Source organism: Plasticicumulans lactativorans (genome assembly GCF_004341245.1).
Taxonomy (GTDB): Bacteria; Pseudomonadota; Gammaproteobacteria; order Competibacterales; family Competibacteraceae; genus Plasticicumulans_A; species Plasticicumulans_A lactativorans.
Window position 1 is genome coordinate 57,043 of record NZ_SLWY01000001.1, and the last position, 57,671, is coordinate 114,713.

Genomic DNA, 57,671 nt, shown 5'->3' on the forward strand with positions numbered 1-57,671 from the left:
GCGCGGGTCGAGCGGCGGCGGGTCGTCGAGCTCCACCACCTCGCCGTCGATGCGCGCGCGCAGGTAGCCCTGCGCCTTCAGCTCCTCCAGGCGCCTGGCGTGCTCGCCCTTGCGCCCGCGCACCACCGGCGCGAGCAGCAGCACGCGCTCGCCCTCGGGCAGCGCGAGCACCTGGTCGACCATCTGGCTGACGGTCTGCGCGTCGAGCGCGATGTCGTGGTCGGGGCAGCGCGGCTGGCCGGCGCGCGCGTAGAGCAGGCGCAGGTAGTCGTGGACCTCGGTGATGGTGCCGACGGTCGAGCGCGGGTTGTGCGAGGTGCTCTTCTGCTCGATCGCGATCGCCGGCGACAGCCCCTCGATGTGGTCGACGTCGGGCTTCTCCATCAGCGCGAGGAACTGCCGCGCGTAGGCCGACAGGCTCTCGACGTAGCGGCGCTGGCCCTCGGCGTAGAGGGTGTCGAAGGCGAGCGAGGACTTGCCCGAGCCCGACAGCCCGGTGATGACGATCAGGCGTTCGCGCGGCAGGTCGAGGTCGAGGTGCTTGAGGTTGTGGGTGCGCGCGCCGCGAATGCGGATGCAGTCCATCGAAAGTGTCCGGGCGGGGGGCGGCTGGTACTATACGGCCCTCGTTTTCGCGGAGGCAAAAAGGCACACCCATGAGCAAGCACCTGGCTGGTGAGGCGATGACCGCGCAGGAGGCCCGCATCGCGGCCTGGCTCGCGGGCGTGTTCAGCCTGCGCATCGTCGGCCTGTTCATGATCCTGCCGGTGTTCGCGCTCTACGCCGAGCACCTCGACGGCGCCACGCCGGCGCTCGCCGGCCTCGCCATCGGCATCTACGGCTTCTCGCAGGCGATCTTCCAGATTCCCTTCGGCCTGCTGTCGGACCGCCTCGGGCGCAAGCGCGTGATCGTCGTCGGGCTCCTGGTCTTCGCCGCCGGCAGCGTGCTCGCCGGCGTGTCGCACTCGATCTGGGGGGTGATCGCCGGGCGCGCGCTGCAGGGCGCCGGTGCGATCTCGGCCGCGGTGATGGCGCTCGCCGCCGACCTCACGCGCGAGGAGCACCGCACCAAGGTGATGGCGGTGATCGGCGTGTCGATCGGCGTCGCCTTCGCGGTGTCGATGGTCGCCGGGCCGGTGCTCGAAGGGCTGATCGGCGTGCCCGGCATCTTCTGGCTCACCGCCGGCCTCGCCCTCGGCGGCATCGCCGTGGTGCGCTACTGCGTGCCCGACCCGCTCGACGCGCGCCTGCACCGCGACACCCAGCCGGTGCCGGCGCAGTTCCGCCGCGTGCTGGTCGACCCGCAGCTGCTGCGCCTCGACCTCGGCATCTTCGTGCTGCACCTGGTGCTCACCGCGACCTTCGTCGCCGTGCCGCACGCGCTGGTCGAGCAGGCCGGGATCCCGGTCAACCGCCACTGGGAGATCTACCTGCCGACGATGGTGCTCGGCATGGCGGCGATGGTCCCGTTCGTGATCATCGGCGAGAAGAAGCGCCGGCTGAAGCAGGTGTTCGTCGGCGCCGTCGCCCTGCTCGCGCTGGCCGAGCTGGGGCTGGTCGCCTTCCACGCCGGCGCGGTCGGCATCTCGCTGGTGATGTTCCTGTTCTTCACCGCGTTCAACCTGCTCGAAGCCACGCTGCCCTCGCTGGTCGCGAAGATGGCCCCGCCCGACGCCAAGGGCACGGCGATGGGCTTCTACGCCAGCATGCAGTTCCTCGGCGCCTTCTGCGGCGGCGCCGCCGGCGGCTGGATCCGCGGGCACTACGGCCTGAGCGCGGTGTTCGAGTTCGGCGTCGTCGCCACGCTGGTGTGGCTGGCCGCCGCCTGGACCATGAAGAACCCGCGCTACCTGTCGAGCTACCTGCTCAACACCGGCCCGCTCGACGAGTCCGCCGCCGCCGAGCTCGCGCGCCGCCTCACCGACATCCGCGGCGTCGCCGAGGCGGTGGTGATCGCGAGCGACGGCGTCGCCTACCTCAAGGTGGACCGCCACGCCCTCGACGAGCCGGCGCTGCTCGCGCACTCGCGCCTGCCGGCCTGAACCTTCGCGCTGCCGCGGGTCTCACCCGGCGGCAGGGTGTGGCAAAGTGGCCCCATCCCCCTGGATTCCGCCCCTCAACGTTTCGGAGCACACGCCCATGGCCAGAGGCATCAACAAGGTCATCCTCGTCGGCAACCTCGGGCAGGACCCCGAAGTCCGCTACATGCCGAGCGGCGACGCGATCGCCAACCTGCGCATCGCCACCACCGACTCGTGGACCGACAAGCAGACCGGGCAGAAGCAGGACCGCACCGAGTGGCACTCGGTGGTGCTGTTCAAGAAGCTCGCCGAGATCGCCGGCGAGTACCTGCGCAAGGGCTCGCAGGTCTACATCGAAGGCAGCCTGCGCACCCGCAAGTGGCAGGACAAGGAAGGCAAGGACCGCTACACCACCGAGATCGTCGCCACCGACATGCAGATGCTCGGCGGCAAGGGCGGCGGCGGCAGCGCCCCCTACGAGCGCGACGACGCCGCTCCCGCCGCCCCGCGCGGCAAGCCGGCCCCGGCCGCCAAGCCCGCCGCCGGCAACCCCGGCGGCTTCGACGACGTGCTGGACGACGACATCCCGTTCTAAAAAATCACTTATCGCGGCCCCCTGAATCCGAAGTGGATTCAGGGGTTCTTGATTTTTCAGATTTACTGATATCTGCCTACGACTTCGTCGCCCCAGGCCCTGACGTGTCCGGCACGGCACCGCCAACACCGGCGGGGCGCGCGTGCCGGGCTCATGCTGCGCAACCCAATGCCCAGTGGATCGAGGCCTGTACATCATTCCCCCCGCCGGCCGCGAAACTCAGTGAGAACAAGCCCATGCTTGTCCGGCGAGAAAAGCGCGCACCGAGTGGTGCTCGCTTGCATGGCTCGATGAACGAGGGTTTTGTCGAAAACCTTTACACTGAAAAATGGACTTCCAGCGTGGCACGTAGACCGTGCTTCCGCGTCCATGCGACCTCTGTTGATTCAGATCAGGCTCGTAGCCGATCAATGAATTGACTAAGCGCAATAAGGCAGCATCGACTCCTTGCGCAATAAAAAAATACTACCAGCAGTTAATTTGGCATTGAATTCTCATGTCGATTTCAACCGTCGTCGTCGGCAACTTTTACAATGTGAGCCGAATAGGCAGGGTCAGGCGTGATCGCTGGGCGAGAACTCCAGCAATTGCCGACGTGGTGCGCTGCTTGCTTCATGTAAAAAACCGTGTCCGTCCGGATCGGTCGGGGCGCCCATAGAGAGTTCGATGCCCATCGTGCCTCGTGCAATCTCGGAGAGGCAGCAGGACTCCGCGCGCAAGTTTTAAATGAGTTTTGGCCGAGAGCGCATCCGCCGCTGACGGACCCAATGCCTCGGCGAGGCAGGAGCAATGACCATGACTGCAAGCCATCTCAAGTTGATCTCCGCCGCAGCACTCGCGGTGACGCTGGCGCCAATGGCGAGCCACGCCTCCGTGTTCGGCACGCTCGGCAATTTCGATGTCGTCAACGACACCGGCAGTACCGCGCACGGCTTCGAGATCGATCTCGAAGGTCTGACATCTTCCGACGTTACAGACACGTTCGGCGGCCCAGGCCGCGGCTTCCCGACCACCGTCGAGCGTTATGGCTCACCGACTATCTCCGACTACGGCACCGGGGTGCGCATCACCTATCAAAGCGGCATCACGGGCGGCTCTTGGGACGTCGGCACGCTGAGCGGCGCTTTCAACACGCCGGGCGAAAGCTGCTGGACCGGTGGCGGCGGCAACTACCCCAACATTCCGTGCGACCACTTCGGTGTCGGAACGAGCAAGAACCCAACGAATACGACCTACAAGTGGCTGGTCGAATCGTCGCCCGGCTCGCTGTCGCTCAGCCCGGTCATTGCCACGGTTCCGGCGCCGACGTGGACCGTGACCCCGGCGCCGCCGCCGCCGCCCGGCCAGCCGGCGCCGCCGCCTCTGGTCGGGGCCCTGATCCCGGCGCCGGTGGTGATACCGCCGCCGTCGCCCGAAGCGCCTGACCCCCAGTTTGGCACGCCGATCTGGGTCAAGGTGTTCACTACCGAGTACGAACATAAGGTCGGTCTGGAGGATCTGGTTGCCAACAGCCCCTTGGTTCCGGACGAAAATAATGGGGAGACCGAGATCGAGTGGCAATTGATGCAATTCGATCCGGGCAACCCGAACGGTGGTCTCAACGAACTCAATAACGAGAAGGAAGCCGGCGCCAATGCCGAGTCGGTGCTGCGGCGCTACGAGTTCTTCAAGTACATCGGCGTGCTGAGTGATGATGGCGCCGGCGAGGCACTGTGCGAGGATCCGACAATTGGTCCGGCCTGTGGCCCACAAAGCCTGTTTGACCCGACGCTCTACGGCGTCGGCGACTTTATCGGCGCGCAGAACGCGGCGGTGAACCTGAATGGCAACCCCGTGATTGGCCCGGTGGTTGGCGTCTCCGAGCCCGAGACCTGGGCGCTGATGCTGGCGGGCCTCGGGGTTGTCGGCCGGGTCGGTCGGCGGCGATCTGCGTCGAGTCGCAAATGACCGGGTAATTCTCCGGTGCTTTCGCCGCACCGGAGGCTGAACGCCCGCCGCAAGGCCGCGGCCGAGACGCGGGCCAAGGCGGGCGAGCCGTTCATGCTCGCCCGCGAGGCGAATGATCTGCGGCTGTGCATCGAGGAAATGCTGTCGCGGAGATGGTGAAAACGCCCAACCATCGGCTGCAGCGGATGCGCGTCGGGTCTGCGCAGCGCATCTCGACGGGCGCAGCAGGCCCGATGCGCAGGGCGAACCGGAGCCCTTGAACACGCTGTAGAAGCACGGGATGGGCGCCCGCGAAGCCGGGATGCTCGACAGGCATGGTGAGCGGGCGCCCAACGACCTCTACTCGACTTTTCGTTACCGGTGGCGTGTTCCTGCCGGGTGCCTGGCACCGGCGCTCAGCGGCCGGGGTGGGGCGTCAGGCGCAGGTACGGGCGTTCGGCCCGGTAGCCCTTGGGGAATTTTGCGCGGATCTCCGCCTCGTCCTGGATCGACGGCGGGATCACCACCTCGTCGCCCGGCTGCCAGTTGCCGGGGGTGGCCACCGTGTGCGCATCGGCCAGTTGCAGCGCGTCGATGACGCGCAGGATCTCGTCGAAATTGCGCCCCACGTTCAGCGGGTAGGTCAGCGTCAGCCGCAGCTTCTTCGCCGGGTCGATGATGAACACGGTGCGCACCGTCACGGTGGTCGATTCGCCGGCGTGGATCATCTGGTACAGCGACGCGACCTTGCGGTCCTGGTCGGCGATGATCGGGAAGCCGACCACGGTGTGCTGCGTCGCCTCGATGTCCTTGATCCAGGCGCGGTGCGACGCGGCATCGTCGACGGAGAGCGCGATGGCCTTGACGTTGCGCCTGTCGAACTCGGCCTGGAGCCTGCCGGTCAGGCCCAGCTCGGTGGTGCACACCGGCGTGAAATCGGCCGGGTGCGAAAACAGGACGACCCACGCATCACCCGCCCAGGCGTGGAAGCGGATCGGGCCGATGGACGAGTCCTGTTCGAAATCGGGGATGGTGTCGCCGAGGTAGAGCTGGCGCATGGCGTGATCTCCGTTGATGCCCCTGGTTCAGGGCGGGTTTGTTGGAACGCCCCGCTCAGGCCGGCGGCAGCAGGGCGTCGACCGTGTCGATGTTGGCTTCGTGGGCGACCAGCATGCCGATGAGGTCGTCGCGCAGGGCGGCGTCCTCGACGACGGTCAGCAGTTCGCGCAGCTTCCTGACCACCCAGCCCTGCCCGCGGTTGAGGAATGCCAGGCGTTCATGCAGGTCGCCGATGGCCATGGCCTTGTCGTAAAACGCCCCGGTGCGCGCGCTGGGCGTGCCCTGCAGCCGCCGGATGTGGCGCGTCAGCATGGCGCACCATTTCGCCTCGTCGTGGTGGACGAGCTCGATCGCGCGCTTCAGCACCGCGTCCTGCGCCTGCGCCGCCATGCGCAGCGCCACGCGGGCACCGGCGCGCTCGGCTTCGAGCAGCTCGTCGAGCCGCGCCAGCAGGGTGCGCAGGTGCGCGTCCCGGGCTTCCTGCTGGCGCTCGAACTCGGCCGCGTAGCAGACCGGGGACGCGAACTCGATCGGTTCGGGCGCGTCGGGCGCGCGGGGGCGCAGCCGGCCCGCGGCCTCGGCCACGAGGCGTGCGATGCGATGCGCCGCGGGCTCCAGCGTGCGGATGCTGCCGACGCCCGTGCCGGCGTACAGCGCCATGGCCTCGAAGTCACCCGTCATCGACTGCAACGGTGAATCGGTGCTGAACAGGTAGATGGGGCGCCCTTGCTCCTCGCCGATCACCGTGCGGCGCGCGGCGGACGGCTCGCCGTGCTCGCCGCGCGTGACGCTGTTGGGCAGCACCCGCACCGGCGCGTGGGGCGGCCAGTTGATGCGGAAGGCCTCCGTGAGCACGGTGTCGCTGCCCTGCGCCTCCAGCAGGCGCTGCTTGTGGTAGTCGTGGGCGCAGGACTCCTCGGTCGCGAGCAGCGCGGTGCCGAGCACGGCAGCCTGCGCACCCTGCGCCAGCACGCGGGCGACGCCCGCGCCGTCGGCGATGCCGCCCGCCGCCGCCACCGGCACGCGCGCGACCACCCGCACCTCGGCCAGCACCTGCGCCAGCGGCTGCCGGGCGCGCACGTGGCCGCCGGCCTCGATGCCCTGCGCGATCAGCACGCCCGCGCCGGCCCGCTGCGCCAGTCGCGCCTCGAGCGCCGAGCCGACCTGGTAGACCACGAGGATGCCCGCGTCGCGCAGCCTGCCGACCACCTCGGGCAGCACGTCCCAGAACAGGCCGACCACCGGCACGCCCAGCTCGATGCACAGCTCGACCTGCGCGGCCAGCAGCGCCGGCGGCGTGGCCGCGGGGATCAGGTTGACGCCGAACGGGCGCCCGGTGCGCCGGCGCACGCGCGCCACCTCGTCGCGGATCAGCGCGAGCGGCTCGCGCACCATGCCGAGGAAGCCGAAGCCGCCGGCTTGCGTAACGGCCGCCACCAGCGCCGAACGGGCCACGCCGCCCATGCCGGCCAGGATCAGCGGGTAGCGGCAGCCGAGCAGCTCGCACAGCGGCGTGTGCAGGATGGCTTGCGCAGGGTCGTCGCCGGCCTGCGCGTCACGCCGTGGCGTCGACATGCGGGTACCCCTTCTGCCTGGGCCTGCCCGGGGCCTCGCCCGGGTTCGGCGTCTTGAAGTCCGGCCCGTCGCGCACCGCGCTGACGTAGCCGGCGCGGATGACGAAGTCGCCGAAGCGTTCGCCCTCGCGGCGGTCGTGCGCGAAATGACCGAGCATCTCGTCCAGCGCGGCGACGATCGCCGCCTCGACGGCGTTCTCCAGGTAGAGGCGGCCGAGCCGCTGGCCGTGGAAGCCGCCGCCGAGGTAGAGGTTGTAGCGGCCGATCGCCCGACCGGTGAGCGCGATCTCCCCGACGTAGGGGCGCGCGCAGCCGTTCGGGCAGCCGCTCACCCGCAGCGTGATCGGCTCCTGCAGCAGCCCGTGGCGCGCCAGGATCGGCTCCAGCCGGGCCAGCAGGGTCGGCAGGTAGCGCTCGCTCTCGGCCATCGCCAGGCCGCAGGTGGGCAGCGCCACGCAGGCGATGGCGTGGCGGCGCAGGGCGCTCGCCTGTTCGAACGCGAGCAGCCCGTGCTCCTGCAGCAGCCGCTCGATCTCCGGGCGCTGCGCCGGGGCGATGCCGGCGACGACGAGGTTCTGGTTGGTGGTGAGGCGGAAGCTGCCCCGGTGCACCCGCGCCACCGCGCGCAGGCCGTCGAGCCACGCGGTGCCGGGGCGATCGACGAGGCGCCCGCAGGGCACGAGCAGCGTCGCGTGCCAGTGACCGGTCTCGTCCTGCTGCCAGCCGAACGGATCGCCGTTGCTGGTGAACGCATACGGCCGCGCCGGCTCCAGCGCCTGGCCCAGCCGGCGCTCGATCTCGGCCTTGATCCACGCCAGGCCGTGATCGTGGAGGGTGTACTTGAAGCGGGCATGGGCGCGGTTGCTGCGGTCGCCATGGTCGCGCTGCACGCCCATCACGGCGTCGCAGACGGCCAGCACCCGGTCCGCGCCGACGAAGCCGATCACCTGCGCCAGCGCCGGCCAGGTGCCGTTGACGCGGTCGGTATGCCCGAGGCCGCCGCCGATCGCGACGTTGAACCCGGTGAGCCGGCCCGCCTCGGCGATGGCGATGAAGCCCAGGTCCTGCGCGTAGACGTCGATGTCGTTGCAGGGTGGGATGACGAAGCCGATCTTGAACTTCCGCGGCAGGTAGGTGGGGCCGTAGAACGGCTCCTCGGGCTCCGGGCCGACGATGCGCTCCTCGCCGTACCAGATCTCGTGGTAGGCGCGCAGCCGCGGGATCGTGTGGTCGCTGGTCCGCCTGGCCAGCGCATGGACCTGGGCGTGCAGCGCCGACTGCGCCGGGTCGACCGAGCAGACCACGCCGCGCGCGTCGTCGCCGCAGGCCGACAGGCTGTCCAGCAGCACCTCGTGCAGCCCCTGCAGCGTCTCGCGCAGGGCGTGCTTGAGCACCCAGTGGAACTGGAGCGTGCCGCGCGTGGTGATGCGCAGCGAGCCGTTGCCGTACGCCCGCGCCAGCTCGTCGAGCCTGAGCCACTGCGCCGGCGTGCACACGCCGCCCGGCATGCGCACCCGGATCATGAACTGGTAGGCGGGCTCCAGCTTCTGGCGCCGCCGCTCCTCGCGCAGGTCGCGGTCATCCTGCTGGTAGATGCCGTGGAACTTCAGCAGCTTGGCGTCGCGGTCGGCGACGGCGCCGGTGATGCGGTCGAGCAGGCTCTGCGGGATCGTGCCGCGCAGGTGGTCGCTCGTCGCCTTGAGGCGCTCGTCGGCATCGAGCCGCTCCAGCGGCTGGCTGATGTCGCGGCTGCGGTCGGGCAGGGCCGGGGAGGGGGTGGACGGCTTCATCGGGGTTCGGGGCTCTCCGCTCAATACACGTCGCGCTGGTAGCGGTGGTCGTCCTGCAGGCGGCGCAGGTAGTCGTGCGCCGCCTCCAGATCCCGGCCGCCGTGCTGCATGACGATCTCGGCCAGCGTGCGATGCACGTCGGGCGCCAGGCGCTCGGCATCGCCGCAGACGTAGACGTGGGCGCCTTCCTCCAGCCAGGCGTAGAGCTCGCGCGAGCGCTCCAGCAGCCGGTGCCAGACGTAGGTCTTGCCCGCGCCGTGGTGCGCATCGCGCGAAAAGGCGACGTCCATGCGCGCCAGCAGGCCGTCCCTGAGCCAGCCCTGCCATTCGGTCTGGTACAGGAAGTCGGTGCGGAACCGGCGCTCGCCGAAGAACAGCCAGGCGCGGCCCGCGGCGCCGCGCACCTCGCGCTCCTGCAGGAAGGCCCGGTAGGGCGCCACGCCCGTGCCGGCGCCGATCATGACGATGGGCACGTCGTCCGCCGGCAGCCGGAAGTGCCGGGAGGGCTGCACGTACACCGGCACCTGCGCGTCGGGCCGCCCCAGCGCGGCCAGGTAGCCCGAGGCCACGCCGGTGCGTGGTTGCCCGTGCAGCTCGTAGCGCACGCTGGCCACCGTCAGGTGCACCTCGTCGGGGACGGCGGCGGCGCTGGAGGCGATCGAGTACAGGCGCGGCTGCAGCGGGCGCAGCGCGGCGACCAGCGCCGCCGCGTCCAGGCCCGGCGCCGGGTGGCTGCGCATGACGTCGACCACGTGGTGGCTGCGGGCGAACGCGGTGCGCTCGGCGGCGTACCGCGGCAGGCTCAGCTGCCGCAGCTCGCCGGCGCCCGAGCGCTGCGCCCACTGTTCGAGGAAGCGCGGCGTCACCGCCACCAGGTCCAGCTCGGTCGCGAGGGCCTGGCCGAGCGGCAGCGACTGCCCCTTGAGCTCGACGGGCGCGTCGTCGGACAGGCCGGCCAGGTCGAGCACCGTGCGCACCAGGGCCGGGTCGTTCTGCGGCAGCAGGCCGAGCGCGTCGCCCGGCTCGTAGCGCAGCCCCGAGCCTGCGAGCGACAGTTCGAGGTGCCGCACCTCCTTCGACGAGCCGCGGCCGGTCAGCACGAGGCTGTCGATCACGCGGGCGGCGAAGGGGCGGTGCTTGTCATGCGGCGCCGGTGCAGAGGCGCCACCGGCCGGTGCCCCCGGTGCCGCCGCCACCGCCGGGGCGGCCGTCGCCGCGAGCCGCTGCAGGACATCGGCGCGCCAGGCGGTGGCGGCCTCCTCGTAGTCGACGTCGCAGTCGACGCGCGGCTGCAGCCGCTCGGCCCCCAGCGCCTGCAGCCGCGCGTCCAGCCGCCGGCCGGCGGCGCAGAAGTGTTCGTAGGTGGAGTCGCCCAGCGCCAGCACCGCATAGCGCACGGCGTCGAGCCGCGGCGCCTTGCGCCCCTCGATGAACTCGAAGAACGCCGCGGCCGGCTGCGGCGGATCGCCGTCGCCGTAGGTGCTGGTGACGATCAGCAGATCCTGCATCTCGCCGAGCTGGCGGGGCTTGCAGTCGGCCATGTCGAGCAGCGCGACCGCGTGCCCGTGCGCGCCGAGCTGCGCGGCCAGCGCCTGGGCGACGGCGGCGCTGTTGCCGGTCTCGCTGCCGTAGAGCACGGTCACGTGGCGGCTCCCGGCCGCCGCCGGCGCCCGCGCGACCGTGGACGCCGGAACGGCGTCGGCCCGGACGGTGCCGCGGCCGTGCGCGACGCCGACGAAGAAACCGCCCAGCCAGTGCAGTCGTTCGGTGTCGAGCCCGTCCGCCAGCGCGCGGGCGGTGGACCATTGCGCGTCGCTCAGCACGGGTTCGGTCAGCTTCGGTGGGTTCGCCATGGCGCATCCTGTCAGGGCCGTCACGCAGCCGCGTGGCGCGCCCGCGATCAGATTCACGAGGCGGTCGATGGTGAAAGATCAATTGAAATCAATCAAATGAATACTTATTCTGATTAAAAGCAAAAGTGTTGTTATGAAACGATGGATATCGAACTGGCCCGCACCTTTCTGGAGATCATCGCCAGCGGCAGCTTCGGCGCCGCCGCCGAGCGGCTGCACGTGACCCAGACGGCGGTCAGCGCCCGGGTGCGTTCGCTGGAGCAGCAGATCGGCCGGCCGCTGTTCGTGCGCAACAAGGCCGGCGCGCGGCTGACGCCGGCGGGGGAGCGCTTCGTGCGCCATGCCAACCGCCTGGTGCAGGGCTGGGAGCGCGCGCGCCAGCACGTCGCCCTGCCGCCGGGGCGCAAGGACGGCATCAGCCTGGGGGGCGAGCTGAGCCTGTGGCATCCACTGCTGGCCGACTGGCTCGCCTGGATGCACTACATCTGCCCCGAGGTGGCGCTGCGCACCGACGTCGACGCGCCGCAGCGGCTGCTCGAGCGCGTCGAGGACGGCTCGCTCGACATGGCGCTGCTCTACAACCCGCCACAGCGGCCGGGACTGGTGTGCGAGCTGCTGCTGGAAGAAAAGCTGGTGATGGTGACCAACCGGGCCGACGGCACGCTCGACAGCGGGCAGTACGTCTACGTCGACTGGGGGCCGAACTTCGCGGCCAACCACGAGGCGGCGTTTCCGGATCACCCCAACCCGCCGGTGGCCATTTCGCTGGGGCCGCTGGCGCTGACCTACGTGCTGAGCGTCGGCGGCGCGGGCTACTTCCGCGCCGGCACCGTGGCGCCCTTCCTGGAAAAGGGCGAACTGTTCCGCGTCCGCGGGGTGCCGGAGTTCTCCCATTCGGTCTACGTGGTCTACGCCGCGGAGTATGACGGCGAGGTGCTGTCACGCGCCCGCGAAGGCCTCCACGTCGTCGCCCGGCAGGAACAGTACCCCGGCCCCAGCCAGCCCATCGCGGCACGCCCGCCGGTGGCGCAGGGGGGCCGGACGCGACCTGAAACCCCGTGGTCGGCATCTGGACCCGCACCGGACGGCGCTGCCGGGTGATCCCGGCCATCGCCTGCCCGTAGCCCCCGCCGCGGACGACGCCGGCAACGTTGTTGTTATCTCGGGCATCCTTTCCCGTTCCGGGGCGCGGCGGCGGGGTTATTGCCCGCGCACCTTCGCGAGTTCGGCCTTCAGTTCGTCGACCAGGCCGGCGCCGATTTCCCCGGCGTACTTGTCGGCAACGGGTTGCGCCTTGGCGCGCATCTTCGCGAGTTCCTCCGGCGGCAACTCGGTGACCTGCATGCCGCTCTGCTTCAGCGCGTCAAGCGCCTTGGCATCGAGTTCGCGCAGCATCGCGCGCTGGTAGCCGCGGGATTCGTCCGCGGCGTCCTGCAGGATCTTCTGCTCGTCGGCGGAGAGCTTGTCCCAGAACTTCTTGCTGACCAGCAAGACCTGCGCGTTGTACAGGTGGCGGGTCAGCGCGAGGTACTTCTGCACTTCGTAGTACTTCTGCATCTGGATGAAGCCGAGGGGCGCATCGCTGCCGTCCACCGTCTTCTGTTCGAGGGCGGTATAGAGCTCGGGGATCGCCAGTGGCACTGCATTGGCGCCCAGGGCGTTGATGAAATCGATGAACAGCGGCGTCTGGCTGACGCGGATCTTCAAGCCCGCGATGTCCTCGACCTTGGTGATCGGTCGCCGGTTGTTCGTCAGCTGGCGGAAGCCGAATTCGTAGTAACCGAGGCCGACCAGGCCCTTCTCGGGCAGCCTGGCGAGCAGCTTCTTCCCCAGCGGGCCGTCGAGAACCGCGTCGGCTTCCTTCTCGTCGTTGAACAGGAACGGAAAATCGAGCACGAGGAAATCCTTGGTGATTCCCGCCAGCAGGCTGGTGACCAGGACCGTCATCTCGACCGTGCCGCCCTGCAGCGACGACAGCATCTGCAGGTCGCCGCCCAGCGCGCCGCCCGCGAAGAGTTTCACCTTGAGCCTGTTGCCGCTCTTCTGGGCGACCAAGTCAGCGAAGCGCTGCGCACCGAGGCCGATCGGATGCTGCTGCACCGGCAGGAAGGCGAGCTTGATCTGCCGCTCCTGGACGTCGGCGCTGCCGGGCGCCGGGAGCAGTGCGACGGCCGCGAAAAGGAACGCTTGCAGGGTGTGGCGCAGGTCCAGCAGGCGCATGGACGGACGGGTTCGCTTCGGCATGTTTCTGTCCCTTGGTGATGTGGGGGGATGGCTTGACTGCCCGTTCGCCACGCCAGGCGGCCCGCCGCCGGCGCATCGCCCGGTGCACGGCACGTCGTCGCGCGCCAGCGCCTCAGCCGTCCGCCAGCGCCGCCGCCACCGCCGCGGCGACCTCTGCGGTGCTCGCGCGGCCGCCCATGTCGGGGGTGGCGACGCGGCCGGCGCCGGTCACCGCTTCCATCGCCGCGATGATCGCGGCGCCGGCGGCGGCTTCGCCGAGGTGTTCGAGCATCAGGGCGCCGGCCCAGATCGTCGCCAGCGGGTTGGCCAGCCCGCGCCCGGCGATGTCGGGGGCGGAGCCGTGCACCGGCTCGAACATCCCGGGCACGCCACCGCCGGGGTTGACGTTGGCCGAGGCGGCGAAGCCGAGGCCGCCCTGGATGGCGGCGCCGATGTCGGTGAGGATGTCGCCGAACAGGTTCGACGCCACCACCACGTCGAGCGAGGCGGGGTGGGTGATCAGCCGCGCGGCGATGGCGTCGACGTGGTAGCGCGTGCACTGGACGTCGGCGTACTCGGCGGCGAGCTGCTCGGTGACCTCGTCCCAGAACACCATGGTGTGCTTCTGCGCGTTGGACTTGGTCACCGAGGCGAGCCGGCCGCTGCGCCGGCGCGCCTGCTCGAAGCCGTGGCGCAGCACGCGCTCGACGCCGCGGCGCGTGAAGATCGAGGTCTCCACCGCGACCTCGTGCGGCGTGCCGACGTGCACGCGCCCGCCGGCACCGCTGTACTCGCCCTCGGTGTTCTCGCGGATCACCAGCAGGTCGAAGTCCTCGGCGCGCAGCGGCCCGCGCACGCCGGGCAGCAGGCGGTGCGGGCGGGCGTTCACGTAGAGGTCGAAGGCCTTGCGGATCGGCAGCAGCAGCCCGTGCAGCGAGACGCTGTCGGGCACCGTCGCCGGCCAGCCGACCGCGCCGAGCAGGATGGCGTCGAAGGCGCTCAGCCGCTCCAGGCCGTCGGCGTCCATCATCCGGCCGTGCGCGAGGTAGTGGGCGCATGACCACGGGAAGGCCTCGGCGGCGAGCGCGAAGCCGTGGCGCGCCGCGGCGGCGGCGAGCACCTGCCAGGCGGCGTCGACCACCTCGGTGCCGATGCCGTCGCCGGGGATCAGGGCGATACGGTACTGCCGCATGGCGGGCCCTCCGTCGGTGCCGGGTTCAGGACGAGCAGCTCACCGCGATGTGCCGGCCCCAGTCGGGCGGCTCGGCGGCGTAGGCCGCGCCGTCCGGGTGTTCGTCGAACGGTGCCTGCAGCACGCGCAGCAGGCGGTCGACCTCGCCGAGGTCGCCGGCCTGCGCGCGCTCGATCGCGGTCTGTGCCAGGTAATTGCGTAGCACGTACTTCGGGTTGGTGCGCCGCATCCGTGCCTGACGCTCGGCGTCGACCGAGCCCTCGGCGCGCAGCCGGGCGGTGTAGCGCGCCGCCCAGGCGTCGAAGGCCTCGCGGTCCGGGACGTGGTCGCGCAGCGCGTGGCGCTCGGCATCGAGCGCGAGTTCGCAAAGTGCGCGGAAGCCGTTGGTGTAGTCGAGGCCGAAGCGCGCGAGCAGCGCGAGCCAGTCCTCGACCAGCTCCTCGTCGCCGTCGCGCGTCTCGGCCAGGCCGAGCTTGGCCGCGAGCAGCGCCTGCCGGTGCGCGAGGTAGGCCGGTGCGTAGTCGTCGAGCGCGGCGCGCAGCGCGTCGTGGTCGGCGATGATCGGCGCCAGCGCGTTGGCGAGCGCGGCGAGGTTCCACCAGCCCACGCGCGGCTGCTGGTCGAAGGCGTAGCGCCCGGCGTCGTCCGAGTGGTTGCAGATGAAGCCGGGCCGGTAGGCGTCGAGGAAGCCGAACGGGCCGTAGTCGAGGGTCAGCCCGAGGATGCTCATGTTGTCGGTGTTCATCACGCCGTGGGCGAAGCCCACCGCCTGCCACTGCGCGATCAGCCGCGCGGTGCGCCGCACCACCTCGGCGTACCAGGCGGCTCGGCGCTCGGCCTCGGGCAGCCCGGCGAGCGCCGGGAAGTGCTGGGCGATGACGTGGTCGGCGAGCCGCGCGGCGTGCTCGGGGCGGCCGGTGTAGCTGAAGAACTCGAAGTGGCCGAAGCGCACGTGGCTCGGCGCCAGGCGCGTCAGCACCGCGGCGGTCTCGACGGTCTCGCGGTACACCGGCCCGTCGGTGCCGACCAGGCACAGCGCGCGCGTGGTCGGGATGCCGAGGCCGTGCATCGCCTCGGAGCACAGGTACTCGCGGATCGTCGAGCGCAGCACCGCGCGGCCGTCGCCCATGCGCGAGTACGGCGTCAGCCCGGCGCCCTTGAGCTGCATCTCCCAGCGTTCGCCGCGGGCGTTGACCACCTCGCCGAGCAGCAGCGCGCGGCCGTCGCCGAGCTGCGGCACGTACACGCCGAACTGGTGGCCGGCGTAGACGGTCGCGATCGGCTCGGCGCCCGGCAGCGGCGCGTGGCCGCTGAAGCGCAGGGCGAAGTCGTCGCGCGCGGCCTCGGCGGGGTCGAGGTCGAGCAGCGCGCAGGCGGCGGGGTTCACGTGCAGCAGCGTCGGGCGCCCGTGCGGCTGCGGCGCGACGCGGCTGAAGTAGGCGTCCGGCAGGCGGGCGTAGGTGTTGTCGAAGGCGAGGTCGTCGAGGGTGCGCATGCCGCGATCATCGTCCCCCGGCGCGCGGGCGGCAACGGCGCGCGCGGCGCCGGCTCAGCCGCAGGCGGGGCGGTGGCCCTGGCCCCCGGCTTCGTCGTAGGCCGGCAGGGCCTGCGCCGCCCCGGCTTCGAGCGCCTTCAGCCGCGCGCGGTCGAGCGGGTGCACGCCGAGGAAGCGCGGCGCGCGCAGGCCCTGCGCGTAGTCCATCGTCGTCGCGGTGTCGAAGTCCTGCCACAGCGCGAGCATGCCGCGCGGGTGGAAGCCCGCGCGTGCCATCAGCGCGAACGCGGCGCGGTCGGTCGCGGCTTCCTGCTCGCGGTCGTAGGACGGCGGGTAGCCGTCCCGGCCGGTGGCGAGCAGCCGGCGCATCTCCTCGCCGAGGGCGCTGCCCGCGGCCTGCTGCGCCGCCTGCGCGCTGGCATAGTGGGCGAGGGTGTGGGCGATCGCGCCGGCCATCGGCTCCTGGTCGTAGGGGACGGCGCTTTCGGGGCGCGACTCGAAGGCGTTGGCGATCTTGCCGAAAATGCCCTTCTCGTGGCGCACCAGCGTCAGCAGGCCGGCGCTGACGACGAGCCCGCGGCCCGGCAGCGCGACCACGTTGGCCGCCGGGTCGTCGATCACGATCACCTGCCAGCGCGACGGGTCGTCGGGCAGCTGCTGGATCAGCGCATCGGCCACGCAGCGCACGAAGCGGTTCATCGCGAGGTCGCGCGCCGGGCGCACGCCGGTGAGGATGCGGTCGAGCACGGCCACGCCCGCCGCGTCGATCTGCGCGGTGCTCATCGCGGTGCCGACCGGCGGCGCCGGCGGCTCGGTGGCGCAGGCGCCGAGGGCGAGGGTGAGCACGAGCGGGAGCAGGCGACGGCGCATCGGGTTTCTCCTGGGGCGGCGCGGTGCGCGATGGTACGCCGCGCCGCGCGAGCCGGGCTAGCCGCGCCGCTCGCGCGGTGCGCGGCGTATCATCGCCACCCCCGTAGCCGCGAGGAGCGCCGCTCCGATGCATGCCCTGCAGCGCCTCTGGCACCACGCGCGCGCCTACCGCCGCGACATCCGCCTCGCCACGCTGTACTCGGCGCTCAACAAGCTCTTCGACATCCTCCCCGAGGTGCTGATCGGCGTGGCGGTGGACAGCGTCGTCAACCGCGGCGACGCCCTGCTCGGGCGCCTCGGCCTGCCCGACGTCAAGCACCAGCTGCTGCTGCTCGGCGCGCTGACCATCGCGATCTGGGTGTGCGAGTCGCTGTTCGAGTACCTGTACTCGCTGAAGTGGCGCGGCCTCGCGCAGGCGCTGCAGCACGACCTGCGCCTCGAAGCCTACGACCACGTCCAGCACCTGGACCTCGGCTGGTTCGAGGAGCGCAGCACCGGCAACCTGCTGGCGATCCTCAACGACGACATCAACCAGCTCGAGCGCTTCCTCAACGGCGGCGCCAACCAGATCATCCAGGTGTTCTGCTCGTCGCTGCTGGTCGGCCTGGTGTTCTTCGTGCTGACGCCGCAGATCGCGGTGCTGGCGCTGGTGCCGGTGCCCTTCATCCTCTACGGCGCCTTCTTCTTCCAGCGCCGGCTGGCGCCGCGCTACGCCGCGGTGCGCGAGCAGGCCGGGCGCGTCAACGGGCGGCTCAACAACAACATCCTCGGCGTGGCGACGATCAAGGCCTTCACCGCCGAGGACTACGAGCTCGACCGCATCCGCGCCGAGAGCGACGCCTACCGCGAGGCCAACCACGCGGCGATCGCCTGGAGCGCGGCGATCACCCCGGTGATCCGCATGGCGATCATGGCCGGCTTCGTCGCCACGCTGGTCTACGGCGGCTGGCTGACGCTCGACGGCGAGCTCGCGGTCGGCGCCTACAGCGTGCTGGTGTTCCTGACCCAGCGCCTGCTGTGGCCGCTCACCGGGCTCGCCGAGATCACCGACCTCTACCAGCGCTCGATGGCCTCGATCGACCGCGTGCTCGGCCTGCTCGAAACCCCGGTGCGCAGCGCCGGCGGGCGCACCCCGCTGCCGCGCGCCGCGGTGCGCGGCGAGCTGGAGTTCGACGACGTGAGCTTCGCCTACGGCACGCAGCCGGTGCTCGAACACGTCACGCTGCGCATCCCCGCCGGCCACACCGTGGCGTTCGTCGGCAACACCGGTTCGGGCAAGACCACGCTGGCGAGGCTGCTGCTGCGCTTCTTCGAGATCGAACGCGGCGCGATCCGCCTCGACGGGCGCGACATCCGCGAGCTCGACCTGCGCGACCTGCGTCACGCGATCGGCTTCGTCAGCCAGGACAGCTTCCTCACCGAAGGCACGGTGGCCGACAACATCGCCTACGGCAGCTTCGGTGCCTCGCGCGCGGCGATTGTCGCCGCCGCGCAGGCCGCCGAGGCGCACGAGTTCATCGAACGCCTGCCGCAGGGCTACGACACCGCGATCGGCGAGCGCGGCCAGAAGCTCTCCGGCGGCCAGCGCCAGCGCCTCGCCCTCGCCCGCGCGATCCTCAAGGACGCGCCGATCCTCGTGCTCGACGAGGCCACCTCGGCGGTCGACAACGAAACCGAGGCGGCGATCCAGCACTCGCTGGAGCAGATGGTGGTGGGGCGCACGACGCTGCTGATCGCGCACCGGCTGTCCACCGTGCGCCATGCCGACCGCATCTGCGTGCTGGAGCGCGGGCGCATCGTCGAGGCGGGCACCCACGAGCAACTGCTCGCCCGGGGCGGCAGCTACGCCGCGCTGTGGCGGCTGCAGACCGGCGAGCGCGGCGGCGCCCCGCAACCGGCCTGAGGCCAGGGGTACGACGGTGCAGGAACCCTCACCCCCCACCCCTCTCCCAGGGGGAGAGGGGCCAAAACGCCCGGCCTTCGCCCCCTTTCAGCCTTCCCCCTCGGGGGGAAAGGGCCGGGGATGAGGGTTTTCCACGGCCTTGCGACCGATTCAGACCCGGTCCCCGCCCCCGGAGGCGGGGGAGAGGAGGGCGCCGGGCGGTTTCGACCGATGCGCGGGGCGCTCAGTCGAGGCCGCGCAAGGGGTCGTCGTGGCCGTTGCGCGCGCTGGCGACGTCGCCGAAGCCGAGGTCGGATTCGTCGTCGAAGGCGCCGGCCCAGTCCTCGGGAGCCTCGACCGCTTCGAGCAGGCGTTCGTACCAGTCGTCGGCGTCGATCTCCTCGATCTCGCCGTCCTGGTACTGCACCTCGACGGTGCGGCCGTCCTCGTCGTAGGCGACGACTTCGAACAGCGCGCGGGATTCGAGGTCGCGGTACCAGGTACCGACGATCGGGTCCACTTCGCTCATGGGGGCGGCCTCCGGGGGTGAAGTCCTGACGATGGTGCCGGAACCCCGCGCGCCCTCTGGGCGGCGCGGGCTGCTGGCACTTTACTACCTTGTGCGGCCCCGGGCGCCAGTCCGGCGGCGATCGGGCGCAGCGCCCGCCGCGTCAGAACCCGTCGAAGACCCGGTAGGTGTGCTCGACCTCGGGCGGCGCCTCGAAGCAGTGCCCGACCAGCGCGCGCCAGGCCTGGAAGTCGCTCGAACCGCGGAACGCCACCGTATGGTCTTCGAGCGTCGCCCAGGCGACGACCAGCCGGTAGCGGCTGGGCTTTTCGATCGAGCGCTGCAACTCCAGGTGCAGGCAGCCCTGTGCACGCCTGAACAGCGGTGCCGCCTGCGCCACCCCGGCCTCGAACGCCTCCTCCAGGCCGGCCTTGACGTCGATCTGTGCGATTTCGGTGATCATCGATGCGGTGCCTCGCGGGTCGCTGCTGACGGAGGGTGCCCGCCGCGCGGCGGCGGGGGGACAGGACAAGCGTAGGCGCCCGCGGCGTCGGGGGCGGTGACCCTTTCCGACCGGAACCGGATGCCTCGCGCGTGGTGCGCCGCACAGGCAGGCGGAACGGCCTTGGGCGAAGGCGCGTGGTCGCGAGCCGGCGCCGACTCGCCGATCGCCGCGGCCATCCATCCCCGGTCTGCTCCGTCGCTCCTGTCCCGCGCCATGCCGTTGTGCGGATGATCGCGGGCGATGAGCACGTGAGCGTCTGGATTCTTTACGACGGTTCGAGCGCGCTGAACGCTGCCCGGAAAGCAACCGGCTGATTCCAAAAATGGCACGACGCCTGGTGTGGAAGGTGCATGTTGGGGCATGCAGATGGTTTCACCGACTACCGGGGGCGTTCGAAATGACAATATCAAGAGCGATTGATCGGGCACTCGGACTGGGATTCTGCCTTTTCGTCGCCGGCACGGCGCCGGCACACGCCGTGTACTGGAACGTCTTCAACATCGAAGGCGAATCGGCCCTCAGCGCGCAGATCGTCACCTATGCCGGTCTGAACGACATGCTGACCGACACCAACCGGCTCGGCGTGTTCACCCCGAATCCCGGCGGCTTCGGCACCAATATCGTGGATTCGGGCTCGGACGGCACGACGTACTGGAACGTCTTCAACATCGAAGGCGAATCGGCGCTCAGCGCGCAGATCGTCACCTATGCCGGCCTGAACGACATGCTGACCGACACCAACCGGCTCGGCGTGTTCACCCCGAATCCCGGTGGCTTCGGCACCAATATCGTGGGCTCGGGTTCGGATGTCCTGCCGGACGACGTGCCCGTCGCCGTGCCCGAGCCGGCCGGCTTCGCGTCGTTCGGGCTCGGCCTGGCGGCGATGCCCTTCTGGCTGCGGCGTTGCAGGCGGGGCGATGCGGCCACGAGGGGGGACGTCGCGCGGGTACCGGCATGATGGGAGCCGCCTGACGCCGCAGCGGCCGCGGCTTCAACGTCCGCATCGAACCCCTGCGGGGCGCTCTGCCCCGCGATCGCGGCAGGTGGAGCCGGTGGCGGGGCCCGCTACGCTTGTGGCAGGGCGGGACGTCGTCACCGGGCGGCCGGGGCCGCTTCCGCCGCGCGGAGGCTGGTATGCATGCCGTTGCGTCGGATCGCGTCTTCGCGGGTTCCATCCCGCCGTTCTACGAACGTTACCTGGTGCCGCTGATCTTCGCGCCGTATGCCGTGGAGCTGGCCTCCCGCGTCGCGCAGCGCGCGCCCGCCCGGGTGCTCGAAATCGCCGCCGGCACCGGGGTGGTGACGCGGCAGCTCGCCGAGGTCCTGCCGGCGACGGCGACGATCGTCGCCACCGACCTGAACCCGCCGATGCTCGATCACGCCGCTGCGCTCGGCACCTGCCGTCCCGTCGAGTGGCGCCAGGCCGACGCCCAGCAGTTGCCGTTCGCCGATGCCACCTTCGACGCGGTGGTCTGCCAGTTCGGGGCCATGTTCTTTCCCGACAAGGCCAGGGCCTTCGCGGAGGCGAAGCGCGTGCTGCGTCCGGGGGGGGCGTTCGTCTTCAACGTGTGGGATCACATCGGCCACAACGAGTTTGCCGATGTCGTCACCGCGGCGCTGGCGGAGGTGTTTCCCGACGATCCGCCGCGGTTCCTCGCGCGCGTGCCGCACGGCTACCACGACACCGCCGCCATCGCCGACGATCTCGCGCGCGGGGGCTTCGCGCGGCCGCCGGCGTTCACGACCGTGGCGGCGCGCAGTCGCGCGGATACGCCGGAGCTTCCGGCCATCGCCTACTGCCAGGGCACGCCGCTGCGCAACGAGATCGAGTCCCGCGATCCCGCGCGCCTCGCCGAGGCCACCGCCGCCGCCGCCGCAGCCCTCGCCCGGTGCTTCGGCACGGGCGCGGTGGACGGCAGGATCCAGGCGCATGTCGTCGTCGTCGAACCCTAGGCCGCCCGTGTCGCCGGGCGGCCGGCGCGGAGCCTGAACATGCCGGCGCCCGACGGCGTGCTGGAGGCGATCGGCCATACGCCGCTCGTCGCGTTGCGGCGCATCGTGCCGCCGGGCAGCGCGCGCGTGGTGCTGAAGCTCGAATCGGCCAACCCCACCGGCAGCATGAAGGACCGCCTGGCGCGTGCGCTGGTGGAGCGCGCGGCGGCGTCCGGGCGGCTGCCGCCGGGCGGGACGGTGGTCGAGTACACCGCCGGGACCACCGGGATCTCACTCGCCTTCGTCTGCAGCGCGCTCGGCTTCAAGGCGCACTGCGTGTTCTCCGACGCGTTCAGCGACGAGAAGCGCGCGATGATGCGCGCCTACGGCGCGACGGTCACCGACGTGCCGAGCGGCGACGGCAGGATCTCGGCGGCGCTGATCCGCACGATGATCGCGACGGCGGCCGGGATCAGCCGGCGGCCGGGCCACTGGTGGGCGGACCAGCTCAACAACCGCGACGGCGAGGCCGGCTACCACGCGCTCGGCGAGGAGCTCTGGGCGCAGAGCGGCGGGCGCGTCGATGCCTTCGTGCAGGCGGTCAGCACCGCGCATTCGATCCGCGGCACCGCGCACGCGCTGCGTCGCCACGCCCCCGGCGTGCGCGTGGTGGCGGTGGAGCCCGCGGAGTCGGCGGTGCTGTCGGGCGGCCCCTCGGGCGCGCACGGCATCGAGGGCATCGGCATCGGCTTCATCCCGCCGCTGTGGCAGCCGCAGGCGGTGGACGAGATCGTGGCGGTCAGCACCGACGAGGCCAGAGCGATGGCCCGCCGGCTGGCGCGGGAGGAGGCGATCTTCGCCGGCCCGTCGACCGGCGCGAATGTGGTGGGGGCGCTGCGCATCGCCGCGCGCCTCGGACCGGGCGCCACCGTGGCCACGCTCGTCGTCGATTCCGGCCTGCGTTATGCGAGCACGGACGTGTTCGCGGGCGCGTGACGCCGCGGCCGGCGTGCAGACGAACGCAGGCCCCGGCCCCCTTGCGGGGGGACCGGGGCCTGCCGTGCGGCGTGCGCTTACTTGACGGCGCGGTGGTCGATCAGGTCGTCGACCACGGTCGGATCGGCGAGCGTCGAGGTGTCACCGAGGCCATCGACCTCGTTCGCGGCGATCTTGCGCAGGATGCGGCGCATGATCTTGCCCGAGCGGGTCTTCGGCAGGCCCGGCGCCCACTGGATCACGTCGGGCGTGGCGATCGGGCCGATCTCCTTGCGCACGTGCGCGACCAGTTCCTTGCGCAGCGCTTCGGTGGGCTCGATGCCGGCCATCAGCGTGACGTAGGCGTAGATACCCTGGCCCTTGATGTCGTGCGGGAAGCCGACCACGGCCGCTTCCGCGACGGCCGGATGCAGTACCAGCGCGCTCTCGACCTCGGCCGTGCCCATGCGGTGGCCGGAGACGTTGATGACGTCGTCGACGCGGCCGGTGATCCAGTAATAGCCGTCCTCGTCACGGCGGGCGCCGTCACCGGTGAAGTAGGTGCCGGGATAGGTCGACATATAGGCTTCGATGAAGCGCTGGTGGTCGCCGAAGATCGTGCGCATCTGGCCGGGCCAAGCACGCTTGATGACGAGATTGCCATCGGTCGCGCCCTCCAACTCCTTGCCCTCGGCATCCACTAGCGCCGGCACCACACCGAAGAAGGGGCGGGTGGCGGAGCCCGGCTTCAGCGCGGTGGCGCCCGGCAGCGGGGTGATCAGGATGCCGCCGGTCTCGGTCTGCCACCAGGTGTCGACGATCGGGCAGCGGCTGTCGCCGACCACGCGGTGGTACCACTCCCAGGCCTCGGGGTTGATCGGCTCGCCGACCGAGCCGAGCAGGCGCAGCGACTTGCGGCTGGTGGCCTTGACCTGCTCCTCGCCGTCGCGCATCAGCGAGCGGATCGCGGTCGGGGCGGTGTAGAAGATGTTGACCTGATGCTTGTCGACCACGTCCCAGAAGCGGGTCGAGGTCGGGTAGGTCGGCACGCCTTCGAACATCAGCGTGGTGGCGCCGTTGGCGAGCGGGCCGTAGACGATGTAGCTGTGGCCGGTGACCCAGCCGACGTCGGCGGTGCACCAGTAGATGTCGCCGTCGTGGTAATCGAAGATGTATTTGTGGGTGATCGCGGCGTAGAGCAGGTAGCCGCCGGTGGTGTGCAGCACGCCCTTCGGCTTGCCGGTGGAGCCGGAGGTGTAGAGGATGAACAGCGGGTCCTCGGCGTCCATCTCCTCGGGCGGGCAGTCGGACGAGGCGGCGGCGACGATGTCGTGGTAGTAGACGTCGCGGCCTTCGGTCCACGCGACCTTGCCGCCGGTGCGCCTGACCACCACCACGTGCCTGACGCAGTCGGCGGCGGCGACGGCCTTGTCGGCGTTGGCCTTCAGCGGCACGGCGCGGCCGCCGCGCATGGATTCGTCGGAGGTGATGACGACGGCGCAGGAGGCGTCGACGACGCGGTCACGCAGCGCGTCGGGCGAGAAGCCGCCGAACACGATCGAGTGCGCGGCGCCGATGCGGGTGCAGGCCAGCATCGCCACGGCGGCCTCGGGGATCATCGGCAGGTAGATGCAGACGCGGTCGCCGCGCTTGACGCCGAGGTCCTTGAGCGCGTTGGCGAAGCGGCAGACCTCCTCGTGCAGCTGCCGGTAGGTGATCTTGCGGTCTTCGTCCGGGCTGTCGCCTTCCCAGATGATCGCCACCTGGTCGCCGCGCTTTTCGAGGTGGCGGTCGAGGCAGTTGTAGCTGACGTTGAGCCTGGCGCCGTCGAACCAGCGGATGCGGCCGGCCTTGTAGTCGTTGTCGCTGACCTTGTCCCAGCGCTTGAACCAGGTCACGAACTGCTCGGCCTGCTCGGCCCAGAAGCCATCGGGGTCGTTGACCGAGCGTGCGTACATCTCCTGGTACTTGGCTTCGTTGATCCAGGCGTTCGCGGCGACTTCGGCCGGGACGGGATAGATCTTTTCGTCGGACATTGCACGCATCTCCTCTGTCGAATCAAAAGCCCCCGGGTGGGGGCCACCCGATATCTGCCCGCCGGTCCGCCCGCAGGCGCGGGGCACCGGCACGAAGTCCGGCACCGCGGACTTCAAGCCTTCCGCCCGGGCACGGCCGTGCGCCGGGCCGGATTTCAGTCAAACGCCGCCCATGCGCGCGCGGACAACGCCAGGGAAGCGATAGGGATGGGAGCGGGGAAAGGCAAGGCCCGGAATCGTAATGCCGTCGGCCACGGGAATGGATCCACGACGCCGAACGCACTCGCAAGCGCTGGATACGACAGGCAACATCAACCCCCAGGTATTTTGCGCCGGTATTATCAAGCTCCGGCTGCCGACCCCCTGCGGGGGCCGTTTCTGGGGGCCATTCTTTACCCACGCCGGGTGGCAAGTCAATCTCCACCCCGACAGTCCCCCGAATGCTGCATGACAGGTCGGTTTCCCATAGTCGCATCAATTACTTGTATTGGCGGTCGCGGCAATTATCACGGCCTGCAGCGGGCTTTTGTCGCATGGTTTTATCCTAGGGTAATCCCGTATTTCAGGTGCAGTATCTTTATGCGGTTTCATTTGACGAAAATCATTTGATCGGGCTTCTCCGATGGTGAATCGCGCACCTGCACCGGGTGCCCGCCCGGCGCAGGTGCGGGTCAGTGATGTGCGTCGGCGAAGCGCGCGGCGATCTGCCGGAATTCCTCGGCGATGGCGAGGAAGGCGTCGGTCATGTCGGGGTCGAAATGCCGGCCGCGGCCCTCGCCGATGATGCGCACCGCCTCCTCGTGGCTGAAGGCCGGCTTGTAGCAGCGCCGGTTGATCAGGGCATCGTAGACGTCGGCGAGCGCCATCAGCCGCGCCGAGACCGGGATCGCGTCGCCGGCGAGCCCTTCGGGATAACCCGAGCCGTCCCATTTCTCCTGGTGGTAGTGCGCGATCTCGCGGGCATGGCGCAGGAAGGAGTTGCTGCTGCCGAGCAGGCGCTCGGCGCTGGCGATGGCATCGCGCCCGAGCGTGGTGTGGGTCTTCATCACCTCGAACTCCTCGGCGGTGAGCGGCCCGGCCTTGAGCAGGATGCGGTCGGGGATGCCGACCTTGCCGATGTCGTGCAGCGGCGCCGACTTGAACAGGAGCTCGATGGTCGCGTCGTCGAGTTCGGCGGCGAAGCGCGGGTGCGTGCGCAGGCGCAGCGCGAGCGCACGCACGTAGTGCTGGGTGCGGCGGATGTGGTTGCCGGTCTCGTTGTCGCGGGTTTCGGCGAGCGAGCCCATCGCGAGGATGGTGGTGTCCTGCACGCGCGCGATCTCCTCGGTGCGGCGGGCCACCTCCTGTTCGAGCAGCGCGTTCTGGTTGCGCAGGAAGTCGGCGGCGCGCTTCAGCAGCAGGTGGTTGCGCACCCGCGCGAGCACGATCGGCGGGCTGATCGGCTTGGTGATGTAGTCGACGGCGCCGAGCCCGAGGCCGAGTTCCTCGTCCTCGGGCTGGCTGCGCGCGGTCAGGAAGATCACCGGGATGTCGGCGGTGATCTCGCTGCCCTTGAGCCGCCGGCACACCTCGTAGCCGTCGAGGCCCGGCATCATCACGTCGAGCAGGATCAGGTCGGGGCGTGGCTCGGCGCGGGCGATCGCCAGCGCGCGCTCGCCGTTGATCGCCACCTTGGTCGTGTACAGGCCCTTCAGCAGGCCGCTCATCAGCGTCAGGTTGTCGGGGGTATCGTCCACGACCAGGACCGTCTGCCGCGCGTTGCCGGCGAGTGGCTGTTCCATCTCACACCTCCAGGTCGGGGAAGCGCTCGCGCGCCGCGGAACGCAGCAGCGCCAGCGCGGCGTCGAAATCGAAGCCTTGTACCGCATTCTCGAAGGCCGCGTGATCCTCCGTCGGGAACAGCGCGCGCAGGCCGCCCGGCGCCGCGGCGACGAGGTCGAGCGCCTCGCTGTCGCTGTCCGCGAGCCGCGCCGCGAGCCGCGCGACGAACGCGCGCAGCTCGGCCGGGTCGACCTCCGCCGCCGGGGCGGCGTCGGGAGCGTCGGCGGCGGTGGCGTCGAGGTAGGCGACGAGCGCCGTGCGCAGCTCGTCGCCGAGGCGGGCGACCTCGGCGAGTGCCGGCGCCGTCGCCGCGCCGTCGTGCAGCGCGCGTTCGAGCGCGGCAGCGGCCTCGGCGAGCGCGGCCGCGCCGATGTTGCCGGCGACCCCGCGCAGGCTGTGCGCGCAGCGCTCGGCGCGCGCATGCTCGCCGGCGGCGAGCGCGGCGGCCACGCTGTCGGCGGCAGCGGCGTGCTCGTTCAGGAACTGCTGCAGCAGGCGCCGGTACAGCGCCGGGTTGTGGCCGACGCGGCGCAGCCCCGCGGCGGTGTCGAGCACGCCCGACGGCGCGTCGGCCGCCGCCGGCGCCGGCGCCGGCGCCGGCGCCGCTGCCGGCTCCGTGGCGCGCCCGCACCAGCGCGCCACGGTGCGGTACAGGTGGTCGGGGTCGATCGGCTTGGCGACGTGGTCGTTCATGCCGGCGGCGAGGCAGCGCTCGCGCTCCTCGACCATCGCGTGCGCGGTCATCGCGATGATCGGCAGCACGGCGAAGCGCCCGTCGGCGCGGATCTCGCGGGTCGCGCCGTAGCCGTCGAGCAGCGGCATCTGCAGGTCCATCAGGACCAGGTCGAAGCGCTCGCTGCCGTCGCGCACCGCCTGCACCGCGGTGCGCCCGTCGGTCGCCGCGGTGACCTGCGCGCCCGCGCTCTCCAGCAGCTCGGTCGCGATCTGGCGGTTGATGTCGTTGTCCTCCACCAGCAGCAGGTGCAGCCCGTGCAGCGATACCCCGGCGGGGGCCGCGCTCGTGCTTTCCAGCGCGTGCCCGGCGTCGCCGAACAGCCCGACCACGGTATCGAAGAGCTGCGAGGCGCTGATCGGCTTGGTCAGGAAGCCGTCGAGCTCGAGCCCGGCGGCGGCGTGGCGCACCTCGTCGCGGGCGAAGGCGGTCATCATCACGATCGCCGGGCGGTGCGCGTGCTCGGCTTCGGCGCGGATCGCGCGCGCGGTGTCCACCCCCGACAGCCCCGGCATGCGCCAGTCCATCAGCAGCAGGTCGTAGTCGTGCTGCGCCACCGCGCGCAGCGCCGCCGCGCCCGATTCGGCCTGGTCGATGCGGAACGGCATCTGCGCCATCTGCTCGACCAGGATGCTGCGCGCGGTGGCGTTGTCGTCGACCACCAGCACCCGCCGTCCCTCGAGGCCGAGCGGCAGCACGCCGACGCGGCGTGGCGTTTCTCGGGCGAGGCCGAACCAGGCGCTGAAGCGGAAGGTGCTGCCCGTCCCCGGCGTGCTCGAAGCCTCCAGCGTGCCGCCCATCAGCTCCACCAGCCGGCGCGCGATCGCCAGCCCGAGCCCGGTGCCGCCGTAGCGGCGCGTGGTCGAGCCGTCGGCCTGCTCGAAGGCGCGGAACAGCCGCCCGATCTGCTCGGCGTTCATGCCGATGCCGGTGTCGCGCACGCAGAACTGCAGGCAGATGCGCTCGCCGATGCACTCGCGCAGGCTGCAGCGCACCTCGATCTCGCCGTGCTCGGTGAACTTGACCGCGTTGCCGACCAGGTTCACCAGTACCTGGCCGAGGCGCAGCGGGTCACCGACCAGCGTGCTCGGCAGCCCCGCCGGCACGTCGAACAGCAGTTCGAGGTCCTTCTCCAGCACGCGATGGCCGACCAGCGTCGACAGGTTGCTCATCACCTCCTCGAGTTCGAACGGCACCTGTTCGAGGTCGAGCCGCCCGGCCTCGATCTTCGAGAAGTCGAGGATGTCGTTGATCACCCCGAGCAGCGCGGTGCCGGCGTTGTGGATCTTGCCGACGTAGTCGCGCTGCTGCGGCGTCAGCTCGGTGCGCAGCGCCAGGTAGGCCATGCCGATCACCGCGTTCATCGGCGTGCGGATCTCGTGGCTCATGTTGGCGAGGAAGGCCGACTTCGCCCGCGTCGCCTCCTCGGCGCGGTCGCGCGCCTCGCGCAGTGCCTCGGCCGCCGCGCGCTCGGCGCTGCAGTCCTCGATCACCCACACCGAGGCGTGCGCCGGCGCGGCGGGGTCGAGCGCGCGCCCGGCGAGGCGGCACCACAGCGAGCTGCCGTCGCGGCGCTGCAGCTGCCATTCGCTGCGAAAGGTCTCGCCGAGCCGCATCTGCCCGTAGGCGGCTTCGCCGAGGGCGCGGAAGCTCGCCTCGTCGGGGTACAGGCAGCGGGTCGGGCACCCGATCAGCGCGCCGGGGGGGTAGCCGAGCATCTGCTCGAACTGCGTGTTGCAGCGGCGGATCTCGCGGTCGTGCAGCAGCACGATGCCGAGTCCCGCCGACTCGAAGATCGCCGTCTGCTCCTCCATCGCCGCCTGCAGCGCGCGCTGCGCGGCGTGCAGCGGGCTGACGTCGACCAGCGTGCCGATGAGGCCGCCGGGGCGGCCGTCGTCGTAGTGGAAGCCGCTCACCGAGTACAGCACCTCGTGTGCGCTGCCGTCGGCGAAGGTGATCGCGAACTGCCGCTCGGCGGTGCCGGCGTGCGCGATCAGCGCCAGGTCCTCGGCGTGGTAGGCGCGCCGGTCGGCCTCGGGCAGGTAGTCGAGATCGAGCACGGTGCGCCCGGTCAGGAACTCGCGCCGCGTGCCGAAGGCGCGCTCGTAGGCGCGGTTGCAGCCGAGGAAGCGCCCGTCCGCGCCCTTGAAGAACAACGGGATCGGGATGGTGTCGATCAGCCCGCGCTGGAAGGCGAGCAGCTCGGCGAGTTCGGCCTCGGCGCGCTTGCGCGCGTCGATGTCGTCGATCATCCACAGCCGCCCGTGCAGGCCGCCGGGCAGGCTCAGCCCCTTGCCGACCAGGTGGGCCCAGAACGGCGTGCCGTCCAGCCGCTGCAGGCGCACCTCGGTGTCGAGCAGGTCGGCGCCGCTGTCGAGCGTGTGCGACAGCTCACCGGCCAGCGCCGCGGCGTTCGGCGCGTCGAGGTGCACGAAGGTGGCATCGACGCCGAGCAGCACCGCCGGGTCGGCGTGGCCGAGGATCTCCGCCAGCCGCCGGTTGCAGCGCACCACCCGGCCGTCGACCAGGAAGGCGATGCCGACCTGCACGTTGTCGAACAGCGCCGCCTGCTCGGCGAGCAGCGCATTGAGGCTGGCGGTCGCCGCGCGCCGCTCGGTCACGTCCTCGATGTAGCCGTTGAACACCACGCCCGCGCCCGCGCCCGCGTCGGCCTCGGGCAGCGCGCTCAGCAGCAGCCAGCGGCGCTCGTCGCCGACCTGCACGCGCAGCTCCAGCGTGCAGGCGCCGCGCCGCGCCGCCGCCGCGGCGAAGGTCGTGCGCAGGCGCTCGCGGTCCTCGACCACGATGTTCTCGGTCAGGCGCTCGTGGTGGTGGATCAGCACCTCCTCCGGCAGCCCCAGCAGTGGCGCGGCGCTGCGGTTGATGAAGCGCACCTGCGGCGACTGCCCGTCGGCGACGTTGAGCTGGAACACCCCCACCGGCAGGCGGTCGGTCATGTGGCGCAGGCGTTCGCGCTCCAGCCGCAGGCGCCGCTGCCCGCGCAGGCTCTGCGCCACCAGCCCGGCGACCAGCAGCGAGGTCAGCGTGCCGCTGAGCAGCACGAAGGACGGCAGCGGGTCCTCGTAGCGTGCCTGCAGCGCCGCGGTGGGCTGCGCCCGCAGCTGCCAGGTGCGGCCGGGCACCGCCACCGGCAGCGTCAGCACGCCGCGCAGGCGGTCGTAGCCGGCGACCGACGGCGCCCGCCCCGCGGCCTGCGGGTACGACTGCGGCGGCGACTGGAAGCGCCAGCCGACGTCGCCGTCGCCCGGATCGCTGATCTCGATCGCCACGCCGGCGCGTGCGGCGCGCTCGCCGATCGGCAGCAGCAGCTCGCGCAGCGTGACGAAGGCGGTGACGCCGCCGGCGAGCGCCGCCCGGTCGCCGAGGTTGACCGGGCCGCCGCGGTACACCGGCGCGAACACCACGAAGGCGAGCCGGTCGATCTCGCTCTGCATCGGCGCCACGGCGTGGCTGAGGTAGCGGAACACCGCCGAGGCCACCGGCTGGCCGGTCCGCGCGGCCGCGTCGATCGCCCGCCGCTGCGCCGGCATCACCGCGACGTCGAGCCCGAGCGGGGCGTCGGTCGGCGGCTCGACGTAACGCAGCGGGAAGTACACCGGGTGGCGCTCGGCCGGGCGCACCGTGTCGGGCTCGTCGTCGGGCTCGACGATGCCGAAGCCCGGTGCCTCGGCGGCGCGCGCCGCGGCCTCGAAGGCGTCGCGCTGGTCGTCGCGCACCAGCGGCAGCCATTCGAGCTGGCGCACGCCACCCGGCGCGCGCAGCGCCGGCGCGGTGAAGGTGCGGAACGCCTCGGCGCTGACCGGCTGGCTCGCCTGCACGAACCAGCTCGTCGCGCGCGCGAGCTCGGTGGCCCGCACGAGCTGTGCCTCCAGCGCATCGTTGAGCTCGCGGCCGATGGCGATCAGCGCGCGTTCGAACGTGGCGTCGGCGTTGAGCCGGGCCAGGCGGTAACCCGCCGCCGTCAGCAGCAGGCCGAGGGCGGCGGCGGCGCACACCACGCCCCAGTCACGGGCGCGCAGGTCGAAGGTGCGGAACAGGGTCATGGGCGCAGGTGCGGCAACGGTCGGCGAGGGCCGCGCAAGTCTGGCCCAGCGCGCGCCGTCGTGCATGCACGGCACGATGACGGTGGCGGGGCGGCGGCGGTCAGCCCGGCCGGCGGCGCACCCAGGCCTTGCGGCCCTCCTCCAGCGCGTACATCGCGAGCGCGCCGAGCGCGGCGTGGCCCCACACCGCCGCCGGCAGCGGCGCGGTGCCGAACAGGCGGTTGCCGAGGTCGGTGTAGACGATCGCCAGGATCGCCAGCAGCTCGGTGGCGAGCCCGAGCGGCAGCAGGCGGTTGCCCCCCAGGCCGAAGCGGTGCGCGGGTTCGCGCGGGTGGCGGCAGAGGAACAGGTTGGCCATCTGCGTGACGACGATCGCGGCGAGGCAGGCGGTGGTCGCCTGCCGGTACAGCGGATCGTGCGCGGCGAGCGCCGCGCCCCACTGCCAGCCGGCACCGTGCAGCACCAGCGCGTAGGTGCCGAGCGCGACCGCGGCCTCCAGCACGCCGAGGAAGCCGTAGGCGCGTGCGAGCAGCGGCAGGTTCAGCAGGCGCTCGTGGCGCGGGCGCGGCGGCACGCGCATCAGCCCGGCGTGCGGGCGCTCGGCGCCGAGCGCCAGCGCCGGCAGCATGTCGGTGCCGAGGTCGACGGCGAGGATCTGGATGATGGTCAGCGGCAGCGGGATGCGCAGCAGCACGAAGGCGAGGTAGGGGACGATCTCGGGGATGTTGGAGCTGAGGATGTAGGTGAGGAACTTGCGGATGTTCTCGTACACCGCGCGGCCTTCCTCGATGGCGTTGACGATGCTGGCGAAGTGGTCGTCGAGCAGCACGAGGTCGGCGGCCTCCTTGGCGACGTCGGTGCCGGTGCGGCCCATCGCGATGCCGATGTCGGCCCGCTTCAGCGCCGGGGCGTCGTTGACGCCGTCGCCGGTCACCGCCACCACCTCGCCGCGCCGCTGCAGCGCCTCGACCACCAGTAGCTTCTGTTCGGCGGTGACGCGCGCGCACACCACCTCGGCGGGCGCCAGCGCCTGCTGCAACTGCGCCGGGGTGCAGCGGGCGATGTCGGTGCCGCGCAGCACGGTGGGGCGCCTGCCGCGCACCAGGCCGATCTCGCGGGCGATGGCGAGCGCGGTGTGCGGATGGTCGCCGGTGACCATGATCACGCGCACGCCGGCCGCGTGGCAGCGCGTGACGGCTTCGGCCACGTCGGGGCGCGGCGGGTCCTCCAGCCCGATCAGGCCGGCCAGCACCAGCCCGGACTCCGCGGGCGCCGCCGTGGCGGCGAAGGCGCGCCAGGCGAGCGCGAGCACCCGCAGGCCGGCGTCGGCCATGGTCTCCTGGGCGCGCACCAGCGCGGCACGGCCGGCCGCGTCGAGCGGCTGCAGCAGGCCGGCGCCGGCGTCCGCGTGCGTGCACAGCGGCAGCACGGTCTCCGGCGCGCCCTTGCACAGCAGCTGCCGGCCGTCGCCGGCGGCGACGATCACCGACATGCGCTTGCGCTCGGTATCGAAGGTGAAGGCGTCGGGGTGCTCGACCGGCCCGGCGGCGCTGCCGGCCGGCGTCGCCCACTCGACCAGCGCGAGCTCCATCGGGTCGCCGTGCAGCGTGCCGTCGGCGGCCGGGCGCAGCTCGTGGCAGTGGCGGGCGATCGCGTACAGCGCGTCGCTCGCCGGCGCCGCCGGTTCCTGCCAGGCGCCGGCGTTCCACACGCGGCGCACCGCCATGCGGTTCTGCGTGAGCGTGCCGGTCTTGTCCGAGCAGATCACCGTGGTCGAACCCAGCGCCTCGACCGCCGGCAGGTGGCGCACCAGCACGTTGCGCCGCGCCATGCGCTGGGTGGCCAGCGCCAGTGCCAGCGTCACCGTCGGCAGCAGGCCCTCGGGCACGTTGGCGACGATGATGCCGATCGCGAACATCAGGTTGGCCATGAACGGCAGGCCGATCGCCTGGCCGACGAAGAAGAACACCACGCCGAGGCCGCTCGCGAGCAGCGCCACCAGCCGCGACACGCGGGCGATCTCGCGCTGCAGCGGCGAGGCGGTCTCGCCGGCGGCCTGGGTGAGGTGGGCGATGCGGCCGAACTCGGTGTGCATGCCGGTGGCGAACACCAGCGCGCGGCCGCTGCCGCCGACCACCAGCGTGCCGGCGAGCAGCAGGTTGCTCGCCGCGAGCGGGTGGGTCTCGGCGCAGGGCTCGGCGCCGCGCGGCACGGCCGCCGACTCGCCGGTCACGGTGGCGGTGTTGACGCGCAGGCCGTGGGCTTCGAGCAGCCGGCAGTCGGCCGGCACCTTGTCGCCTTCCGCCACCAGGATCAGGTCGCCCGGCACCAGGGTCTCGGCCTCGACGGTGGCGGGGCGGCCTGCACGCAGCACCTGCACCTGCTGCGGCAGCAGCGAGCGCAGCGCGGCGAGCGCCTGCTCGGCACGGTACTCCTGCCAGAACGAGAACACGCCGTTGACCACGATCACGCCGACGATCGCAAACCCCAGTTCGCGCATGCCCTGGCCGGGGTCGTAGGCCTCGGCGACGAAGGCGAGCCCGGCGGCGACCCACAGGATCAGCGCGAAGAAGTGCACGAACTCGTTCAGCAGGCGCAGCGCGAGCGACTGCTGCGCCGCCGCCTCGACGCGGTTGGGGCCGACGCGCGCGAGCCGCCGCCGCGCCTCGTCCTCGGTGAGCCCCCCGGCGTCCGCGTCGAGACGGGCGAGCGCGCCTTCGGGCGTCAGGCGCGCGATGTCGGGGGGCATGTCCGTCGCCGTCATGCGGGAGGGCGGGGCAGGGGAGCCGATGCCCGGCAGGGGCGCGGCGGCGCATCGACGGGTGGACGGGTGGCGGCGCGCGTCGTCCACCGGCCGGGTGCGGCGGGCTGCACGAACGTCGAGCGGTCGCTGCCGGGCCTCCGGGGTTTCATCGCGCGCCTCCACGTAGCGACCTGCATCAACAAGGGCGGGGCCCCGCCGCGGGACTGCCGCCGCCCGTGCGCGCACCGCACCGCCGCAGCGGCAGGCGCCGGCGGGCGGACGCGGCATAATCGGCAGGCCTCCCGCGTGCCACCGTCCTCCGGTGTCGACGCCGCGCCGAACGGCGGGCCGGCGTCGCAGGTCAAGGATAGAGGGGCGGCGGGGGTGACGGCGTGACCGCAGGAGGGACGATGAGCGAGGTGCGTATCGACGTGCTCGGGCCGTTCGCGCTCGCCGTGGGCGGTGCCGCGGTGACGCTGCCGACGCGCAAGGCCGAGGCGCTGCTCGCGCTGCTGGCGCTGGCGCCGGGCGGGCGGCTGAGCCGTGAGCGGCTCTGCGACCTGCTGTGGCCGCGCAGCGGCGTCGAACAGGCGCGCGGCAGCCTGCGCCAGGCGCTCGCACAGTTGCGCCGCGCGCTGCCGGCGCAGGTGCTGGAGGCCACGCCGGCGTGGCTGCGGCTGGTCGAGGCCGCGGTCGACGTCGATGCCACGGGCTTCGCCCGGGCCCTCGCCGAGGGCTCGCGCGCCGGCCTGGAGGCCGCCAACGCGCTCTACCGCGGCGCGCTGCTCGACGGGCTCGATGTCGCCAGCGCGCCGTTCGACGACTGGCGCCGGCAGGAGGACGAGCGCCTGCGCGCCCGCCTGCTCGATGCGCTGCGCCGGCTGCTGCAGCTTCGTGCCGAGGCCGGCGACGAGCCCGGTGCGCTCGACCTCGGCGAGCGCCTGCTCGCGCTCGACCCGCTCGCCGAGGAGAGCCACCGCGCGCTGATGGCGCTGCACCTGGCGCGCGGCGCGCCGGGGGCGGCGATGCGCCAGTACGAGCAGTGCCGGCAGCGCCTGCGCAGCGAGCTCGGCGTGGCCCCGGCGGCACAGACCGAGGCGCTGCGCCGGCGCGTGCTGGCGCCGCCGGCGCCGGCGGCCGATCCGCGCCCCGGCGTCGCGGTGCTGCCCTTCGCCAACCTGTCGGACGGCGCCGAGCACCGCTACTGGGCGATCGGCTTCACCGAGGAGGTCACCCGCGCGCTGGCGCGCTTCCGGGCGCTGCGCGTCGCCGCCCGACATTCGGCCTTCGCGCTCGCCGACATGGCGCTGCCGGCGGGCGACATCGGCCGCCGGCTCGGCGTGCGCTACCTGCTCGGCGGCAGCGTGCGCCCGGCGCCGCAGGTGCTGCACGTGAGCTGCGAGCTGGTCGACGCCGACACCGGCCACTACCTGTGGACGCACCGCTACGAGCTGGAGGCCGGTGCGCTCGACGCCGGGCTCGACGACATCAGCGTGCGCGTCGCCGGCGCGCTGGCGGTGCAGGTCGACCGCGCGCTGCTGCAGGGCGCGCGGCGCCAGCCGCTGGAGAACCTCGCGGTGTACGACTGCTGGCTGCGCGGGCTGGAGCAGCTGCACGAGGGCACGCTGGCGAGCCACGACCGCGCGCGGGTGTTCTTCGAGCGCGCGCTCGAGCTCGACCCCGGCTTCGCCCGCGCCTACGCCGGGCTGTCGCTGACCCACTTCAACGAGTGGAGCTGCCACGCCTGGGAGCGCTGGGAGGAGACCCACACGCGCGCCCAGCACTTCGCCGAACGCGCGGTGGCGCTCGACGACGCCGACCACGTCACCCAGTCGATCCTCGGCCGCATCCACCTCTACCGGCGCGAGTTCGCGCGCGCCGAGCACCACATCGCCCGCGCCGAGGCGCTCAACCCCAACGACGCCGATACCCTGGTGCAGGCGAGCCTCGCCTTCGCCTACCTCGGCGAGGTCGCCCGCGGCGTCGATGCCCAGCGCCGCGCCTTCGCGCTCAACCCGCTGCACGACGACTGGTACTTCGCCTTCGGCTGCGCGCCGTATCTGGTGGGGCGCGAGCTCGCGCAGGGCGTCGCGCTCGCCGCCAAGGCGCCCGACGCCGCCACCGACAGCCGCGCCCACCTCGCCTGGGCCTACGCGCACCTCGGCCGCACGGCGGAGGCCGCGCGCTTTCGCGACGACTTCCTCGCCGCCTTCCGCCGCAACATCACCTGCGGCCGTGCGCCGCGGCGCGACGAGCCGGCGCGCTGGCTGTGGCGCGTCAACCCGCTGCGCCGCGCGGAGGATGCCGCCTTCGTGTTCGAAGGCCTGGCGCGCGCCGGCTTCGTGGTGCCACCCGATCTGCTGCCCTGAGGCGCGCGTCAGGCCGTGGCGGCCACGCGCGGTGCGGCGCGCGCGGCGAGGGCGCGGTTGGCGGGGCTGTCGGGCTTGAGGTCGAGGCGCTCGGCGACCAGCGCGCGGGCGAGCGCGGCCTCGCCGTCGCGCAGCGCCGCCTCGATCAGCGTCAGGTCGATCAGGTCGCGCTGCGCGTGGCTGCCGCCGAAGCGCTGCGCGTGTGGGCGCAGCGGGCGCAGCGCTTCCACGACGCGGCGGTAGTCGCCGGCGGCGAAGGCGAGCAGCGCCTGCGTCAGCGGCCGCCCGACCTCGCGGGTGAAGGCGGCGTTGTCGTCGTCGCTGCGCTCGGCTTCGGCCTGCGCGGCGGCGAGCGTGGCCAGCGCCTCGCGCCGGTCGGCGCCGACGAAGGCCATCGCCGCGTGCACGTCATTGAAGGCGTAGTTGCCGGCGGCGGCGTGCGGCAGCCAGGCGTCGGCGAGCTCCTGCCAGCGTTCGCCGACGTCGATGCCGCGCAGCCGGAGCCGCCACAGCAGCGCCGCGGCGTCGATCATGTCGAGCACCATGCCCGAGCGCGCGCCGCGGATCGGCGCGTCGTACAGCGCGAGCACCGCGCCGGTCTCGCCGAGGTCGAGGTGGAACAGCGCCCAGTGCCACCAGTTGTGCACGGCGAAGAAGCTCTCCTGCGACCAGGCGCTGACGTTGCCGCGCATCCAGGCGATGCCGTCGCGGGCGCGGCCCTGCATCTCCATCACGTGCGCAACCGCGTGCTGCGCCCAGCCGTCGCGCGGCTCCAGCTCGACCGCGTGGCGGCCGACGGCCTCGGCGCGGGCGTAGAACCCGGTTTCCTCGAGGCCGAAGGCATGCATGCCGAGCACCGCGTGGTAGCCCGGCAGCGCCGGCGACCAGGCCGGCAGCGCGCGCGCGATGCGGTCGCGCAGCATGCGCGCGTGGCCGGTGTAGAAGTCGATCAGGTGCCCGGCCTGCAGCGCCAGCACGTCGGTCGGGTGGTCGATGCTGACGTCTTCGAGCGCGCGTCCGGCCGCGTGCCAGCGGCCCTCGCAGAGCGCGCGCACCGCGTGCAGGTGGCCGCGCTCGCGGGCGTTGGCGGGCAGTTCGCGGGCGGCGAGCCAGCTCGCGCGCGCGGCGGCCAGCGCCGGCTGCTCGGTGCCGAGCAGGTGCAGGTAGGCGCGCAGCAGGTGGGCGTCGACGAACGCCGGCGCCGCCGCGAGCGCGCGGTCGACGCTGGCGACCGGGTCGCCGATGTAGCACTGCAGTTCGTGCAGCGCGGTGTCGAAGTGTTCCAGCGCGGTGGCGGTGGCGCCGCTGTGGCGCAGGTCGAGGGCGTCTTGAAGGCTCATGGCGGTCGGTCTCCGGGGGTTCGATGACGGGTCTTGCCCGTGCCGGAAACGCTATGCCCGCAGCGTGAAGGCGCCCGCGAAGCCGGCGTGAAAGCGCCGTGAAAAATGCGCCGGCGCTACTGGAAGGCGACCTCGGCGAAGCTGCGCAGCTTGCGGCTGTGCAGCTCGTCGAGGCGCTGCTGGCGCAGGATCTCGAGCGCGCGGATGCCGATGCGCAGGTGCTGGTCGACGCGTTCGCGGTAGAAGTGGTCGGCCATGCCGGGCAGCTTGATCTCGCCGTGCAGCGGCTTGTCGCTCACGCACAGCAGCGTGCCGTAGGGCACCCGCAGGCGGAAGCCGTTGGCGGCGATGGTCGCGCTCTCCATGTCGAGCGCGATCGCGCGGCTCTGGCTGAAGCGGCGCTCGGGGGTGCGCTGCGGCAGGAGCTCCCAGTTGCGGTTGTCGGTGGTGGCGACGGTGCCGGTGCGCATCACGCGCTTGAGCTCGTAGCCGCGCAGCTGGGTGATCTCGGCGACGGCCGATTCGAGTGCCACCTGCACCTCGGCGAGCGGCGGGATCGGCACCCACAGCGGCAGGTCCTCGTCGAGCACGTGGTCCTCGCGCACGTAGCCGTGGGCGAGCACGTAGTCGCCGAGCGCCTGGGTGTTCCGCAGCCCGGCGCAGTGGCCGAGCATCAGCCAGGCGTGCGGGCGCAGCACCGCGATGTGGTCGGTGATGGTCTTGGCGTTGGCCGGGCCGACGCCGATGTTGACCATCGTGATGCCGGCGCGGTCCTCGCGCACCAGGTGGTAGGCCGGCATCTGCGGCAGGCGCGGCGGCGGCGCGCCCTGCGCCTCGGCGGCCAGCGACTCCAGGCCGCTGCGGCGCGTCACCACGTTGCCGGGCTCGATGAAGGCGCTGTAGGCACCATCGGGGGCGGCCATCGCGGCGTGCCCCAGGCGCACGAACTCGTCGATGTAGAACTGGTAGTTGGTGAACAGCACGAAGTTCTGGAAGTGCTCGGGCGCGGTGCCGGTGTAGTGGCGCAGGCGGTGCAGCGAGTAGTCGACGCGCGGCGCGGTGAACAGCGCGAGCGGGTAGGGGCCGTCGCCGCGCGCCTCGTAGGTGCCGTTGGCGATGGCGTCGTCCATCACCGCGAGGTCGGGCAGGTCGAAGAGGTCGCGCATCAGCAGCCGGCGCTCGGCGCCGAGGCTGCCTTCCAGGTGGTCGTGCTCGTCGAGCGAGAAGTGCACCGGGATCGGCGTCGTGCTCACGCCGACCTCGAGCGCGACGCCGTGGTTGCGCAGCAGCAGGTGGAACTGCTGCCGGTAGTAGTCGGCGAACAGCTGCGGGCGCGTCAGCGTGGTCTCGTAGGTGCCGGGGCCGGCGACGAAGCCGTAGCTCAGGCGCGAATCGGCGCGCGCCACGGTGTCGGTGTGCACGCGCACCCGCGGGTAGCAGGCGCGCACCGGCCCCTGCAGCGTGCCGCCGGCGACGAAGTGGCGCAGCGCCTGGCGCAGGTGGTCGACGGCGGCGCTGTAGAGCGCCTGCACCTGCGCCAGGGCGGCGGCGGGGTCGTCGAAGCGGGTGGTCGGTGGCGGGGTGGCGGTCATCGGGGTCTTCCGGCAGGCAGGGGGCGGGCAGCATCGCCCGCGACGGTGACACGGTCGTGGCGGTGCGATGCTCAGGCGCCGGCGCAGAGCTCGCGCCAGATCTCCGGGTGCAGCGCGCGGTAGTCGTCGACCAGGCGCCGGCACACGCCGTCGTCGACCACCTCGACCTGCACCCCGGCGGCGTGCAGCAGTGCGGTGGCGCCGGCGTAGTGGTGCGCCTCGCCGATCACCACGCGCGGGATGCCGAGCCGCAGGATGGCGCCGCAGCACATCGGGCAGGGCGCCTGGGTGACGTAGAGCGTCGAGTCGCGGTAGGTCTCCGGGGTGAGGCGGCCGGCGTTCTCCAGCGCGTCGATCTCGGCGTGCAGCAGCACGCGGCCGTGCTGGATCTGGCGGTTGCGACCGCGACCGATCACCACGCCCCGGTGCTCGAGCACGGCGCCGATCGGCAGTCCGCCTTCGAGCTGGCTTTCCTCCGCTTCCTCGATGGCGGCAAGCAGGAAGGGGTCCATGGGCATCTCCTCGGACGGTGACGGCGGGAAGAACCCCCGCGCCATGCACGGGGGGCTGGTCTAGTTGTAGCGGGTCCGGCGGCGGGTGCGAGGCGCCATGGTGGCGGCTGCGCCCTGCGGCGCCGATAATCACCCGGCCGCGGGCGGGTGCGGGCGGCGGGCGAGGGGCATGAGCATCGAGATTCCGGGTTACACGATCGAGGGCGAACTGGGCGCGGGGGCGATGGCCTCGGTGTACCTCGCCACGCAGCGCTCGCTGGAGCGGCAGGTGGCGCTGAAGGTGATGGCCGCCTCGCTCGCCGCCGACGCCGACTACTGCGCACGCTTCCTGCGCGAAGGCAAGATGCTCGCCAAGCTCTCGCACCCGAACACGATGGCGATCTTCGACATCGGCAACGTCGGGCCGCTGTACTACATGGCGATGGAGTACATCCCCGGCGGCACGCTGAAGGAGCGCATCGGCACCGGCCTTCCGCCGGCCGAGGCGCTGCGCATCCTGCGCCAGATCGCCGCGGCGCTCGGCTACGCGCACGCGCGCGGCTTCGTGCACCGCGACGTCAAGCCCGCCAACATCCTGTTCCGCGCCGACGGCTCGGCGGTGCTGTCGGACTTCGGCATCGCCAAGAACCTCGGCGAGGGCACCGCGCTGACCCAGGCCGGCTTCACCGTCGGCACCCCGAATTACATGAGTCCCGAGCAGGCGCAGGGGCGCCCGCTCGACGGCCGCTCCGACCTCTACTCGCTGGGCGTGGTGCTCTACGAGATGCTCACCGGCGAGCGCCCGTACAAGTCGGACGACTCCTTCGCCACCGCGCTGATGCACGTCACCGCGCCGATCCCGCAGCTCGCCGGCGAGCTCGCGCGCTTCCAGGACCTGATCAACCGCCTGCTGGCGAAGAGCCCCGACGACCGCTTCCCCGACGCCGCGGCGCTGCTCGCCTACGAGGTGCCGGAGAGCGTGGCGCTGCCGCCCGGCGACAGCGACGCCACCGCGGTGACGGCCGCGCCGACCGCCACCACCGCGCCGGCCGCCGCGACCGGGGTGGTGCCCGGTGCCGCCACTGCCGCCGCACCGGTGGAGGCCGCGACGGTGGCGCTGCCCACGGGCGGCGCCGCGGCCACTGCGCTCGCCCCCGCCGCCGACGCGGCGACCGCGGTCGCGGCGACGGTGGTCGCCCCGGTGGCGAGCCCGCTGCCGTCGTCGACCGCCGACGTGCTCGACGTGATCGCCGCCGCGCCGCCGCCACCACCACCGCCCGCCGGCGAGCGCGGGCGGCGGCGGGCGACCCTCGGCGACGGCGGCGGGCAGGCGCCCTCGCGCGCACCGCTGGTGCTCGGCGGCGGCCTGCTCGCGCTCGCGCTCGCCGGCGGTACCTGGTTCGCGCTGCGCCCCGCGCCGGGGCCCGAAGCGGGCAAGCCGACGGTCGTCACGCCGACCCCGCCGGTCGACGGCAAGCCGGTGAGTCCGCCGGTGGCGACGACACCGCCGGCGAACCCGCCGCCCGCCACCACGCCGACGACACCGACGACACCGCCACCGGCGGTGACCGCCACGTCCCCGGAAACGCCGCCCGCGCCCCTGCCGGCGGTCGCGGTGGTGACGCCGCCCGCGGTGGAAACACCGCCGGCAACGTCCCCGGCTGTCTCGACGCCGCCGCCGGAGGTGGCGCCGGCCACCACCGGCGGGGCCGAGCGGCCGCTGCTGCTGCCGGGCAAGAAGACGCTGTTCCAGCGCGTGGTGCTGGGGCCGGACGCGCGCCTGTACCGCGCGCCGGGGCGCGACGCGGCCACGCCGCTGCCGGCTTTCTCGGTGTACTACGTCTACGAGCGCCGGCGCGACGGTGCCCAGGAGTGGCTGCGCGTGGGCGCGGCGAGCGACGGGCGCAGCGAGGGCTGGATCGACGCCGGCAAGGCGTACGACTGGAAGCAGACCCTGGTGCTCAAGTTCATGGACCGCTCGGGGCGCGATCCGGTGATGTTCGTCGACGACCGTGCACCGCTCGAACAGGTGGTGGGCGACGCCGACCCCGCCAGCGTCGTCCGCGCCTGGCTCGCCAAGGTGCGCGCGGCGCAGGGGCGCACGGTGCCCGGCGTGCCGGTGGTGGCGGTCGAGCCGGTCGACACCGCGATCGCCGCCGACCGCTTCTACCTGCTGCCGATCTTCGACCAGGCCGAGGCCTACACCACCGACGGCCAGCCGGTGACGCTGCTCAAGGTGGCCTCGGTCGACCCGGGCTCGGCCGCCCCGACGACGACGGTGGCGGCGAACGCGCCGGTGGCGGTGGGCGGCGACGAGCGCGCGTTCAAGACCGGCATCGTCTTCGTGATGGACACCACGCTGTCGATGGACCCCTACATCGACCGCGCCCGCGCGATCATCCGCAGCACCTACGAGCGCCTGAAGCGCGAACGCCTGCTCGACAAGGTCGCCGTCGGGCTGGTCGGCTACCGCAACAGCACCGCGCGCACGCCGGGGCTGGAATACGTCACCCGCACCTTCGCCGACTTCCAGGACGGGCTGGACCCCGCGCGCCTGCTCGCCAAGGCCGACGCGATGACGGCGACGCGGGTGTCGAGCCATTCCTTCAACGAGGACGCCTTCGCCGGCGTGATGGCGGCGGTCGAGGGCTTCGACTGGAGCGGCTACGGCGGTCGCGTGGTGCTGCTGGTCACCGATGCCGGGGCGCTGCGCAAGAACGACCCCGCCGGGCAGACCGCGATGAACGAGGCCGAGGTGCGCGCCGCCGCCGACGGCAGGCACGTGCGCCTGTTCGTGCTGCACCTGAAGACCGCGGCCGGCGCCCGCGCGCACAACCACGAGTCGGCCGCGGCGCAGTACCACACGCTCGCCGCCGACCCCAACCCGCGCATCGGCGATCTCTACGTGCCGGTCGAGGGCGGTGACGTGCAGGCCTTCGGCGAGGCGGTCGACGGCATCGTGTCGAGCTTCGTCGACGTGGTGCGCGACGTCGCCGGCAACCGGCCGCTGCCGCCGCCGCCCGATCTCAACCAGGTGCAGGGCAGCCTCGCCGCGAAGACCGCGGCGCTCGGTTACGCGATGCGCATGGACTTCCTCGGCCACAGCAAGGGCGTGCGCCCGCCGAGCGTGGTCACCGCCTGGGTCGCCGACCGCGACCTCGCGCACCCCGACGTGCCGGCCTTCCAGGTGTGCGTGCTGCTGACCAAGCTGCAGCTCAACGACCTGCAGCAGAGCCTGAAGCTGATCGTCGACGCCGCGCGGCGCACCCAGAAGAGCCCGAAGGACTTCTTTCAGGAGATCGCCTCGGCCTCGGCGACGATGAGCCGCGACCCCTCCCGGCTGGGCCGCCAGGAGGTGCGCAACCTCGCCGCCAGCGGCCTGCTCGGCGAGTTCCTCGAAGGCCTGCCCTACCGCAGCAAGGTGCTCGGCATGACCCAGGAGCTGTGGCTGTCGTGGAGCGTGGCCGAGCAGGAGGACTTCATCGACGAGCTGGAATCGAAGATCCGGCTCTACGAGACCTTCCACAACGACGCCAGCAACTGGGTGCGCTTCGGCAACGCCGGCGACGCCGACGCGCTCTACCGCGTGCCGCTGTCGACGCTGCCGTGAGCCGCGCGCCGCGCGCCGCCCGCGAGCGCCGGGCCGGGGGCTGAGGCCGATGCTCGCCGCCCCGGTCTACCGCCTGCGCGAGGTGACCAAGACCCGCGCCGGCGGCAGCGCGCGCTTTCGCCTGCGCGTGCCGCGGCTCGAGATCGCGCGCGGCGAGCGCGTGGCGCTGGTCGGCCCGAGCGGCTGCGGCAAGAGCACGCTGCTCGACCTGCTCGCGCTGGTGTCGGCACCCGACGCCGGCGCCGCCGAGTTCGCCTTCCAGCCGCCGCAGACCCCGCCGGCCAACCTCGCCGCGCTGTGGCAGCTCGGCCGCGCCGACACGCTGGCGGCGCTGCGCGGGCGCCATCTCGGCTACGTGCTGCAGACCGGCGGGCTGCTCGGCTTCCTGTCGGTGCGCGACAACATCGGCCTGCCACGCGCGCTGCTCGGCCTGCCCGACGACGGCAGCGTCGCCGCGCTGGCCGGTCGCCTCGGCCTCGAACGCCACCTCGAGCAGCCGCCGGCGGCGCTGTCGGTGGGCGAACGCCAGCGCGTGGCGATCGCGCGCGCGCTGGTGCACGCGCCGAGCATCGTCGTCGCCGACGAGCCCACCGCCTCGCTCGATCCGGTCACCGCCGACACGGTGATGCGGTTGTTCCTCGAACTCGCCGCCGAGCGCAGCGTGACGCTGGTGCTGGCGAGCCACGATCTCGCGCTGATCGAGCGCTGCGGCCTGCGCCGCCTGCCGGTGCGGGTGACGCGCGAGGCCGACGGCGTGCTGGCAAGCTTCGGCGAAGGGGAGTGAGCGATGCGCACGACGGTGCTGCGCCTGGCCTGGGCCGACTACCGCGGCGAAGCGCGGCTGTCGGCGTGCGCGGTGCTCGGGCTGGCGGCGGTGCTGGCGCCGCTGCTGGTGCTGTTCGGGCTGCGCTTCGGGCTGGTCGCCACGCTCACCGAGCGGCTGCTGGAGGACCCGCGCACCCGCGAGCTGATCCCGATCGGCAGCGGGCGCTACGACGCCGCCTGGTTCGAGGCGCTGCGCGCGCGCCCCGAGGTCGCCTTCGTCGTGCCGCGCACGCGCCAGATCGCGGCGACCGCCGACCTGCGCGCGGCCTCCGGGCCGGCGGTGACGGTGGAGCTGCTGCCGAGCGCGCCGGGCGATCCGCTGCTCGCGCGCTACGGCGTGACGCCGCCGGCGGCCGCGCAGGAGGTGGTGCTGAGCCGCACCGCGGCGGACAAGCTCGGGCTCGCGGCCGGTGCCGAGGTCGACGCCGCGGTCGGGCGCTCGCGCGCCGGGCGCGAGGAGATCGTGCGCACGCGGCTGCGGCTCACCGCGGTGCTGCCGCTCGAAGGCTTCGACCGCGATGCGGCCTTCGTGCCGCTCGACCTGCTGCTCGCCGCCGAGGACTACCGCGACGGCCACGCGGTGCCCACGCTCGGCTGGCCGGGCAGCGAGCGCCCCGCCGGCGAGCGCGTGTACCCGGGCTTTCGCCTGTACGCGCGCGACCTCGACGCGGTGGAGCCGCTGCGCGCGCACCTGGTCGGGCTCGGCCTGGAGGTGCTGACGCAGGCCGAGGCGATCGCCAACGTGCGCGCGCTGTCGCGCAACCTCGGCATCGTCTTCGCGGTGATCGCCGGGCTCGGGGCGGCGGGGTACCTGGCCTCGGCCGCCGCCAGCAGCCTCGCCGCGGTGGCGCGCAAGCGCCGCGACCTGAGCCTGCTGCGCCTGCTCGGCCTGAGCACGCGCGGCCTGCTCGCCTTCCCGCTGGCGCAGGCGCTGTTCACCGGCGCCTTCGGCAGCGCCGCGGCCTTCGCCTTCTACGCGGCGGCGGCGGCCGGCATCAACGCGCTGTTCGCCGCGAGCCGCGGGCCGGGGGAGTATCTCTGCCGGCTGCTGCCGCTACACTTCGCCGCCGCGCTCGCCGCGACGCTCGCCGCGGTGCTGCTCGCCGCCCTCGCCGGCGGCTGGCGCGCGACCCGCATCGAACCCTCCGAGGGCTGGCGCGAGGTGTGAGCCCGCGCGCCGCCGAGTCCACACCGCATGTCGTCGATCCCGCCCCGCCACGGCCGCCCCCCGCTCCACCGCCACGCGCTGCCGGCTGCGCTCGCCGCGTGGCTCGCGCTCGCCGGCGGCGCGGCGCGCGGCGCCGAACCCGATCCGCTGTTCAACCCCAAGCCGCTGCCCGACGACGTCGAGCTGCCGCTGCCCTGCAACGGCCGGCTGACGCTGCGCTACGTCTACGTGCTGAGCAAGGGCGTGCTCGACGACCGCGAGGTCAACCTCGGCTACGCCTTCGCCGAGGACGAACCCGGCTACCGCCAGGCCTTCATCGCCGGCAGCCGGCGCCAGTTCATCAACGGGCAGTTCGAGCTCGCCGACCTGCCGGCGTCGTGGCGCGAGCACGTGGCGCCGCGCCTGCCGGCACAGCCCGAGGGCGGGCTGAAGCCGATGTTCTATTTCGTCGGCAAGTACGAGGTCACCGCCTACCAGTTCGCGCTGGTGATGGCGCTCGAGCCCTACCTGACCGGTGCCGCGGCCGAGCCGCCGCCGTGCCCGCCGCCGCCCAGCGGCGCGGCGGGGCGGCTGCCGAAGGTGGGGGTGTCGTGGTTCGAGGCGCTGCGCTTCACCGAGCTGTACAGCGAGTGGCTCGCGCGCGCGCAGCGCGACGCACTGCCGGCGGTCGCCGGCGGGCCCGACGCCGGCCGCGGCGGGGCGCTCGCCTTCGTGCGCCTGCCGACCGAGGTCGAGTGGGAGTTCGCCGCCCGCGGCGGCCAGGCGGTCGAGCGCCAGGCGCTGGAGGCGCGGCTGTTCCCGCGCCGCACCGAGGGCGCCAAGGAGGACGGGCCGTTGCGCGACTGGGCGGTGTTCAACCAGGTCGCCGGCGGCAGCGGGCAGGGCGCACGGCTCGCCCCGGTGGGCACGCGGCTGCCGAACCCGGTGGGGCTGCACGACGTGATCGGCAACGCCGCCGAGATGGTGCTCGACCCGTTCCAGCTGGTGCGCGGCGGCGGGCGTTCCGACGGCGGCTTCGGCGGCTTCATCGTCAAGGGCGGCAACTACCAGGAAGGCGAGCAGACCCTGTTCACCGGCATGCGCCGCGAGTACCCGCTGTTCGCCGACGACGGCCGTCCGCTGCGCAACGACACCACCGGCTTTCGCATCGCCCTCGGCACGCTGGCCGCGCCGCGCGCGCGCTACGAGGAGCTGTTCGAGCGCTGGCGCAGCGACGGCCGTGCCGCGGGGCTGTCGGATGCGATCGACCGCGCCCGCGACCCCACCGAGCTGCTCGACGCGATCATCGCCGCCAGCGCCGAGCCGCGCCTGAAGCGCGCGCTCGGCGAGGTCAACGAGGAGCTCAAGCGCAACATCGAGCTGTTCGCGCGCCAGCGCCGCGAGGCGGCCAACGCGCTGATCCAGTCGGCCTCGCTGGTCGCCGAGACCATCGCCAATTACAACATCCGCCTGACCAACCTGAAGAACGACCTGGAGCGCGCGCGCGCCGCCCGCGACGCGCGCAGCACCGAGGTCTACGCCCAGGCGATCGACAACGGCACGGCGGCGATGCGCGGGGCGCTGACCATCTACCTCGACAACGTCGCCACCGGCACGCGCTACGCGACCGACGTGTTCAACGAGGAGTACCAGCGGGTGCAGCAGTCCCTCGCGCTGAAGCCGGTGATCGGGCGCAGCCTGCTCGCGCGCGCCGCGCTGTTCACCCGCCACGTCGACGAATACCGCCGCGTCGGCCGGCTCGACCCCGAGCGCACGCTCGGTGACGTGCTGGCGCCGGTCAACCGCTGACGCCGGCGTTGCGGCGCGGGCGTGCACCGCAAGGGCCCGGCTGCTTGCACTAAAGTGAAGGCGTAAGCGCGGTGCCTGCCGTGGCACCGCGCACGGGACAAGCCCGCGCAACCCCAGAACGACCCCATAACGAAGGGAGAATCCATCATGACGAGCCGTTCCTCGCACTGCACCGCCGCCCGCGCGCTGGCCGCCGCCGTGGCGCTCTCGCTCGGCCTGGGCGGCTGCGTCACCCTGGGCAACCCGACGTCCACGGTGGCGCAGAGCGTCGTCGCCAACTACTACCCGCGCTGCTACGAGCCGGTTGCCTACCTGCGCCAGTCCGAGGAGCGCCTGCAGCAGTCGGTGGTCGCCGGCGCGGCCACCGGCGCGCTCGCCGGCGGCCTGCTCGGCGCGCTCACCGGTGGCGACAACGCCGGGCGCAACGCGCTGATCGGCGCGGCGGTCGGTGCCGTCGCCGGTGGTGTCAGCGGCTACTACATGGAGAAGCAGAAGCAGGTGGCCGAGGACAGCGCGCGCTTCGCCGCCTACGGCGACGACATCAACCAGGCCACCGGCGAGTTCGACCGCACCATCGCCTCGGCCAAGCAGGCGCAGTCCTGCTACCAGAAGGAGTACCAGACCCTGCTGCAGGCCAAGCGCGGCAAGCGCATGAGCGACAGCGAAGGGCGCGCGCGCCTGGCCGAGATCGTCACCGGGCTGAACGAGACCAACGCGTTGATGACCGCCGTCGACGGGCGCCTGGGCGAGAACCTCAACACCTACACCCAGGCCTACGAGACCGACCTGCAGAAGGGCGGCTACGAGCGCGAGCAGGTGCAGGCGGTGGCCACGCGCAAGGCGCGCCCGCCGAAGCCGATCCCGGCCGAGGCGGTCAAGACCGAGCAGCAGCTGAAGAAGGCCACCGACAAGCGCGAGGAGGGCAAGCTGGTGGTCAGCCGCGGCAATTCGCTGGTGCGCGACATCTGCTCGAACCCCGACATGGGCGACTGGGGCCCCGGCAACGCCTGCCAGGGCAAGGGTGCCTGATGCCGTTGCCCCCATCCCCGCCGCCTCAGGGGAGGGGATGGGGGTTCAGAACCGGTAGCCGAAGTTGACCTTGAAGCCGCTGACGTCGTTGTCGCCGCTGAGGTAGGTCAGCCCGAGCGAGACCTTGTCGATCACGCTGCCGCCGACCTGCATGCGGGTGGTCGCGGCGATGCCGAATTCCTGCTGGTTCTCGGAGTAGAGCTCGCTGCCGTAGAAGCGCGTATCGATGATCCACGCGCGCCAGATCGCGCCGCTGCCGAGAAAGGTGTCGCGCAGCGGGCCGGACAGGTCGAGCGCGTTGCGGAACATCCGGTTCGACAGATCGTAGTCGGCGTGGTAGTCGCCGACGTCGAGGGCGTTGGTGCGGTAGAGGCCGAGCATGTCGGTCAGGCCGAGCCTGTAGTCGCCGAAGTCCCATGTGTAGCGGCTGGTCAGCGAGCCTGAATACATCGTCGCGCCGCCACCGAGATCCTCCGAGCCACCGGCGCCGATGCGCAGCGCCGGGGTCAGGCTCCATTGCGGCGTCACCGGCACGCGCAGGGCGCCGCCGACGCTCAGGTTGTACGTGCTCGCCCCCTGCGTGTCGACCCAGTTGATCGGCATGTCGAGGGTCAGCTGGTAGCCGTTGCCGATGTCGCGGCGGTAGCTGAGCGGCAGGGTGGTGACGTTCTGGTCGAAGCCCCCCGACGAGTAACGATCGAAGCGCAGCCCGGCGCCGAAGGCCGCCGCCACGCCGCCCGTGGTGCTGCCAGGGGAGGTGTTGTCGGCCTCCATCACATTGCCGAAGTCCTGCACGCCCATCTGCGACATCAGCGAGGCCGGGTTGCCGGCGATCGGGTCCACCGGCGAAACGCGCGCCAGTTCCTTCAGCATGCGCTTCAGGATGTCGTCGCCGTTGGCCTTCAGGAAATCCTCGAAGCGGTCGCGGCTGTCGTCGCGGTCGCTGCCGGTGAAGCTCTCGTCGATGCCGAGCGAGGGGACGCGAAAGCGCAGCGTCGTGGCGTTCGTGGCGAACGCGGCCTCGGCCGGCAGCCCACGCACATACAGGGTTGCCGTTGTCGCCGAGGTTTCGGTGTAGGCAGGATTGGTTTGCTTGAGCCCCTTGGTGCTCAGCGAATTGAGCAGGTCGGTGACCGTGTCGTAGCTCTTGCGTGCTTCGCTGCCACCATTCACCGTCACGCCGGTGACGAAGAGATCATCGGCGCTGGCTGCCGGTACGGCCAGCGCGAGCAGCAGGCCTGCCATGCCTCGATACATGTCGTCAGCCTCTAGGGTAGGGCAGGCAGGGCCTGCGTTCGGATTGTCGGGCGTTGCGGGCGTTGCGGGCGGGGCGCGCGGCCCTGCGCGTGTACGCATCAGGATAGTGGCTTTCGCCACAGTTTTGTTGCATACGTGATTTCCTGTGTGCGGGAATGAAACAGGAGGCCCCGTGGATTGGACCCGGCTGCTGTCACGCGAACGCCTCGGTACCGGCAGCAAGGTCGGGGCGCGCGACGAAGCGCAGCGCAGCGATTTCCAGCGCGATTTCGACCGCATCGTGTTCTCGTCGGCCTTCCGCCGCCTGCAGGACAAGACGCAGGTGTTCCCGCTGTCGTCGAACGACTACGTGCGCACGCGCCTCACCCACAGCCTGGAGGTGTCGAGCGTCGCGCGCAGCCTCGGCAGCCGCGTCGGCGAGGACGTGATCGCCCGCCATGCCCTCAGCGGCGTCTCCGCGGCCGACATCGGCGCGATCATCGCCGCCGCGGCGCTGGCGCACGATCTGGGCAATCCGCCCTTCGGCCACGCCGGCGAGGACGGCATCCGGCAGTGGTTCCAGGAATCGGCCCTGGCCCGCAACCTGCTGGAGCAGATGAGCCCGGCCGAGCGCGAGGACCTGCTGCGCTTCGAAGGCAACGCCCAGGGCTTCCGCCTGGTGACGCGGCTGCAGAGCCCCGACAACCCCGGCGGCATGCAGCTCACCTTCGCCACCCTCGGCAGCTGCGCCAAGTACCCGCGTGGCTCGCAGCCGGCGCCGGGCGGCACCGGCGTGGCGTTCCGCAAGTTCGGCTACTTCCAGGCCGATACGGCCGCCTTCGCGCAGATGGCCGACGGCCTCGGCCTGAGCGCGGTGGGGCCGGGCGCCTGGCAGCGCCACCCGCTCGCCTACCTGCTGGAGGCCGCCGACGACATCTGCTATCGCATCGTCGACCTCGAGGACGCGGTGCGCCTCGGCCAGCTCGATCACCGCGAGGTCCTCGAACTGCTGCTGCCGGTCGCGGGGGTGGCGACCGACTCGGCGCGGCTGCGGCAGCTGAGCCGGCCGAAGGAGCGCATCGAGTACCTGCGGGCGAAGGCGATCGGTGCGCTGGTCAACCAGGTGCACACGGTGTTCATGGACTGCGAGACGGCGATCCTCGGCGGTCGCCTCGGCCACGAACTGCTCGACGTGATCCCGAGCCGCGAGGCGATGCACGCGATGAAGGCGCTGGCGGCGCGCAAGGTCTACGTGTCGACGCCGGTGGTGGAGGTGCAGGTGGCCGGCTTCGAGGTGCTGGGCGGCCTGCTCGAAGCCTTCGTCGGGGCGGTGAACGGCGCCGCGGAACGCGGCGCGCGCATGAATGCCCGGCATCGCATGCTGCTGCAACTGCTGCCCGAGCAGTTCAGCGGCGCCGACCGCGTGCCGGACGCCGACCCCTATCTGCGCACGCTGCGCATCACCGATTACGTCTCGGGAATGACCGATTCCTACGCGGTCACGCTGTTCCGCAAGATCACCGGCATGTCGCTCGGGGTGTGAGGCGGCGGGCTGCGGCGGCCCCTTACAGCCGCTCCGGCAGGTGTTTGCGGATGGCGTCGACGTCGAGCTGGGTCAGGTCCTTGTCGAGCGTGTCGACCAGGAGCTGGCTGGTGGGGGTGTCGAGCTTGCTGCGCAGCAGGCCGAGGAAGGCCGGCGCGGCGGCGATGTAGAGGCGCTCGAACTGACCCTGCGTGCGACCCATGCGCAGGTGTTCGGCCAGCTCGCGGGCGAAGCTCAGGGCCTCGTTGCGACGCGGGGCGTCGCATTCGAGGTCGCCGCTGCCGCTGCCGTTGCCCTGCTGCTCGGCGAGCAGATCGCGGGCTTTGGCACGCCCTTCGGGGTGTTCGAAACGGCCGATCTCGTGCAGGGGCTGATGGGCCTTGTTGGCGCTGAAAATGCGCGCGCGGCTGCTGTCCGCCACCAGTATCCACGTTGCGGTCATGCGCTCACCTCACTGAAAGTCCGGCGGTCGCCGGAGTCCGTCGCCCGCGAGGGTCCGCGCGGCGGCGGACCGGACCGCGCGAGGCGCGGCGGGCACAGGCCCCAAGCATAGGCCAGCGCCCCGGGGCTTCTCCAGCCGCGGGGCGTCGGGGCGCGCGGGGCGGGGCTTCAGCTGTCGAGGTCGTCCATCGTCAGCTGTTCCTTCTTCACGTGGCGGACGTCCTTGCCCTTGACCAGGTAGACGACGTACTCGGCGATGTTCTTCGAGTGGTCGCCGATGCGTTCGAGGGCCTTGATGATGAAGATCGCGTCGATCGCGTGCCCGATCGTGCGCGGGTCCTCCATCATGAAGGTGGCGAGCCGGCGCAGCGAGGACTGGAACTCGCCGTCGAGCTCGTCGTCGCCCTTGGCGATCGCGAGCGCGGTGGCGACGTCCATGCGCGCCAGCGCGTCGAGCGCGCCATGCAGCATCGCCACCGCGAGCTTGGCCATGCTGGCGACGTCGCGCAGCAGCTTGGCGTGCGGGATGTTGGTGCCGTCGTACATGCGCGCGGTCATGCGCGCGATCTTCTCGGCCTCGTCGCCGATGCGCTCGAGGTCGGTGACGGTCTTCGCCATCGACAGGATCAGGCGCAGGTCCGAGCCCACCGGCTGGCGCAGCGCCAGCAGGTTGACCACCTCCTCGTCGGCGCGCACGTCGAAGCCGTTGACGACGTGGTCGCGGGCGACCACCTCGCGGGCGGCGACCAGGTCCTCGTCCTGCAGCGCCTGCACCGCGCGGGTGATCTGGTCTTCGACCAGGCCGCCCATCTCCAGCACCAGGCTGCGCAGGTTGCCGAGCTGCTGGTCGTAGCGTTTTACGGTGTGGCCTTCGGTGCTCACGGTCATCGTGCGGATCTCCTGTGGCCGCTCAGCCGAAGCGGCCGGTGATGTAGCCTTCGGTCAGCTTGTGGACGGGGTTGGTGAAGATCTGCTCGGTTTCGCCGACCTCGATCAGGTCCCCCAGGTGGAAGTAGGCGGTGCGCTGCGACACGCGCGCGGCCTGCTGCATCGAGTGGGTGACGATCACGATCGAGAAGTTCGCCCGCAGCTCGTCGATCAGCTCCTCGATCTTCGCGGTGGCGATGGGGTCGAGCGCCGAGCAGGGTTCGTCCATCAGGATCACCTCGGGGCTCACCGAGATCGCGCGTGCGATGCACAGGCGCTGCTGCTGGCCGCCCGACAGACCGGTGCCGGGCTGGTGCAGGCGGTCCTTGACCTCGTTCCACAGGCCGGCCTTCTCCAGCGCCCACTGCACCAGGTCCTCGAGTTCGGACTTGGAGCTGACCATGCCGTGGATGCGCGGGCCGTAGGCGACGTTGTCGAAGATCGACTTGGGGAAGGGGTTGGGCTTCTGGAACACCATGCCGACGCGGGCGCGCAACTGCACCACGTCGAGGTCGCGGGCGTAGATGTCGTGGCCGTCGAGGGTGATCTCGCCGCTGACGCGGCAGCCGTCGATGGTGTCGTTCATGCGGTTCAGGCAGCGCAGGAAGGTCGACTTGCCGCAGCCCGAGGGGCCGATGAAGGCGATCACCTCGTTGGTGCCGATGTCGATCGTCACGTGCTTGATCGCGTGCTTGTCGCCGTAGTGGACGTTGACGTCGCGGGCCGACATCTTCGGGTTGTCGACGGTCACCAGGCCCACGGTCCGATGGCCTTCGGGTGCGGGTTCGGTCGCGTTGAAGGCGAGATCCTGCGGATGGGCAGCCATGACGGGCTCCTGATGGATGGCTCGCTGCTGGGCGATGGCGGTGTTCATCGTAGTCGGTCTCCGTGCGGGAGGGGCGCGGCCGGTCTACCAGCGCCGCTCGAAGCGCTTGCGCAGGATCACGGCGAGGGCGTTCATCGCGACCATGAAGCCGAGCAGCACCAGGATCGCGGCCGAGGTGCGCTCGACGAAGGCGCGTTCGGGGCTGTCGGCCCACAGGTAGATCTGCACCGGCAGCACCGTCGCGTGCGAGGTGAAGCCGGTCGGCACGTCGACGATGAAGGCCACCATGCCGATCATCAGCAGCGGCGCGGTTTCGCCGAGCGCGCGCGACATGCCGATGATCGCGCCGGTCAGCATGCCCGGCAGCGCGAGCGGCAGCACGTGGTGCGTCACCGTCTGCATCTTCGAGGCGCCCATGCCGAGTGCGGCCTCGCGGATCGACGGCGGTACCGAGGTCAGTGCGGCGCGCGAGGCGATGATGATCACCGGCAGCGTCATCAGCGTCAGCACCAGGCCACCGACCAGCGGCGCCGAGCGCGGCAGGCCGAACCAGTTGATGAACACCGCCAGGCCGAGCAGGCCGTAGACGATCGACGGCACCGCGGCGAGGTTGTTGATGTTGACCTCGATCAGGTCGGTCCAGCGGTTGCGCGGGGCGAACTCCTCGAGGTAGATCGCCGCGGCGACGCCGATCGGGAAGGACAGCGCGAGCGTGACGACCATCGTGTAGAAGGAGCCCATCACCGCGCCCCAGATGCCCGCCTGCTCCGGCTCGCGCGAGTCGCCGGCGGTGAACAGCACGCTGTTGAAGCGCCGCTCGATGCGCCCTTCGGCGGCGAGCTTGTCGAGCCAGCCGAGCTGGCGGTCGCTGATCTTGCGGTCGCTCTCGGGCAGGTTGCGGTCGATACCGCCCTTGAGCGTGGCGTCGACCAGCGCGCTGGCGAGCACCCACACCGGGCGCGTCTGGCCGACCAGCAGCGGATCGGCGAGCACCATCTCGCGCAACTGGTAGTTGGCGGCGCTGCTGATGAGCCCCTGCGCCTCGCGCAGCGCGGCGCGGCCCTCGGTGTCGGGGAGCTGGCTGCGCAGCGTGTTGCGCACCAGCGTGAGGTAGTTGGCGCTGCCGAGGGTGGCGGGATCGCGCTTGCCGTCGGGGTCGAGCACGTCGGCGGCGAAGTTCACGTCGAGCTTGACGTAGGTCTGCCGGAAGGCCGAGGCGCCGTTGCCGATGATGGTGACGAACAGCGTCACCAGGAACAGCAGGCTCAGTCCCAGCGCGGCGATGCCGTAGGCGCGGAAGCGCCGCTCCGCGGCGTTGCGGCGGGTCACCAGCGCCAGATGCGCCTTGCCGCCGATGCGGCGCTCCTCGGGGATCGTGTACACGCCGCGCGCAGTCGTCGTGGGCTTATTCATACTGTTCCCGATACTTGCGCACCACCCGCAGGGCGATGATGTTGAGGGCCAGCGTCACGGTGAACAGCACCAGCCCCAGCGCGAAGGCGGCGAGGGTCTTGGGGCTGTCGAATTCCTGGTCGCCGACCAGCAGCGTGACGATCTGCACGGTCACCGTGGTGACCGAGTCCAGCGGGTTCAGCGTGAGGTTGGCCGACAGGCCCGCAGCCATCACCACGATCATCGTCTCGCCGATCGCGCGCGACACTGCGAGCAGCACCGAACCGACGATGCCGGGCAGCGCCGCCGGCAGGATCACCTGCTTGATCGTCTCCGACTTGGTCGCACCGAGCGCGTAGGAGCCGTCGCGCATCGCCTGCGGCACCGCGTTGATGACGTCGTCCGACAGCGAGGAGACGAAGGGGATGATCATGATGCCCATCACCGCGCCGGCGGCGAGCGCGCTCTCCGAGGCGACCTCGAGGCCGAGCGCGGTGCCGGCGCTGCGGATGAGCGGCGCCACGGTCAGCGCCGCGAAAAAGCCGTAGACCACGGTGGGGATGCCGGCGAGCACCTCGAGCAGCGGCTTGCCGTAGGTGCGCACCGCCGGCGGCGCGTACTCGGCGAGGTACAGCGCCGAGAGCAACCCGAGCGGCACGGCGACGATCATCGCGATCAGCGACACCAGCAGCGTGCCGACGAACAGCGGGATCATGCCGAAGGAGCCCGAGGCGCCGGTCTGATCCGCGCGGATCGCCGTCTGCGGGCTCCAGTCCAGGCCGAACAGGAAATCGGTCACCGGCACCTTGGTGAAGAACAGCATCGACTCGAAGGCCACCGACAGCACGATGCCGATCGTGGTGAAGATCGCCACCGTCGAGCAGGTGACGAGGAAGGCGCTCATCGCCCGTTCGACGCGGTTGCGGGCGCGGAACTGCGGGACGATCTGCCGCCAGGCGTAGCCGATGCCGGCACCGCCGAGTCCGGCGACCACGGCCACCAGGGCGAAGGAGCCGAGCGACTGCCACTGGCGGTAGCGTTCGGCGGCAGCCGTGATCACCGGGTCGGGCGTGCCGGCCACGATGCCGCGCACCGTGTTGCGGATGTCGTTGATCACCAGGTTGAGTTCGGCCGGTGACTTCTGCTGGTAGGCGTCCGGCAGGCCGCCGAGCACCACGTGGGTGATCAGCGTCCCTTCGAAGATGTTCCACAGCAGGAACACCGCCAGCGCCGGCAGTGCGCACCACAGCGCGGCGTGGGCGCCGTAATAGCTCGGCAGCGAATGCAGGTCGCGCACCTTGCCGCTGACGACGGCGAGCGCCCGACGCCGGCCGACGTGGTAGGCGAGGGCCGACAGGCCGAGCAGGACCGTCAGGATGAAAGCGGGCGTCGGGGTCATGGGCAGGTTCCGGCGGGGGGACGGTGCGACGTCATCGGTCGGGTTCCTGGCGTGGGCGTGGAACGACGGCAGGGGTCGGCGCCTCTGCAGCGGCCGACCCCTGCCGGGCGATGCGAGCGGCTCAGAGCCCGGTCAGCACCTTGCCCGCCTTCACGTCCGCCTGGACGGCCTTGAGCATGGCGTCGGGCAGCGGGATCAGTCCCTTGTCGGCGAGGTAGCCGTCCTTGCCCATGGCCTTCTCGCTGGTGTACTCGGCGATGAACTCCTTGATGCCGGGGATCACGCCGATGTGGGCCTTCTTCACGTAGATGAACAGTTCGCGCGCGATCGGGTACTTGCCGTCGGCGACCTCCTCGAAGGTCGGCGAGTGGCCGTCGACCAGCGAGCCGTGCACCTTGTCGAGGTTCTCTTCGAGGAAGCTGTAGCCGAAGATGCCGAGCGCGCCCGGGTTGGCTTCGAGTTTCTGCACGATCAGGTTGTCGTTCTCGCCGGCCTCGATGAAGGCGCCGTCCTCGCGCAGGGTCTGGCATGCGGCCTTGTGACGCTTGGCGTCCGCGGCTTCGAGGGCCTTCATCGCCGGGAAGTCCTTGCAGCCGACGTCCATCACCAGTTCCACGAAGGAATCGCGGGTGCCCGAGGTGGGCGGCGGGCCGAGCACCTCGATCTTGTTGTCCGGCAGGGCCGGGTCGATCTCCTTCCAGCTCTTGTAGGGGTTGGCGACGAGCTTGTCGCCGCCCTTCGGATCCGGCACTTCCTTGGCGAGCGCGAGCCAGAGGTCCTTGCGCGTGAGCTGGTAGGTCGGCGCCTTCTTCGAGTTGGCGACGACGATGCCGTCATAGCCGACCTTGATCTCGATGATGTCGGCGACGCCGTTCTTGCGGCAGTCGTCGAGCTCGGACGGCTTGATGCGCCGCGAGGCATTGGTGATGTCCGGGTGCTGCACGCCGACGCCGGCGCAGAACAGCTTCATGCCGCCGCCGGTGCCGGTCGACTCGACCTTCGGCGTCTTGAAGCCCGAGCCCTTGCCGAAGGTTTCGGCAACGGTGGTGGTGAAGGGGTAGACCGTCGACGACCCGACGATGCTGATGGTGTCGCGGGCGCCCTGCGCCTGGGCTGCACCCGCGGCCATGGCGGCGACGATGGCGAGTGCAAGAGCGTTGTGCTTCACGGATACCTCCGGGGTGTGTATCGGGCGATGAGGGGGCCAGCGCGCGGTGCGCGGCACCCGAAGTCGTGACGCGGCGCACTATAGGAAGGCCGTGCTACGGTTTCATGACACTCGCCGGGGGCGAGATGACGGCCTCATGACGGCTTTCCGACGCGGACGGCCTCAGTCCTGCTCGTCGAGGTGGCGGCGCAGCGCGTCGCACAGGGCGGCGTAGCGCTCCGCGCCGGCAAGCGGCTGGCGCTCGGCGTCGGTGATGAAGAACACGTCCTCGGCGCGTTCGCCGAGCGTGGCGATCTTTGCGTTATGCACCAGGATGTCGCAGTCGACGAAGGCCCGGCCGATGCGCGCGAGCAGCCCCGGACGATCCCAGGTAATGATCTGCAGCACCGTGCGGCGGTTGGCGACGTCGTCGGAGACGCTGACCTGGGTCGGGATGCGGAAGTGCTTGAGCACGCGCGGCGCGCGGCGGCTGGTGAGCGCGACCGGCTGCTCGGGGTGCTGCAGATACCGGCGCAGCGTGCGCGTGATCGCGCGGATGCGGGGGCGGTCGGTGATCGGTGCGCCCGAGTCCTCCAGCACCGTGAAGCTGTCGAGCGTGAAGTCGCCGTGGCTGGTGATGATGCGCGCGTCGAGCACCGTCAGGCCGAGCTGGTCGAGCACCGCGACGATCGTCGCGAACAGGTTCTTCTGGTCGCGGGCGTAGATGAACAGCTCGGTGCCGCCGCGCGCG

The 57,671-nt window shown here is 71.8% G+C and carries 42 protein-coding genes (2 of these 42 only partly in view); 16 read left to right on the forward strand and 26 right to left on the reverse strand.

The window, feature by feature from the left end; all coding sequences use genetic code 11:
• Positions 1 to 585: the 5' portion of an excinuclease ABC subunit UvrA gene (gene uvrA, locus EV699_RS00250; protein ID WP_132537942.1), read on the reverse strand. It extends 2,241 nt beyond the left edge of the window; 585 of the gene's 2,826 nt are visible here — the first part of the coding sequence; its start codon is at positions 583 to 585; its stop codon lies beyond the left edge, outside the window.
• 71 nt (positions 586 to 656) lie between these two features.
• Between uvrA and EV699_RS00255 the strand changes: the two genes are divergently transcribed.
• The 4 genes from EV699_RS00255 (at position 657) to EV699_RS19780 (ending at position 4,722) form a co-directional block, all read left to right on the forward strand.
• The gene (locus tag EV699_RS00255) at positions 657 to 2,042 is read left to right on the forward strand and encodes an MFS transporter (protein WP_132537943.1); all 1,386 of its coding nucleotides are present in this window, start codon (positions 657 to 659) and stop codon (positions 2,040 to 2,042) included.
• Positions 2,043 to 2,139: 97 nt separating this feature from the next.
• Positions 2,140 to 2,616, forward strand: coding sequence for a single-stranded DNA-binding protein (gene ssb / locus EV699_RS00260; protein ID WP_132537944.1), 477 nt, complete (start codon positions 2,140 to 2,142; stop codon positions 2,614 to 2,616).
• Positions 2,617 to 3,411: 795 nt separating this feature from the next.
• Positions 3,412 to 4,563 (forward strand): PEP-CTERM sorting domain-containing protein, encoded by a 1,152-nt coding sequence (locus EV699_RS00265; RefSeq protein ID WP_132537945.1) that lies wholly within the window; start codon positions 3,412 to 3,414, stop codon positions 4,561 to 4,563.
• Positions 4,564 to 4,578: 15 nt separating this feature from the next.
• Positions 4,579 to 4,722: a hypothetical protein gene (locus EV699_RS19780; protein ID WP_165903968.1), complete on the forward strand. Its 144-nt coding sequence runs from the start codon at positions 4,579 to 4,581 to the stop codon at positions 4,720 to 4,722.
• A 236-nt stretch (positions 4,723 to 4,958) separates the two neighbouring features.
• Here the strand turns inward: EV699_RS19780 and EV699_RS00270 are convergent, their stop codons facing one another.
• Genes EV699_RS00270 through EV699_RS00285 form a run of 4 tightly spaced genes read right to left on the reverse strand, consistent with a single transcriptional unit; the run spans position 4,959 to position 10,818 of the window.
• On the reverse strand, positions 4,959 to 5,600 hold the full coding sequence (locus tag EV699_RS00270; protein ID WP_132537946.1) for a peroxiredoxin: 642 nt from the start codon (positions 5,598 to 5,600) through the stop codon (positions 4,959 to 4,961).
• Positions 5,601 to 5,655: 55 nt separating this feature from the next.
• Positions 5,656 to 7,176 carry a nitronate monooxygenase gene (locus tag EV699_RS00275; protein ID WP_132537947.1) on the reverse strand — a complete coding sequence of 507 codons (1,521 nt, stop codon included), beginning with the start codon at positions 7,174 to 7,176 and terminating at the stop codon, positions 5,656 to 5,658.
• Positions 7,157 to 8,965: an assimilatory sulfite reductase (NADPH) hemoprotein subunit gene (gene cysI / locus EV699_RS00280; RefSeq protein ID WP_132537948.1), complete on the reverse strand. Its 1,809-nt coding sequence runs from the start codon at positions 8,963 to 8,965 to the stop codon at positions 7,157 to 7,159. The genes EV699_RS00275 and cysI overlap by 20 nt, the downstream gene beginning before the upstream one ends.
• A gap of 20 nt (positions 8,966 to 8,985) precedes the next feature.
• Complete coding sequence (locus EV699_RS00285) at positions 8,986 to 10,818, reverse strand: assimilatory sulfite reductase (NADPH) flavoprotein subunit (RefSeq protein ID WP_132537949.1); 1,833 nt, start codon at positions 10,816 to 10,818, stop codon at positions 8,986 to 8,988.
• A gap of 141 nt (positions 10,819 to 10,959) precedes the next feature.
• Here EV699_RS00285 and EV699_RS00290 point away from each other — a divergent pair, with 141 nt between their 5' ends.
• Entirely contained in the window at positions 10,960 to 11,919 is a 960-nt protein-coding gene (locus EV699_RS00290; protein ID WP_132537950.1) for a LysR family transcriptional regulator, read from the forward strand.
• A 99-nt stretch (positions 11,920 to 12,018) separates the two neighbouring features.
• On the opposite strand, the gene EV699_RS00295 is transcribed toward EV699_RS00290, so the two are convergent.
• The 4 genes from EV699_RS00295 to EV699_RS00310 all read right to left on the reverse strand — a co-directional run bounded on the left by EV699_RS00295 (position 12,019) and on the right by EV699_RS00310 (position 16,598).
• Entirely contained in the window at positions 12,019 to 13,038 is a 1,020-nt protein-coding gene (locus EV699_RS00295; protein WP_132537951.1) for a TRAP transporter substrate-binding protein, read from the reverse strand.
• A gap of 136 nt (positions 13,039 to 13,174) precedes the next feature.
• Positions 13,175 to 14,233 (reverse strand): tartrate dehydrogenase, encoded by a 1,059-nt coding sequence (locus EV699_RS00300; RefSeq protein WP_132537952.1) that lies wholly within the window; start codon positions 14,231 to 14,233, stop codon positions 13,175 to 13,177.
• 25 nt (positions 14,234 to 14,258) lie between these two features.
• Positions 14,259 to 15,728, reverse strand: a complete 1,470-nt coding sequence (locus EV699_RS00305) for a protein adenylyltransferase SelO (RefSeq protein ID WP_132537953.1) — start codon at positions 15,726 to 15,728, stop codon at positions 14,259 to 14,261.
• A 54-nt stretch (positions 15,729 to 15,782) separates the two neighbouring features.
• A complete protein-coding gene (locus EV699_RS00310) occupies positions 15,783 to 16,598 on the reverse strand; it encodes a M48 family metalloprotease (protein ID WP_132537954.1) in 816 nt (271 codons plus the stop codon).
• Between the two features lie 127 nt (positions 16,599 to 16,725).
• Here EV699_RS00310 and EV699_RS00315 point away from each other — a divergent pair, with 127 nt between their 5' ends.
• Positions 16,726 to 18,501: an ABC transporter ATP-binding protein gene (locus tag EV699_RS00315; protein WP_132537955.1), complete on the forward strand. Its 1,776-nt coding sequence runs from the start codon at positions 16,726 to 16,728 to the stop codon at positions 18,499 to 18,501.
• Between the two features lie 223 nt (positions 18,502 to 18,724).
• Here the strand turns inward: EV699_RS00315 and EV699_RS00320 are convergent, their stop codons facing one another.
• A complete protein-coding gene (locus EV699_RS00320) occupies positions 18,725 to 19,009 on the reverse strand; it encodes a DUF6763 family protein (protein ID WP_132537956.1) in 285 nt (94 codons plus the stop codon).
• 142 nt (positions 19,010 to 19,151) lie between these two features.
• Positions 19,152 to 19,451 carry an antibiotic biosynthesis monooxygenase family protein gene (locus EV699_RS00325; RefSeq protein WP_132537957.1) on the reverse strand — a complete coding sequence of 100 codons (300 nt, stop codon included), beginning with the start codon at positions 19,449 to 19,451 and terminating at the stop codon, positions 19,152 to 19,154.
• 520 nt (positions 19,452 to 19,971) lie between these two features.
• Between EV699_RS00325 and EV699_RS00330 the strand changes: the two genes are divergently transcribed.
• The 3 genes from EV699_RS00330 to EV699_RS00340 all read left to right on the forward strand — a co-directional run bounded on the left by EV699_RS00330 (position 19,972) and on the right by EV699_RS00340 (position 22,421).
• A complete protein-coding gene (locus tag EV699_RS00330) occupies positions 19,972 to 20,451 on the forward strand; it encodes a PEP-CTERM sorting domain-containing protein (protein WP_132537958.1) in 480 nt (159 codons plus the stop codon).
• A gap of 176 nt (positions 20,452 to 20,627) precedes the next feature.
• Complete coding sequence (locus EV699_RS00335; RefSeq protein ID WP_132537959.1) at positions 20,628 to 21,446, forward strand: class I SAM-dependent methyltransferase; 819 nt, start codon at positions 20,628 to 20,630, stop codon at positions 21,444 to 21,446.
• 39 nt (positions 21,447 to 21,485) lie between these two features.
• Positions 21,486 to 22,421, forward strand: a complete 936-nt coding sequence (locus EV699_RS00340) for a PLP-dependent cysteine synthase family protein (protein WP_132537960.1) — start codon at positions 21,486 to 21,488, stop codon at positions 22,419 to 22,421.
• Between the two features lie 77 nt (positions 22,422 to 22,498).
• On the opposite strand, the gene acs is transcribed toward EV699_RS00340, so the two are convergent.
• The 4 genes from acs to EV699_RS00360 form a co-directional block, all read right to left on the reverse strand.
• Complete coding sequence (gene acs / locus EV699_RS00345; RefSeq protein WP_132537961.1) at positions 22,499 to 24,436, reverse strand: acetate--CoA ligase; 1,938 nt, start codon at positions 24,434 to 24,436, stop codon at positions 22,499 to 22,501.
• A 671-nt stretch (positions 24,437 to 25,107) separates the two neighbouring features.
• Positions 25,108 to 26,217 (reverse strand): response regulator, encoded by a 1,110-nt coding sequence (locus EV699_RS00350; RefSeq protein ID WP_132537962.1) that lies wholly within the window; start codon positions 26,215 to 26,217, stop codon positions 25,108 to 25,110.
• Between the two features lies 1 nt (position 26,218).
• Complete coding sequence (locus EV699_RS00355; RefSeq protein ID WP_165903969.1) at positions 26,219 to 31,054, reverse strand: CHASE domain-containing hybrid sensor histidine kinase/response regulator; 4,836 nt, start codon at positions 31,052 to 31,054, stop codon at positions 26,219 to 26,221.
• Positions 31,055 to 31,154: 100 nt separating this feature from the next.
• Entirely contained in the window at positions 31,155 to 33,803 is a 2,649-nt protein-coding gene (locus EV699_RS00360; protein WP_207922979.1) for a cation-translocating P-type ATPase, read from the reverse strand.
• Between the two features lie 404 nt (positions 33,804 to 34,207).
• Here EV699_RS00360 and EV699_RS00365 point away from each other — a divergent pair, with 404 nt between their 5' ends.
• Positions 34,208 to 36,166, forward strand: coding sequence for a BTAD domain-containing putative transcriptional regulator (locus EV699_RS00365; RefSeq protein WP_132537965.1), 1,959 nt, complete (start codon positions 34,208 to 34,210; stop codon positions 36,164 to 36,166).
• Between the two features lie 8 nt (positions 36,167 to 36,174).
• Here EV699_RS00365 and EV699_RS00370 read toward each other — a convergent pair whose 3' ends face one another.
• From EV699_RS00370 to EV699_RS00380, 3 genes are all read right to left on the reverse strand, one after another.
• Entirely contained in the window at positions 36,175 to 37,506 is a 1,332-nt protein-coding gene (locus tag EV699_RS00370; protein ID WP_132537966.1) for a tetratricopeptide repeat protein, read from the reverse strand.
• Between the two features lie 116 nt (positions 37,507 to 37,622).
• The gene (locus tag EV699_RS00375; RefSeq protein WP_132537967.1) at positions 37,623 to 39,098 is read right to left on the reverse strand and encodes an AMP nucleosidase; all 1,476 of its coding nucleotides are present in this window, start codon (positions 39,096 to 39,098) and stop codon (positions 37,623 to 37,625) included.
• 71 nt (positions 39,099 to 39,169) lie between these two features.
• Positions 39,170 to 39,610, reverse strand: a complete 441-nt coding sequence (locus EV699_RS00380; RefSeq protein ID WP_132537968.1) for a nucleoside deaminase — start codon at positions 39,608 to 39,610, stop codon at positions 39,170 to 39,172.
• A gap of 169 nt (positions 39,611 to 39,779) precedes the next feature.
• Between EV699_RS00380 and EV699_RS20135 the strand changes: the two genes are divergently transcribed.
• From EV699_RS20135 to tagQ, 5 genes are all read left to right on the forward strand, one after another.
• Positions 39,780 to 43,199 (forward strand): serine/threonine-protein kinase, encoded by a 3,420-nt coding sequence (locus EV699_RS20135; protein ID WP_243662509.1) that lies wholly within the window; start codon positions 39,780 to 39,782, stop codon positions 43,197 to 43,199.
• Positions 43,200 to 43,248: 49 nt separating this feature from the next.
• Entirely contained in the window at positions 43,249 to 43,983 is a 735-nt protein-coding gene (locus EV699_RS00390) for an ABC transporter ATP-binding protein (RefSeq protein WP_132537969.1), read from the forward strand.
• Between the two features lie 3 nt (positions 43,984 to 43,986).
• On the forward strand, positions 43,987 to 45,192 hold the full coding sequence (locus EV699_RS00395) for an FtsX-like permease family protein (RefSeq protein ID WP_132537970.1): 1,206 nt from the start codon (positions 43,987 to 43,989) through the stop codon (positions 45,190 to 45,192).
• Between the two features lie 27 nt (positions 45,193 to 45,219).
• Entirely contained in the window at positions 45,220 to 46,980 is a 1,761-nt protein-coding gene (locus tag EV699_RS00400; protein ID WP_132537971.1) for a formylglycine-generating enzyme family protein, read from the forward strand.
• Positions 46,981 to 47,127: 147 nt separating this feature from the next.
• Positions 47,128 to 48,009: a type VI secretion system-associated lipoprotein TagQ gene (gene tagQ / locus EV699_RS00405; RefSeq protein ID WP_243662510.1), complete on the forward strand. Its 882-nt coding sequence runs from the start codon at positions 47,128 to 47,130 to the stop codon at positions 48,007 to 48,009.
• Positions 48,010 to 48,054: 45 nt separating this feature from the next.
• Here tagQ and EV699_RS00410 read toward each other — a convergent pair whose 3' ends face one another.
• Positions 48,055 to 49,254, reverse strand: coding sequence for a hypothetical protein (locus EV699_RS00410; RefSeq protein WP_132537973.1), 1,200 nt, complete (start codon positions 49,252 to 49,254; stop codon positions 48,055 to 48,057).
• 184 nt (positions 49,255 to 49,438) lie between these two features.
• Here EV699_RS00410 and EV699_RS00415 point away from each other — a divergent pair, with 184 nt between their 5' ends.
• Positions 49,439 to 50,788: a deoxyguanosinetriphosphate triphosphohydrolase gene (locus tag EV699_RS00415; RefSeq protein WP_132537974.1), complete on the forward strand. Its 1,350-nt coding sequence runs from the start codon at positions 49,439 to 49,441 to the stop codon at positions 50,786 to 50,788.
• Positions 50,789 to 50,810: 22 nt separating this feature from the next.
• Here EV699_RS00415 and EV699_RS00420 read toward each other — a convergent pair whose 3' ends face one another.
• From EV699_RS00420 to glnD, 7 genes are all read right to left on the reverse strand, one after another.
• Positions 50,811 to 51,230: a host attachment protein gene (locus EV699_RS00420; protein WP_132537975.1), complete on the reverse strand. Its 420-nt coding sequence runs from the start codon at positions 51,228 to 51,230 to the stop codon at positions 50,811 to 50,813.
• A gap of 167 nt (positions 51,231 to 51,397) precedes the next feature.
• On the reverse strand, positions 51,398 to 52,117 hold the full coding sequence (gene phoU, locus EV699_RS00425; protein ID WP_132537976.1) for a phosphate signaling complex protein PhoU: 720 nt from the start codon (positions 52,115 to 52,117) through the stop codon (positions 51,398 to 51,400).
• A 22-nt stretch (positions 52,118 to 52,139) separates the two neighbouring features.
• On the reverse strand, positions 52,140 to 52,982 hold the full coding sequence (gene pstB, locus EV699_RS00430) for a phosphate ABC transporter ATP-binding protein PstB (RefSeq protein ID WP_132538112.1): 843 nt from the start codon (positions 52,980 to 52,982) through the stop codon (positions 52,140 to 52,142).
• A gap of 84 nt (positions 52,983 to 53,066) precedes the next feature.
• Positions 53,067 to 54,395, reverse strand: a complete 1,329-nt coding sequence (gene pstA, locus EV699_RS00435; RefSeq protein WP_132537977.1) for a phosphate ABC transporter permease PstA — start codon at positions 54,393 to 54,395, stop codon at positions 53,067 to 53,069.
• Entirely contained in the window at positions 54,388 to 55,773 is a 1,386-nt protein-coding gene (gene pstC, locus EV699_RS00440) for a phosphate ABC transporter permease subunit PstC (RefSeq protein WP_132537978.1), read from the reverse strand. The genes pstA and pstC overlap by 8 nt, the downstream gene beginning before the upstream one ends.
• Before the next feature lie 121 nt (positions 55,774 to 55,894).
• On the reverse strand, positions 55,895 to 56,902 hold the full coding sequence (locus tag EV699_RS00445) for a PstS family phosphate ABC transporter substrate-binding protein (protein ID WP_132538113.1): 1,008 nt from the start codon (positions 56,900 to 56,902) through the stop codon (positions 55,895 to 55,897).
• A gap of 201 nt (positions 56,903 to 57,103) precedes the next feature.
• Positions 57,104 to 57,671 carry the 3' portion of a [protein-PII] uridylyltransferase gene (gene glnD, locus EV699_RS00450; RefSeq protein WP_132537979.1) on the reverse strand. It continues 2,123 nt past the right edge of the window, so the window shows 568 of its 2,691 coding nt (coding positions 2,124-2,691); its start codon lies beyond the right edge, outside the window; its stop codon occupies positions 57,104 to 57,106.

What these genes read in the sequence shown, in the direction of transcription:
- EV699_RS00255 (WP_132537943.1), top strand. Translation starts at nt 657, where the DNA reads ATGAGCAAGCACCTGGCTGGTGAGGCGATGACCGCGCAGGAGGCCCGC.
- ssb (WP_132537944.1), top strand. Translation starts at nt 2,140, where the DNA reads ATGGCCAGAGGCATCAACAAGGTCATCCTCGTCGGCAACCTCGGGCAG.
- EV699_RS00265 (WP_132537945.1), top strand. Translation starts at nt 3,412, where the DNA reads ATGACTGCAAGCCATCTCAAGTTGATCTCCGCCGCAGCACTCGCGGTG.
- EV699_RS00270 (WP_132537946.1), bottom strand. Translation starts at nt 5,600, where the DNA reads ATGCGCCAGCTCTACCTCGGCGACACCATCCCCGATTTCGAACAGGAC.
- EV699_RS00275 (WP_132537947.1), bottom strand. Translation starts at nt 7,176, where the DNA reads ATGTCGACGCCACGGCGTGACGCGCAGGCCGGCGACGACCCTGCGCAA.
- cysI (WP_132537948.1), bottom strand. Translation starts at nt 8,965, where the DNA reads ATGAAGCCGTCCACCCCCTCCCCGGCCCTGCCCGACCGCAGCCGCGAC.
- EV699_RS00285 (WP_132537949.1), bottom strand. Translation starts at nt 10,818, where the DNA reads ATGGCGAACCCACCGAAGCTGACCGAACCCGTGCTGAGCGACGCGCAA.
- EV699_RS00290 (WP_132537950.1), top strand. Translation starts at nt 10,960, where the DNA reads ATGGATATCGAACTGGCCCGCACCTTTCTGGAGATCATCGCCAGCGGC.
- EV699_RS00295 (WP_132537951.1), bottom strand. Translation starts at nt 13,038, where the DNA reads ATGCGCCTGCTGGACCTGCGCCACACCCTGCAAGCGTTCCTTTTCGCG.
- EV699_RS00300 (WP_132537952.1), bottom strand. Translation starts at nt 14,233, where the DNA reads ATGCGGCAGTACCGTATCGCCCTGATCCCCGGCGACGGCATCGGCACC.
- EV699_RS00305 (WP_132537953.1), bottom strand. Translation starts at nt 15,728, where the DNA reads ATGCGCACCCTCGACGACCTCGCCTTCGACAACACCTACGCCCGCCTG.
- EV699_RS00310 (WP_132537954.1), bottom strand. Translation starts at nt 16,598, where the DNA reads ATGCGCCGTCGCCTGCTCCCGCTCGTGCTCACCCTCGCCCTCGGCGCC.
- EV699_RS00315 (WP_132537955.1), top strand. Translation starts at nt 16,726, where the DNA reads ATGCATGCCCTGCAGCGCCTCTGGCACCACGCGCGCGCCTACCGCCGC.
- EV699_RS00320 (WP_132537956.1), bottom strand. Translation starts at nt 19,009, where the DNA reads ATGAGCGAAGTGGACCCGATCGTCGGTACCTGGTACCGCGACCTCGAA.
- EV699_RS00325 (WP_132537957.1), bottom strand. Translation starts at nt 19,451, where the DNA reads ATGATCACCGAAATCGCACAGATCGACGTCAAGGCCGGCCTGGAGGAG.
- EV699_RS00335 (WP_132537959.1), top strand. Translation starts at nt 20,628, where the DNA reads ATGCATGCCGTTGCGTCGGATCGCGTCTTCGCGGGTTCCATCCCGCCG.
- EV699_RS00340 (WP_132537960.1), top strand. Translation starts at nt 21,486, where the DNA reads ATGCCGGCGCCCGACGGCGTGCTGGAGGCGATCGGCCATACGCCGCTC.
- acs (WP_132537961.1), bottom strand. Translation starts at nt 24,436, where the DNA reads ATGTCCGACGAAAAGATCTATCCCGTCCCGGCCGAAGTCGCCGCGAAC.
- EV699_RS00350 (WP_132537962.1), bottom strand. Translation starts at nt 26,217, where the DNA reads ATGGAACAGCCACTCGCCGGCAACGCGCGGCAGACGGTCCTGGTCGTG.
- EV699_RS00355 (WP_165903969.1), bottom strand. Translation starts at nt 31,054, where the DNA reads ATGACCCTGTTCCGCACCTTCGACCTGCGCGCCCGTGACTGGGGCGTG.
- EV699_RS00360 (WP_207922979.1), bottom strand. Translation starts at nt 33,803, where the DNA reads ATGCCCCCCGACATCGCGCGCCTGACGCCCGAAGGCGCGCTCGCCCGT.
- EV699_RS00365 (WP_132537965.1), top strand. Translation starts at nt 34,208, where the DNA reads ATGAGCGAGGTGCGTATCGACGTGCTCGGGCCGTTCGCGCTCGCCGTG.
- EV699_RS00370 (WP_132537966.1), bottom strand. Translation starts at nt 37,506, where the DNA reads ATGAGCCTTCAAGACGCCCTCGACCTGCGCCACAGCGGCGCCACCGCC.
- EV699_RS00375 (WP_132537967.1), bottom strand. Translation starts at nt 39,098, where the DNA reads ATGACCGCCACCCCGCCACCGACCACCCGCTTCGACGACCCCGCCGCC.
- EV699_RS00380 (WP_132537968.1), bottom strand. Translation starts at nt 39,610, where the DNA reads ATGGACCCCTTCCTGCTTGCCGCCATCGAGGAAGCGGAGGAAAGCCAG.
- EV699_RS20135 (WP_243662509.1), top strand. Translation starts at nt 39,780, where the DNA reads ATGAGCATCGAGATTCCGGGTTACACGATCGAGGGCGAACTGGGCGCG.
- EV699_RS00390 (WP_132537969.1), top strand. Translation starts at nt 43,249, where the DNA reads ATGCTCGCCGCCCCGGTCTACCGCCTGCGCGAGGTGACCAAGACCCGC.
- EV699_RS00395 (WP_132537970.1), top strand. Translation starts at nt 43,987, where the DNA reads ATGCGCACGACGGTGCTGCGCCTGGCCTGGGCCGACTACCGCGGCGAA.
- EV699_RS00400 (WP_132537971.1), top strand. Translation starts at nt 45,220, where the DNA reads ATGTCGTCGATCCCGCCCCGCCACGGCCGCCCCCCGCTCCACCGCCAC.
- tagQ (WP_243662510.1), top strand. Translation starts at nt 47,128, where the DNA reads ATGACGAGCCGTTCCTCGCACTGCACCGCCGCCCGCGCGCTGGCCGCC.
- EV699_RS00410 (WP_132537973.1), bottom strand. Translation starts at nt 49,254, where the DNA reads ATGGCAGGCCTGCTGCTCGCGCTGGCCGTACCGGCAGCCAGCGCCGAT.
- EV699_RS00420 (WP_132537975.1), bottom strand. Translation starts at nt 51,230, where the DNA reads ATGACCGCAACGTGGATACTGGTGGCGGACAGCAGCCGCGCGCGCATT.
- phoU (WP_132537976.1), bottom strand. Translation starts at nt 52,117, where the DNA reads ATGACCGTGAGCACCGAAGGCCACACCGTAAAACGCTACGACCAGCAG.
- pstB (WP_132538112.1), bottom strand. Translation starts at nt 52,982, where the DNA reads ATGGCTGCCCATCCGCAGGATCTCGCCTTCAACGCGACCGAACCCGCA.
- pstA (WP_132537977.1), bottom strand. Translation starts at nt 54,395, where the DNA reads ATGAATAAGCCCACGACGACTGCGCGCGGCGTGTACACGATCCCCGAG.
- pstC (WP_132537978.1), bottom strand. Translation starts at nt 55,773, where the DNA reads ATGACCCCGACGCCCGCTTTCATCCTGACGGTCCTGCTCGGCCTGTCG.
- EV699_RS00445 (WP_132538113.1), bottom strand. Translation starts at nt 56,902, where the DNA reads ATGGCCGCGGGTGCAGCCCAGGCGCAGGGCGCCCGCGACACCATCAGC.